Annotated in this window: 50 protein-coding genes and 5 pseudogenes (2 of these 55 only partly in view); 24 read left to right on the top strand and 31 right to left on the bottom strand. The window is 70.8% G+C overall.

The genetic code is table 11. The features are described from left to right. Positions 1-854, bottom strand: partial view of a zinc-dependent alcohol dehydrogenase gene (locus QF030_RS05650; protein ID WP_307161532.1) — the 5' portion only. 187 nt of this gene lie to the left of the window's left edge; the window shows 854 of its 1,041 coding nt (coding positions 1-854); it begins with the start codon at positions 852-854; the stop codon falls past the left edge of the window. A 521-nt stretch (positions 855-1,375) separates the two neighbouring features. On the opposite strand from QF030_RS05650, the pseudogene QF030_RS05645 reads away from it, so the two are divergent. The 4 genes and pseudogenes from QF030_RS05645 to QF030_RS05635 all read left to right on the top strand — a co-directional run. Further along, positions 1,376-1,625: pseudogene (locus QF030_RS05645) on the top strand (hypothetical protein); the annotation flags it as partial. Then, positions 1,508-1,983 (top strand): annotated as a pseudogene (locus QF030_RS05640) (hypothetical protein); the annotation flags it as partial. The pseudogenes QF030_RS05645 and QF030_RS05640, both read left to right, overlap by 118 nt. Before the next feature lie 102 nt (positions 1,984-2,085). Continuing rightward, a complete protein-coding gene (locus QF030_RS40535; RefSeq protein WP_373428738.1) occupies positions 2,086-2,463 on the top strand; it encodes a helix-turn-helix domain-containing protein in 378 nt (125 codons plus the stop codon). A 17-nt stretch (positions 2,464-2,480) separates the two neighbouring features. Beyond that, a complete protein-coding gene (locus tag QF030_RS05635; RefSeq protein WP_215030177.1) occupies positions 2,481-2,684 on the top strand; it encodes a cold-shock protein in 204 nt (67 codons plus the stop codon). A gap of 389 nt (positions 2,685-3,073) precedes the next feature. On the opposite strand, the pseudogene QF030_RS05625 reads toward QF030_RS05635, so the two are convergent. Continuing rightward, positions 3,074-3,268, bottom strand: a pseudogene (locus tag QF030_RS05625) (IS1380 family transposase); the annotation flags it as partial. 206 nt (positions 3,269-3,474) lie between these two features. On the opposite strand from QF030_RS05625, the gene QF030_RS05620 reads away from it, so the two are divergent. Then, positions 3,475-3,657, top strand: coding sequence for a Beta-galactosidase C-terminal domain (locus tag QF030_RS05620; RefSeq protein ID WP_307161531.1), 183 nt, complete (start codon positions 3,475-3,477; stop codon positions 3,655-3,657). A gap of 363 nt (positions 3,658-4,020) precedes the next feature. Continuing rightward, positions 4,021-5,196, top strand: coding sequence for a PP2C family protein-serine/threonine phosphatase (locus QF030_RS05615; RefSeq protein ID WP_307167479.1), 1,176 nt, complete (start codon positions 4,021-4,023; stop codon positions 5,194-5,196). 76 nt (positions 5,197-5,272) lie between these two features. Here QF030_RS05615 and QF030_RS05610 read toward each other — a convergent pair. The 4 genes and pseudogenes from QF030_RS05610 to QF030_RS05595 all read right to left on the bottom strand — a co-directional run. Then, a pseudogene (locus tag QF030_RS05610) lies at positions 5,273-5,554 on the bottom strand (serine hydrolase); the annotation flags it as partial. Between the two features lie 301 nt (positions 5,555-5,855). Next, on the bottom strand, positions 5,856-6,602 hold the full coding sequence (locus tag QF030_RS05605; RefSeq protein ID WP_307161530.1) for a hypothetical protein: 747 nt from the start codon (positions 6,600-6,602) through the stop codon (positions 5,856-5,858). A gap of 13 nt (positions 6,603-6,615) precedes the next feature. After that, positions 6,616-7,437, bottom strand: coding sequence for an IS110 family transposase (locus QF030_RS05600; protein ID WP_307161529.1), 822 nt, complete (start codon positions 7,435-7,437; stop codon positions 6,616-6,618). After that, on the bottom strand, positions 7,397-8,230 hold the full coding sequence (locus QF030_RS05595) for a helix-turn-helix transcriptional regulator (RefSeq protein ID WP_307161528.1): 834 nt from the start codon (positions 8,228-8,230) through the stop codon (positions 7,397-7,399). Before QF030_RS05595 ends, QF030_RS05600 begins: the two co-directional genes overlap by 41 nt. 117 nt (positions 8,231-8,347) lie before the next feature. On the opposite strand from QF030_RS05595, the gene QF030_RS05590 reads away from it, so the two are divergent. From QF030_RS05590 to QF030_RS05580, 3 genes are all read left to right on the top strand, one after another. Further along, on the top strand, positions 8,348-9,412 hold the full coding sequence (locus QF030_RS05590) for an aldo/keto reductase (protein ID WP_307161527.1): 1,065 nt from the start codon (positions 8,348-8,350) through the stop codon (positions 9,410-9,412). A gap of 994 nt (positions 9,413-10,406) precedes the next feature. After that, the gene (locus tag QF030_RS05585) at positions 10,407-15,578 is read left to right on the top strand and encodes a DUF6531 domain-containing protein (RefSeq protein ID WP_307167478.1); all 5,172 of its coding nucleotides are present in this window, start codon (positions 10,407-10,409) and stop codon (positions 15,576-15,578) included. A 37-nt stretch (positions 15,579-15,615) separates the two neighbouring features. Beyond that, positions 15,616-15,921: a hypothetical protein gene (locus QF030_RS05580; RefSeq protein WP_307161526.1), complete on the top strand. Its 306-nt coding sequence runs from the start codon at positions 15,616-15,618 to the stop codon at positions 15,919-15,921. A 562-nt stretch (positions 15,922-16,483) separates the two neighbouring features. Here the strand turns inward: QF030_RS05580 and recA are convergent. Next, on the bottom strand, positions 16,484-17,560 hold the full coding sequence (gene recA / locus QF030_RS05575; RefSeq protein WP_307161525.1) for a recombinase RecA: 1,077 nt from the start codon (positions 17,558-17,560) through the stop codon (positions 16,484-16,486). Positions 17,561-17,808: 248 nt separating this feature from the next. Here recA and QF030_RS05570 point away from each other — a divergent pair. Next, a pseudogene (locus tag QF030_RS05570) lies at positions 17,809-18,180 on the top strand (transposase); the annotation flags it as partial. A gap of 167 nt (positions 18,181-18,347) precedes the next feature. Here QF030_RS05570 and QF030_RS05565 read toward each other — a convergent pair. After that, entirely contained in the window at positions 18,348-18,767 is a 420-nt protein-coding gene (locus QF030_RS05565) for a MarR family winged helix-turn-helix transcriptional regulator (RefSeq protein WP_307161524.1), read from the bottom strand. Between the two features lie 96 nt (positions 18,768-18,863). On the opposite strand from QF030_RS05565, the gene QF030_RS05560 reads away from it, so the two are divergent. The 3 genes from QF030_RS05560 (at position 18,864) to QF030_RS05550 (ending at position 21,794) form a co-directional block, all read left to right on the top strand. Continuing rightward, entirely contained in the window at positions 18,864-19,667 is an 804-nt protein-coding gene (locus QF030_RS05560) for an alpha/beta fold hydrolase (RefSeq protein WP_307161523.1), read from the top strand. A 39-nt stretch (positions 19,668-19,706) separates the two neighbouring features. Further along, on the top strand, positions 19,707-20,462 hold the full coding sequence (locus QF030_RS05555; RefSeq protein ID WP_307161522.1) for an MBL fold metallo-hydrolase: 756 nt from the start codon (positions 19,707-19,709) through the stop codon (positions 20,460-20,462). Between the two features lie 885 nt (positions 20,463-21,347). After that, positions 21,348-21,794, top strand: coding sequence for an Rrf2 family transcriptional regulator (locus QF030_RS05550; protein WP_307161521.1), 447 nt, complete (start codon positions 21,348-21,350; stop codon positions 21,792-21,794). Positions 21,795-21,925: 131 nt separating this feature from the next. Here QF030_RS05550 and QF030_RS05545 read toward each other — a convergent pair whose 3' ends face one another. The 3 genes from QF030_RS05545 to QF030_RS05535 all read right to left on the bottom strand — a co-directional run bounded on the left by QF030_RS05545 (position 21,926) and on the right by QF030_RS05535 (position 24,689). Beyond that, complete coding sequence (locus tag QF030_RS05545) at positions 21,926-22,678, bottom strand: type 1 glutamine amidotransferase domain-containing protein (protein WP_307161520.1); 753 nt, start codon at positions 22,676-22,678, stop codon at positions 21,926-21,928. 165 nt (positions 22,679-22,843) lie between these two features. Further along, positions 22,844-23,680: an alpha/beta fold hydrolase gene (locus tag QF030_RS05540; RefSeq protein ID WP_307161519.1), complete on the bottom strand. Its 837-nt coding sequence runs from the start codon at positions 23,678-23,680 to the stop codon at positions 22,844-22,846. A gap of 154 nt (positions 23,681-23,834) precedes the next feature. Next, positions 23,835-24,689, bottom strand: coding sequence for an alpha/beta fold hydrolase (locus QF030_RS05535; RefSeq protein WP_307161518.1), 855 nt, complete (start codon positions 24,687-24,689; stop codon positions 23,835-23,837). A 467-nt stretch (positions 24,690-25,156) separates the two neighbouring features. Between QF030_RS05535 and QF030_RS05530 the strand changes: the two genes are divergently transcribed. The 4 genes from QF030_RS05530 to QF030_RS05515 all read left to right on the top strand — a co-directional run bounded on the left by QF030_RS05530 (position 25,157) and on the right by QF030_RS05515 (position 29,189). Further along, positions 25,157-25,675 (top strand): MarR family winged helix-turn-helix transcriptional regulator, encoded by a 519-nt coding sequence (locus QF030_RS05530; RefSeq protein ID WP_307161517.1) that lies wholly within the window; start codon positions 25,157-25,159, stop codon positions 25,673-25,675. A 182-nt stretch (positions 25,676-25,857) separates the two neighbouring features. Beyond that, positions 25,858-26,253: a DoxX family protein gene (locus tag QF030_RS05525; RefSeq protein WP_307161516.1), complete on the top strand. Its 396-nt coding sequence runs from the start codon at positions 25,858-25,860 to the stop codon at positions 26,251-26,253. After that, complete coding sequence (locus tag QF030_RS05520) at positions 26,250-26,717, top strand: peroxiredoxin (RefSeq protein ID WP_307161515.1); 468 nt, start codon at positions 26,250-26,252, stop codon at positions 26,715-26,717. The genes QF030_RS05525 and QF030_RS05520 overlap by 4 nt, the downstream gene beginning before the upstream one ends. Before the next feature lie 129 nt (positions 26,718-26,846). Continuing rightward, complete coding sequence (locus QF030_RS05515) at positions 26,847-29,189, top strand: ATP-binding SpoIIE family protein phosphatase (protein ID WP_307167477.1); 2,343 nt, start codon at positions 26,847-26,849, stop codon at positions 29,187-29,189. A 170-nt stretch (positions 29,190-29,359) separates the two neighbouring features. On the opposite strand, the gene QF030_RS05510 is transcribed toward QF030_RS05515, so the two are convergent. Beyond that, positions 29,360-30,190 (bottom strand): aldo/keto reductase, encoded by an 831-nt coding sequence (locus tag QF030_RS05510; RefSeq protein ID WP_307161514.1) that lies wholly within the window; start codon positions 30,188-30,190, stop codon positions 29,360-29,362. 201 nt (positions 30,191-30,391) lie between these two features. On the opposite strand from QF030_RS05510, the gene QF030_RS05505 reads away from it, so the two are divergent. Beyond that, the gene (locus QF030_RS05505; RefSeq protein ID WP_307161513.1) at positions 30,392-31,387 is read left to right on the top strand and encodes a TauD/TfdA dioxygenase family protein; all 996 of its coding nucleotides are present in this window, start codon (positions 30,392-30,394) and stop codon (positions 31,385-31,387) included. A 6-nt stretch (positions 31,388-31,393) separates the two neighbouring features. Here the strand turns inward: QF030_RS05505 and QF030_RS05500 are convergent, their stop codons facing one another. The 4 genes from QF030_RS05500 to QF030_RS05485 form a co-directional block, all read right to left on the bottom strand. Next, positions 31,394-32,428 carry an LLM class flavin-dependent oxidoreductase gene (locus QF030_RS05500; protein ID WP_307161512.1) on the bottom strand — a complete coding sequence of 345 codons (1,035 nt, stop codon included), beginning with the start codon at positions 32,426-32,428 and terminating at the stop codon, positions 31,394-31,396. Between the two features lie 69 nt (positions 32,429-32,497). Then, positions 32,498-34,003, bottom strand: a complete 1,506-nt coding sequence (locus tag QF030_RS05495) for a metallophosphoesterase family protein (RefSeq protein WP_307161511.1) — start codon at positions 34,001-34,003, stop codon at positions 32,498-32,500. Between the two features lie 183 nt (positions 34,004-34,186). Beyond that, a complete protein-coding gene (locus QF030_RS05490; RefSeq protein ID WP_307161510.1) occupies positions 34,187-35,011 on the bottom strand; it encodes an MHYT domain-containing protein in 825 nt (274 codons plus the stop codon). Between the two features lie 441 nt (positions 35,012-35,452). Then, entirely contained in the window at positions 35,453-36,295 is an 843-nt protein-coding gene (locus tag QF030_RS05485; protein WP_307161509.1) for a class I SAM-dependent methyltransferase, read from the bottom strand. A 388-nt stretch (positions 36,296-36,683) separates the two neighbouring features. Here QF030_RS05485 and QF030_RS05480 point away from each other — a divergent pair, with 388 nt between their 5' ends. Further along, complete coding sequence (locus QF030_RS05480) at positions 36,684-39,086, top strand: M4 family metallopeptidase (protein ID WP_307161508.1); 2,403 nt, start codon at positions 36,684-36,686, stop codon at positions 39,084-39,086. Positions 39,087-39,175: 89 nt separating this feature from the next. Here the strand turns inward: QF030_RS05480 and QF030_RS05475 are convergent, their stop codons facing one another. From QF030_RS05475 to QF030_RS05460, 4 genes are all read right to left on the bottom strand, one after another. Then, positions 39,176-40,411 carry a glycoside hydrolase family 64 protein gene (locus QF030_RS05475; protein WP_373428737.1) on the bottom strand — a complete coding sequence of 412 codons (1,236 nt, stop codon included), beginning with the start codon at positions 40,409-40,411 and terminating at the stop codon, positions 39,176-39,178. Between the two features lie 240 nt (positions 40,412-40,651). Then, complete coding sequence (locus QF030_RS05470; protein ID WP_307161506.1) at positions 40,652-41,407, bottom strand: dienelactone hydrolase family protein; 756 nt, start codon at positions 41,405-41,407, stop codon at positions 40,652-40,654. A 141-nt stretch (positions 41,408-41,548) separates the two neighbouring features. After that, entirely contained in the window at positions 41,549-42,169 is a 621-nt protein-coding gene (locus tag QF030_RS05465) for an L-threonylcarbamoyladenylate synthase (protein ID WP_307161505.1), read from the bottom strand. 9 nt (positions 42,170-42,178) lie between these two features. After that, the gene (locus QF030_RS05460) at positions 42,179-42,829 is read right to left on the bottom strand and encodes a TetR/AcrR family transcriptional regulator (RefSeq protein ID WP_307161504.1); all 651 of its coding nucleotides are present in this window, start codon (positions 42,827-42,829) and stop codon (positions 42,179-42,181) included. Between the two features lie 248 nt (positions 42,830-43,077). On the opposite strand from QF030_RS05460, the gene QF030_RS05455 reads away from it, so the two are divergent. From QF030_RS05455 to QF030_RS05445, 3 genes are all read left to right on the top strand, one after another. Further along, positions 43,078-43,551 carry a MarR family winged helix-turn-helix transcriptional regulator gene (locus tag QF030_RS05455; RefSeq protein ID WP_307161503.1) on the top strand — a complete coding sequence of 158 codons (474 nt, stop codon included), beginning with the start codon at positions 43,078-43,080 and terminating at the stop codon, positions 43,549-43,551. A 288-nt stretch (positions 43,552-43,839) separates the two neighbouring features. Continuing rightward, positions 43,840-45,426, top strand: a complete 1,587-nt coding sequence (locus tag QF030_RS05450) for an MFS transporter (RefSeq protein WP_307161502.1) — start codon at positions 43,840-43,842, stop codon at positions 45,424-45,426. A gap of 127 nt (positions 45,427-45,553) precedes the next feature. Next, a complete protein-coding gene (locus QF030_RS05445; RefSeq protein WP_307161501.1) occupies positions 45,554-47,089 on the top strand; it encodes a PucR family transcriptional regulator in 1,536 nt (511 codons plus the stop codon). A 115-nt stretch (positions 47,090-47,204) separates the two neighbouring features. On the opposite strand, the gene QF030_RS05440 is transcribed toward QF030_RS05445, so the two are convergent. The 6 genes from QF030_RS05440 to QF030_RS05415 are packed head-to-tail and all read right to left on the bottom strand — an operon-like array spanning position 47,205 to position 52,487. After that, entirely contained in the window at positions 47,205-48,428 is a 1,224-nt protein-coding gene (locus tag QF030_RS05440; RefSeq protein WP_307161500.1) for a cytochrome P450 family protein, read from the bottom strand. Next, on the bottom strand, positions 48,425-49,627 hold the full coding sequence (locus QF030_RS05435; protein WP_307167476.1) for a cytochrome P450: 1,203 nt from the start codon (positions 49,625-49,627) through the stop codon (positions 48,425-48,427). The genes QF030_RS05440 and QF030_RS05435 overlap by 4 nt, the downstream gene beginning before the upstream one ends. 38 nt (positions 49,628-49,665) lie before the next feature. After that, positions 49,666-50,292, bottom strand: a complete 627-nt coding sequence (locus tag QF030_RS05430) for a GTP-binding protein (protein ID WP_307161499.1) — start codon at positions 50,290-50,292, stop codon at positions 49,666-49,668. Further along, on the bottom strand, positions 50,261-50,626 hold the full coding sequence (locus QF030_RS05425; RefSeq protein WP_307161498.1) for a DUF742 domain-containing protein: 366 nt from the start codon (positions 50,624-50,626) through the stop codon (positions 50,261-50,263). The genes QF030_RS05430 and QF030_RS05425 overlap by 32 nt, the downstream gene beginning before the upstream one ends. Next, positions 50,623-51,045, bottom strand: a complete 423-nt coding sequence (locus tag QF030_RS05420; RefSeq protein WP_307161497.1) for a roadblock/LC7 domain-containing protein — start codon at positions 51,043-51,045, stop codon at positions 50,623-50,625. Before QF030_RS05420 ends, QF030_RS05425 begins: the two co-directional genes overlap by 4 nt. Further along, positions 51,042-52,487, bottom strand: coding sequence for an ATP-binding protein (locus QF030_RS05415; RefSeq protein WP_307161496.1), 1,446 nt, complete (start codon positions 52,485-52,487; stop codon positions 51,042-51,044). Before QF030_RS05415 ends, QF030_RS05420 begins: the two co-directional genes overlap by 4 nt. A 411-nt stretch (positions 52,488-52,898) precedes the next feature. Here QF030_RS05415 and QF030_RS05410 point away from each other — a divergent pair, with 411 nt between their 5' ends. Further along, entirely contained in the window at positions 52,899-53,126 is a 228-nt protein-coding gene (locus tag QF030_RS05410) for a hypothetical protein (protein WP_307161495.1), read from the top strand. Positions 53,127-53,130: 4 nt separating this feature from the next. Here QF030_RS05410 and QF030_RS05405 read toward each other — a convergent pair whose 3' ends face one another. From QF030_RS05405 to QF030_RS05390, 4 genes are all read right to left on the bottom strand, one after another. Further along, the gene (locus QF030_RS05405; protein ID WP_307161494.1) at positions 53,131-53,598 is read right to left on the bottom strand and encodes a hypothetical protein; all 468 of its coding nucleotides are present in this window, start codon (positions 53,596-53,598) and stop codon (positions 53,131-53,133) included. After that, a complete protein-coding gene (locus QF030_RS05400) occupies positions 53,595-54,047 on the bottom strand; it encodes a DUF3500 domain-containing protein (RefSeq protein ID WP_307161493.1) in 453 nt (150 codons plus the stop codon). The genes QF030_RS05405 and QF030_RS05400 overlap by 4 nt, the downstream gene beginning before the upstream one ends. A gap of 19 nt (positions 54,048-54,066) precedes the next feature. Then, on the bottom strand, positions 54,067-54,435 hold the full coding sequence (locus tag QF030_RS05395) for an ArsR/SmtB family transcription factor (RefSeq protein ID WP_307161492.1): 369 nt from the start codon (positions 54,433-54,435) through the stop codon (positions 54,067-54,069). Between the two features lie 212 nt (positions 54,436-54,647). Next, the gene (locus tag QF030_RS05390) at positions 54,648-55,022 is read right to left on the bottom strand and encodes a hypothetical protein (protein WP_307161491.1); all 375 of its coding nucleotides are present in this window, start codon (positions 55,020-55,022) and stop codon (positions 54,648-54,650) included. 362 nt (positions 55,023-55,384) lie between these two features. Between QF030_RS05390 and QF030_RS05385 the strand changes: the two genes are divergently transcribed. Beyond that, positions 55,385-56,287 carry an alpha/beta hydrolase gene (locus QF030_RS05385; RefSeq protein WP_307161490.1) on the top strand — a complete coding sequence of 301 codons (903 nt, stop codon included), beginning with the start codon at positions 55,385-55,387 and terminating at the stop codon, positions 56,285-56,287. A gap of 5 nt (positions 56,288-56,292) precedes the next feature. On the opposite strand, the gene QF030_RS05380 is transcribed toward QF030_RS05385, so the two are convergent. Continuing rightward, on the bottom strand, positions 56,293-56,697 hold the 3' end of the coding sequence (locus QF030_RS05380) for an RICIN domain-containing protein (RefSeq protein ID WP_307167475.1). The gene runs 1,347 nt beyond the window's last position; only the last 405 of its 1,752 coding nucleotides appear in the window; its start codon lies beyond the right edge, outside the window — the gene reads right to left on this strand; the stop codon is at positions 56,293-56,295.

The raw sequence follows: 56,697 nt of genomic DNA, 5'->3' as shown, positions 1-56,697 counted from the left end.
AGCTCGCTGCGGAGCATGCCGCCGAGGTCGATCTCGCCCTTCTTCTGCACGGCCACCATGACCAGCTTCGCGTGCCACTTCGCCGACCGCACCACGGTGTCGAAGACGGCCGGGGCGCCGGCCGCGTCGATGAAGACGTCGGTGCCCGGCCGGGGCTGGCCGAGGGCGTTGGCGCTCTGCCCGTGCAGTTCGGTGAGCCGCGCGGCCACGTCCTCCCCGGCCGAGTCGATGACGGCGTCCGCCCCGACGGCCAGTGCCTTCTCCAGCCGGGAGGGGATGACGTCGACGACCACCACGTGCTCCGCACCGCGCAGCTTCAGCCAGATCGCGGCGCCCAGACCGATCGGCCCGGCCCCGAACACGACGACCTTGTCGCCCGGCCCCGACCCGGAGCGGTTGACGGCGTGCCGGGACACGGCCATCGGCTCGTTGAGCGAGGCCACGTCGAACGGCACGGTGGCGGGGAAGACGGCGACGCTCCTTCCGACCTCGGCGTTCTCGATCAGCAGGTACTCGCTCATCGCGCCCAGTTTCCCGCCGCAGCCGATGATGCCGGTGGGGGCGTCCTGCGGGTTCACGACCACGCGGTCGCCCGCTCTCAGGCCCGACACCTCGGCGCCGACCTCCACGACCTCACCGGCCGGCTCGTGGCCGAGCGGCACGGGGATCAGCTCGCCGCCCAGGTGGGCGCGGGCGGGCATGCCGCCCATGCGCAGGAAGGTGACGTCGGTGCCGCAGATCCCGCAGGCGCGGATCCGCACGAGCGCGTCCCTGGGACCGGGCACCGGTCGCTCGACGTCCACGACCTCGATCTTGCCGACCGCGCCGGTCCGGACGGACTTCATCGTGCTCATGAGGGTGGCCTCTCGTGCTGGAGAACTCGGTTGTTCGGGACTGGTGTCGCCGGGCTCGGGGGAAGTCCTGACGGGGTCGGGGAAGGGGCACCGCGACGGTGGTGGTGAGCACGCCGCCGGCGTGCGTGGGTGGGTGGAGCCGTCCGCAGCCCGGCAGCCGGATGAAGCGTCGGCCGCCGGGCCCCGGAGCAACGCCGATCCCCGTCCCCACGGGTTCGGCGGCCGGTGGCCGCCTCCGCTCGGGGCGGGCACCGGATTGCTTGAGTCAGGCAAGCATGAATGGATTACTTAAGTCAAGCAAGTGATGAGATTTACTTGCGTTAGGCAATCAAAAGGGTAGGGTGAAAGCATGTCCCACCCGCAGCCCCCGCCCGTCTCGTGGTCGCGGGACCGCATCCTCGCCCGGGGCGCCGGCCCGGGCGCCCGCGCCGGCAGCCCGACCGGACCGCCACGGCGGGCGTGCCGATCCATCGCGCCACCGTGGCGATGCTGCGCAGGATCGCCGAGATCAGCGGGGCGCGGTCCAGATCAGTGTGTGGGACAGCAGCATCACGCTGCCGTCGGTCCAGGGGAGCCGACCCGGAACGGATCGGTCAGCATGGCCTGGAGATCGTGATGGCGGTATGCCAGAGCTTCTGTGTTCACCGGGAGCGTTCACCGTCACCGACCCCGCCACAGGCGAAGAGTGCGAGGTCGACATCCTCAAGGAGAAACTCCGGCGTCCCGTCGCGCAGAGCCGCTACGGTCCTGTCCTCGCGGAGGAGGATGTGATCGGCACCGAAGTCCGTGCGCTCGGCGACCGCGAAGCCCTCGCGAGCTGATCGACGTGTTCCCGGCCTCCCAGCGCTGGAACACCGCAGAGCTCGAGGAATTCGGCCGACGCCACGCCCGTGGGCGCTTCGACCGCGAGGACCTCCAGGCCAACCTTGCGGGTGCCGACTGGACCGACGATCAAGCATTCGCTGCCTACGGTCTCGACCCGACCACCATCACCGCCCTGCGCCGCTGGGCAGTGGCATGGGCCGGCGATCTCGCCGTCCGCATCCTTGAGGAAGCCGACGACCCGGAGCTCGACTGGGACCCGCGAAGGCCGAGGAACGTTGCCGCGTCCGAGCTGGCCCGTACCTGAGCCGGATCTCGCCCCGACTGGCCGCCGACAGGTGCCGGTAGCCGGCTTGTCCTTCCCGCGCGGTGAGGCGCTGCTGCCTCGATCAGAGCAGAAGCGGCGACCGTGTCAGCTCATCGTCTGCACCGATCGCGCCCGGACAAACGTCTTCTCCCGAACCCGGCCTTACCAGCCCCTGCCCGCGGCGGCGTGGAACTGACCGTCGGCGAGACAGCCGAGCGGTGCGCGCTGAAACCGTCGACCGCCTCAGAACACCTCAGCCTCCTGCGCCGCGGCGACCTGGTCCTCCCCGGGAAAGTGATCTCTCCGCCACCCGTATGGATGTCCTGGTGGTGGGGCCGGGAGTGTGCGTGTAGCGTCGGTGGCAGCTGTCATGGTTCCGAAGTACCGGTCGTCCGTGAACATTCATGGGCGATTTTTCTGTTTTCTCTGAGGACCAGGGCGATCACCTCCGGTTCCGCACGGTGCGGGACCGATTCCTAGTCCCCTTGGAGGACGACATGGCCACCGGAACCGTGAAGTGGTTCAACGCGGAAAAGGGCTTCGGCTTCATCGAGCAGGATGGCGGAGGCCCCGATGTCTTCGCTCACTACTCCAACATCGCCAGCTCTGGCTTCCGTGAGCTCCAGGAAGGCCAGAAGGTGAACTTCGACGTCACCCAGGGCCAGAAGGGCCCCCAGGCGGAGAACATCACGCCCGCCTGAGCTTGCAGCTCGACGGCGCCCGCCCCGCGATGCTCGCCGGGCGGGTGCCGCGCGCACCGGAGCATGGCAATGGCTCTGGCCGCGCTCCGGCGAGCCGCCCGGCACGAGCGTGCTCGAGTGCCGCCTCGTCGTGGTCCTGGGACAGGATTCCTGCGGTGCCGTCGCCGCCAGGGCCGCCGTCGAGGAGGGACTGCCCGCCACCGGATACGTCCGCGACGTCGCGAACGCGTCACCCCCAGCGTCCTGGCCGCCTGCACGGCCGGCCCTACCTGGGGCGACATGATCGACACGCACATACAGCACACCGTGGACCTGCTCCTGGACCGCTCCCGCGGCCTGGCGGACCAAGTCACCTTTGGCCACACCATCGTAGAGACGTTGCTTATCCGCCAGACCCGTTCACGCACTCCGGCACGGGCGGTGCGCAGCGCGGCCAGGACCCGCTTGCCGCCCGAGGCCAGCTGTCCGACCAGGCGAGAGACCGTCGGGTCGGAGGCCACCGGCCCGAACACGGCCGGCTCAGCCCGCAACAGGGCCACGTCGGCTGGGCGGTGCCCGCCCAGCGCGAGGGCAAGCGCCACATCGAGCTCGTCGCCACGTATGCGGACGGACCGTTGGCGGCGTCCCGGCCATCACACGCCATGAGTACGGCAGAGGCACCGCCTGGTACATCGCCACCCACCCGGACCCCACCCACCCGGACCCCACCACCCTGGCCGCCGTCCTGGAGCGCATCTGCCAGGAGGCGGGCGAGCGCCCGGAGCGCGAGGTTCCGGCCGGCGTCGAGGTGGTGAGGCGGCGCGGCACGGATGCCGGCTACCTCTTCCTGATCGACCACGCCGGCCGCGGTGCCGAGATCCCCGCCGACGAGGTCGAACTCCTCACCGGAAGACCGGTCGTGGGCTCGGTCACCGTCCCCGAGGGTGGTGTCGCTGTCGTTCGCGAGCCGGTGGCCGAACCGAGTGGTGAGTGAGGTGCGTGGGGGTTCCGTCCGTTTGACGGTCACGATGCGGTCACGGCCGCCCGTGGTATGGACTGGGGCACCTGTGATCGTCTCGGCTTTGCTGCCCAACAGCGGAGCAGAGGGGTCACCCCTTCGTCGAGTTCGCGACTGGAGCATTCGCGACGGCCGCGTCCGCGAGTGGACGCCGGGAAACAAACTCACTTCCGTGAACACATAACGTCATGATCTGCATTTATTGTTACTTTTCATGGATTGATACTCGGCGTGGTGATTCTCTTGCTGGTAGGCGGGGCGGTGGAAGGAAATGCGGTCGTGAGTGGTGGGCAGAGTGGACTTCCCCGGTTGCTGACGGCAGCGGAGACGGCCGCGCCGGTGGATGCGGTGGACGTGATCGCGGAGGACCTGCGGCGGCGTTTCGAGGCTACGAAGGTCTCTTTCCTCATCGTGGACCTGACGGGGCAGGCGGTGGCGCGGCTGTCGACCGCCCCAGCGGAGGACGGGCGGGAGGTGGAGCGGATCCCCTTGTTCGGCAGCGTCTACGAGGAGGTGATCCGTACACAGCGGCTGTATCAGGAGGCGACCGGTCAGGGGCAGCGGCTGATCGTGCCGGTCACCAACCGGGGGGATGCGATCGGGCTGCTGGAGCTGCTCCTGCCTGCCGCACCTGGCGAGGACGTCCTAGATGAGGTCGGGGAAGCCGCCCATGTCCTGGCCTACATCGTGATCGCCAATGGGCGTTTCACCGACTTCTACACCTGGGGGAAACGCTCCAGGCCGCCCACCCTGGCGGCAGAGATCCAGTACCAGCTGCTCCCCCTGTCATTGTCGTGCGAGGCCGCGCAGTTCACACTGTGCGGGAGCCTGGAGCCGTCCGAAGACCTCAGCGGGGACACCTTCGACTACACCCTGGACCGGGACGCGCTGCACGTGTCGGTGACCGATCCCATGGGCCATGACATCGACGCCGCACTGGCCGCCACAGTCTTGGTGAGTGCCCTGCGCGGCGCCCGCCGGGCCGGAGCCGGCCTGGCCGAACAGGCCCACCGCGCCGACCAGGCCCTGGTCGAGCACGGCGAAGGGCACGCCACGGGGCAACTGCTGCGCATCAATCTCCGCACCGGGCGGGCCCAGCTCGTCAACGCGGGACACCCCTGGCCGCTGCGGATGCGTGAGGGCGCTGTGGAGGTGATTACCTGCGAGGTGGACCATCCCTTCGGGCTGTCCGAGTTCGCGACCTTCCCCTACCGCGTTCAGGACCTCGATCTGCGCCCCGGTGACCGTCTGCTCCTGTTCACCGACGGCATGGTCGAACGGCATGGGGAGAGGGTCGACCTGCGCGCCTTGCTGGAGCGCACCCGGGGCCTGCACCCGCGGGAGACCGCGTTGATGCTGACGTCCGCAGTCCGTGACGCTGCAGGCGGCCGGCTCGAAGACGATGCCACCGTGATGTGCCTGGACTGGCACGGTCCCCAGGAGACCCAACGACACGTCAGCTCCGGCGCGGATGCCCAACAAGCCTCAGCCGGCCGCACAAAGCAGCAGCCGTGACCACAGTGTCATCTGGCCAGTGCCGGGCTGCCGCCGAGTGGCACGCGTCGCGCCTTTTCCTGGAATCCCGACCTGCCGTCCGGGTCTTGGTCTCGCTGCCGATCCGCTGGAACTTGTCGGTGGTCGTCGGCCGGCCGGTGGCAGTGTCGGCGACGCCGGTCGCGCGGACGTAGCTCCCCTTGCCCGGCATCCACAGTCCCGCGATGACGCCGGGGATGCCGGCCGTCCGGCGGACGTCCTTGATCGCCCTGTCCAGCCGGGCGGTCGGCTCGGGGCCGAGACCGTCCGGCGGGCACTCGTCCCCGTCGTACCGGACGACGCCCGCGGCAGGGACGGCCGTGGCGGGCACCGCTGTCATCGGGGCCGGCACGGACGCCGCGAGCATCGCCGCGGCGAACAGGCGGCGGGAGGGGTGCGTCGCATGTGGGGGTGCTTCTTCCAGCTCAAGGACTCGGATGGCAACGTCGCCCCCCGAGCCCCGGCTGGAGGCCCCGTCCCGTACGCCGTCCGGCGAGTCCATTCGTCCGGCGCCACCCGGGGCTCCGATGCGGCCTCGGCCGCAGGCCCCGGCGACCTCCGGTTCGGCCCTCGCGGGTACCGCACCGGCTCGCTCCGGTCGGGCGGCGAGCAGTGCGCGGCGGGTCGCCCGCGGGCGCCGCCTACGGCCGCAGCTGGGCCGCGAGTGCCTCGGCGACCTTCCTGAGCGACTCGCCGGCCAGGGCCGGGTCCGCCTTGGTGACGGGCCATCCCTGGGATACCACGAGCGCCAAGTCGCCCTTGCCCGCCACCGCCACCCGTGCGACGGCGACCGTGCCCCGGCCCGGGGTGACCCTGGTCTGGCCGATCCCGGCCTTGTCCTTGGAGAACGCCGTCACCTCGGCGGCGCGGAGGTTGCCGAGGTAGGCGATCTGAGGCAGTGCCAGGTTCACCGCCACCCCGCCCTCGGACGCGGCCACGAGGTCGATCTCCACCGGGGCTTCCGAAGCCGTGAAGTTGCAGACGACGGACACGTTCGGCGGGACGGCGGGGTTGGAGGGGACCCCGGACGGCGTGGGCTGCCCGCTGGGCCAGGCCTCAGCCGGCCGGCCCGGGTGGACGGTCCCCTGAACCGCGGGGTGGCCGCCGGACGTCGCCGGGGTGACGGTCCGTTCGGCACCGGCCGTCTTCAGCGCCGCCGCCGGGTCGAGGCCGAACGGGCAGGCCGACGTACCCGTCAGCTGCTTCGCCGTCGAGGCGACCCGGTCGTAGGACAGCCTCTCACCGCCCGAGGCGGCCCCGCCGGAACTCCCGGACGAGGAACATGCGCTCCCGGCAAGGGCCATCCCGGCCGCGCCGGCCAGGGCGAGAATGCGGCGGTACTTGGCTACAGCGGATGGGTGCGGGTCGACTAAGCGATCAGCTGTCATCCGGTCAGCCTAACTAACTCGTGGGTGGTCTCGGCGCTGGTACTGCGGCGACCACAGACCTACGGACAGCCAGGCTTCGCGTGCTTCCGGAGGCCGATGGCGTCCAGCCGCCGGTGCAGGCGATGAACTCGGCGCCCAGCAGGCTGCCCATGCCCGGCATGCTGGTGATCGCCGCAGCGTGTGCATGCTCGCGGAACAGTGCCTCGATCAACGCGTCGGTGCGGGCGATCTCCTCGGCCAGGTCCATCACCGCGGTGGCCAGGGTGCGAACTATGGCCCCTGCAGTCCTCTCGCCGGGAATCACCGTGTGCTGGGCCCGGGCCGCCTCCGGCGCGGCGGCCGCCACCGCCGGGGCGTGGCGCACCTTGCGGTTCGCCAGCCAGGGGCTCAGGCGGGACTGGCCGGTCCGGCGCAGGGCAGCCGGCGTCTGGTAACCGGTCAGCATGACCAATGCGGCCTTGGACGTGCTGTAGTTGACAGCACGCTCCAAGGCGGTGAAACAGTCCAGGAGCTGGGCGCGCAGCCGGTTGATCGAGCGGGTCCGGTCGGCGGTGAGGTCGTAGCGGCGGGCGGTGAGGATCCTTAGGTCGACGGCGATCTCGTCCTGTTGCTGCAAGGGCAGCACGTCGCGGCGCATGCGGGCCTGTTCGGCGATGACGTAGGCGTCCTTGGCGTCCGTCCTGCCGTCGCCCCGGTAGGAGCCGGAGGCGTGGTGGATGGTCCGGCCCGGGATGTAGAGGATGCTCTGCGCCGGAACGACGGTTCGACTCAGTACACGAATGGACTGTTCGACGTCACCGTGCGTGCAACCGGTCCAATGCCAATTGGCTCTCATCGTCCGCGGCGCGGCAGATCATCAACCGCTGGTCCGGATCTTGGAGTGGCATAAGCACTTCGAAGTGCACGGCGATCACACCGGCGCCCGGATGCCGCATCACCTTGTGTCCGCGGCCGTTGACCTTGATGTCTCGCTCGGCCCACAATCGCGCGAATTCCTCGCTATGAGTGGTGCATTCGGTGATGAGGTCGGTCAACGCCTGGTCCTCCGGGTGCGCGGCCCATGCTGCGCGCAGGTGGGCGATTCCCTCCCGCACGACGCGTTCGCGGTCGACATAGAACTCGCGTATTTCCGGGTGTACCAGGCACAGCCACATCGCATTGCGCTGCGACGGCGGCAGGCTGTCGAAATCCAGCAGCAGCCTCGCCATTTCTTCGTTCCAGGCCAGGATGTCGTAGCGGTGGTTCATCAGCATGGCCGGCAGCGGCGACAGGTCGGCGACCAGCCGGGCCAGCGGCGGCGCTGCAGTGGTGGCGGGCTTGTCGGCGTTGCGGGGGCGCTGCTGGGCCAGGTTGAAGAGGTAGGCGCGTTCGTCGGGGGCCAGGCGCAGCGCCCGGGACAGCGCCTCCACCACGTGCGCTGAGGGCCGCAGCCCGCGGGCCTGTTCCAGTCGCACGATGTAGTCGATGCTGACCCCGGCCAGTTCGGCGACCTCTTCGCGGCGCAGTCCCGGGGTCCGCCGGGCCTGATGACGCGCCGGCAGGTTGAAATCGCGCGGGTCCAGGCGTTCGCGCCGGGTCCGCAGGAACGCGGCCAGCTCCTGTGTCGCGTCCACGGTGCGGGTCGTCATGTTCGACCCAACAGCCAGGGTAGGACTGGTATTCCCAGGAACTTCCTTCCCTTATCCCCGGCTCGCGGCGGTCACAGACTTGTTCCCGATAACGGATCACAAGCACAGGAGGACACCATGTCGCTCACCCTCGACACCTACCGGCTGCTGGGCCGCTCCGGGCTACGGGTCTCACCGCTGGCGCTGGGCACGGCGACCTTCGGCACCGACTGGGGCTGGGGCGCCGAGCAGGACGAGGCGCGTAAGCTGTTCGACCTTTACGTCGAGCGTGGCGGCAACTTCATCGACACCGCCAACACCTATACCAATGGCAGCTCCGAGCGCCTGCTGGGCGAGTTTACCCGCGACAACCGCGAAAGCCTGGTGCTGGCAACGAAATACACCACGCTGCGCCGGCCCGGCGACCCGAATTCCGGGGGCCCTCACCGCAAGAGCCTGTTCGCGTCGGTGGAAGCCAGTCTGCGACAGCTGAATACGGACTACATCGATCTGCTCTACCTGCACGTGTGGGATTTCACGACACCGGTCGAAGAGATCCTGCGCGGCATGGACGATCTGGTCCGGCAGGGCAAGGTCTTGTACGTGGCGATCTCCAACGCCCCGGCCTGGCAGGTGTCGCGCATGCAGGCGATCGCCGACCTGCGCGGCTGGTCGCCGCTGGTCGCCCTGCAGATCGAATACAACCTGATCGAGCGTACCGGGGAGCGTGATCTGATCCCCATGGCACGCGAGATGGGGTTGGGCGTAGTGCCGTACTCGCCACTGGCCGGCGGGGTGCTCACCGGTAAGTACAGCCGCGACGACCTGACCGCGACGAACGCCGCGGTCGACGACGGCACCCGTAAGAATTTCAACATCGCCAACGGCGGGCTCACCGAACGCAACTTGGACATCGCAGATGTCGTGAAGGACGTCGCCACCGAGCTTGGCCGCACAACCGCCCAGGTCGGGCTGGCCTGGACCCTGCGGAACCCGGATGTGACGGCATCGCTCATCGGCGCCCGCACTCTCGCGCAGCTGGAAGACAATCTGGGCGCTCTGGAAGTCGACTTCACGGCCTCCCAACTGGCCCGCCTCGATGAGTCCAGCGCGATCGGACTCGGCTTCCCGCACGACATGCTCGCCAGTGACAGGATGCGTGCGGTAACCCACGGCGACCTGAAGATCGAACCCCGCCGCTGATACCCGATCGAGCCCCGAGGGCAGCACCCCGCGATCGGCAACCGCGGGGCGTAGGGGCGTAGCTTGCGTGGCCGGTCTTGCGAAGGGCAAGGCAGTGACCGACGCGCAAGCCCTGTCCCAGACGTCGATACCGCACTAGGAAACGTGCGTTGAGGCAGTGACCGACGCGCAAGCCTTGTCCCAGATGTGCATACCGCACTACGAAACGTGCGTTGAGGTGGCGAAAGCCGACCTCGCCGTCATGCTGGAGGAGCCGCGTAAAGCTGATCTCGAGTCGAAGTGCTGGTGGCCGGGTTCGCCTTTGCCTGGCGTGGCGTCGATGTCATGGATGTCGACGGCGAACGGCACGGTCTCGTAGCCGGGCCACGATGCCACAGTTCCCGAAGGGCCGCCTCTGCCAGAGACTCGTCGTCGGGCTCGGTGTGTCCGCCGCTTTGAGGGCGGGTGGGTCGGTTCCGACGAATCAGGCGGGTCGCGTCGAGGCCGTCCGGTGGGCGCTCGGCCCTTGTGCCTGGTCCCGGGCCGGCCTTGCAGCGCCGTCCGTGGCGGCCTCGTGACCTAGGCTGCCTCGTCCGTTCGAGGGCTGTCCTCCGCCCGGTCCTCCACTGGTAATGGCGCGTTCATGTACACCGGTGTGCCTGCATCGTCGCGTCCACGCCAACTTGAGCACCTGCCCACCCTCGTGACCAGGCACTTCCCCTCTCATTACTTCAGCTTTATCGGCGCAATCCAGCCGCATTTCGCGCCGCGCGTTACTGCGGACGCTATGTGGATCAAGATCACTGAGTCTCTGTTCACTATTGCTCCCAGGTGATTCACCATGCGCGCACAAGCGCGAAGACTCGTCACGGCCTTCCTGGCCTTTGTTCTCCTCGTGATAGCGGCTGCCGCCCCGTCCTGGGCGGCGCCCCGGGACCGGCCGGGCGGGCCCGGAGCGGGCGTCGCCCAGGTCGAGGCCCGTACGGCCGAGGACCTGCCCGATCCGCCCAAGGCGATGACGCTTGCCGAGCGCCGCAAGCAGGTCGCGAAGGACCGGCACGAACTGTCGCCCATGCGGGGCTACATGACGGCGCCTGAGCGGAAAGCCAAGGGCACGTCTCACGGCCGGCCGGACACGGAGCGCATCGAGCGTGGCCCCGCCGCCGAGACGGGTACGGCCGCGCAGCGCCTCGCCGCGGCGCCCGGGAACCCGATCTCAGTGTCGGCCTGGGCAACCGCGTACCCCGGCATGCTGTCGATCGGCGGGCAGGTGAAGCTGCCGCAACGGGGATCGACGTACACCGGGATGTGGCTGTACGTCCTGGACGAGGCGGGTTCCCCCGTCGTCCAGCAGGAGATCAAGAAGTCCACCGACGACCCCAGCGGGGACACCCCGGACACCGGCGCCTGGTGCTACGACTGGTGGTCGAGTAACTCCTACCCCACCGACCAGTGCTTCTGGTGGGCCGGCAGTGAACTGGGCGGAATCCTGGCGGACGGCAAGAAGTACTACGCCTGGGTCTTCCTGAACAACGCCGACGGCTCGAGCCCGGGCGGCACCACCTCGCCGTTGGTGGAGGCCTTCTACACGCCCGGCATCCCCGGCGCGGCGGCGGGCATCTGCACCTGTTACGCCCAGGCCCACCGCGCCGACCCGGTCAACACGGCAACGGGCATGTTCTACGAGCAGCTCACCGACGCCTCTCTGACGGGCCCTGGTGTGCCGCTGACCCTGGAGCGCACCTATCGGTCGGACTCGACCGCCACCGGTCTGCTGGGGCGCGGCTGGACGACGCCGTTCGACGCGCGGCTGACCCTCGCGACGGGGAAGGCGACGTACCGGACGGGCGACGGCGCGTCGTTCGTGTTCACGCAGGCGAGCGATGGCACGTACACGGCCCCGGCGGGCACGACGGCCAAGCTGGTCAAGGGGACGAGTACGTACACGGTCACCACCCCGGACCACACGGTGCGGACCTTCGACAGCGGCGGTCTGCTGACCTCCGTGGTCGGCGCGGCGGGCAAGGGCCTGAGCCTGACGTACGCGTCGGGCAAGCTCGCCTCCGTCAAGGATGGCGCTGGCCGCACCACCTCCTTCACACCCGGCGCCGACGGACTGCTGTCCAAGGTGAGCCTGCCGGACGGCACATCGGTCTCGTACGGCTACACCGACGGCCTGCTGACCTCGGTAACCGACCCGGCCGGCAGGATGTCCTCGTACACATACGACACGAACAAGCGGCTGTCGTCCTACACCGACCCGGCGGGCGGCAAGGTCAGCAACGTCTACGACAGCACGGGCCGCATCAAGTCCCAGACCGACCAGAACGGCAAGACCAGCACGTTCGCCTGGGACGGCAAGAGCGAGTCGCACACCACCGCGCCCGACGGCGGCGTGTGGACGGACGTCTACGCCAGCAACGTCCTCATGGAAACGATCGACCCGTACGGCAAGAGCATCACCTACGACTACGACCGTCAGCTGCGCCCTGCCGCCATCACCGACCAGCGCGGCAACACCACCGAGATGACGTACGACACAGCGGGGCGGATGCTCACCCGCACCGCGCCGGCCGCGCTCGGCTACAAGGAGAGCTGGGTCTACGACACCGCAGGCAACCTCACCAGCCACACCGACGGCCGCGGCAACAAGACGACGTACGCGTACACCGCGAACCGGCTGACGTCGGCGACGGACCCGACGGGCGGCAAGACCGTCTACACGTACACCGCGCTCGGCTCGCTGGAGACCGTGACGAGCCCGCGCGGCAAGGTCACCACGTACGGGTACGACACCGCGGGAAACCGGACGTCGGTCACCACGCCGCTGGGCGAGAAGACGACATTCACGTACGACAAGGCGGGCCGCGTCCTGACCAAGACGGACCCGCGTGGGAACGTCTCCGGCGCCGACCCGGCCGCGTACACCACGAAGTACACCTATGACGGCCGCGGTCTGCTCAGCTCGGCCACGGACGTCCTGGGCCGTACGACGACCTACGAATACAACGGCGCCGAGCAGTTGACGTCGGTGCGCAACCCGGCGGGCGAGACCGCCACGCTCGGCTACGACGACGCGGGGAACCTGACCCGAACCACCGACCAGGCGGGCAAGTCCCTCACCCGCGCCTACGACGCGAGCGGACGGCTCGCCTCCGAGACCGACGCGGCCGGCGGCCGGACCAGCTACACGTACGACAAGGTGGGCCGGCTGCTCAGCAGCGTCTCGCCGCGCGGGAACGTCTCCGGCGCCGACCAGGCCGCCTACACCACGTCCTACGCTTACGACGCGGCCGGCAACCTCACCGCGACCACCGGTCCCACCGGCGCGACGACGAAGACGACCTACGACGCGATCAACCGGCCGCTCGTGGTCACGGACCCGCTGGGCCACACCACCGGCTACACCTACGACGCCAACGACAACGTCACCAAGACCACCGACGCCGCGGGCAAGACGACCACCGCTGTCTACGACAAGAACAACCGCCTCAGCAGCAGCACTGACCAGCTGGGCAAGACCACGACCTACGCCTACGACACCGACGGCAACCTGCTCAGCCGCACATCCCCGCTCGGCCACAAGTCGAGCTGGACCTACGACGGCGACGGCCGCCAGGCCACCGCGGTCGACCCGCGCGGCAACGCCATCGGCGCCGACCCCGTCCAGTACACGACGACGTACGGCTACGACCCCGCGGGCAACCCCACCAAGGTCACCGACCCGCTCGGCGGGGTGACCACGACCGCCTACGACGCCCTCGGCAAGGTCGTCGAGCGCAAGGACGCCGACGGGCGAACCACCGCCTACGGCTACGACGACCTGGACCAGCTGACCAAGGTCACCGCCCCCGGCGGCGCGGTCACCGCCTACGGTTACGACAAGCTCGGCAACCTCACCGAGCGCACCGACGCGGGCGGCCACGTCACCGCATACGGCTACGACGCGGTGCACCGCCTCACCTCGGTCACCGACCCGCTCGAACGCAAGACGACCTACGCGTACGACGCGGAGGGCAACGTCACCGGGAAGACCACGCCCCGCGGCACCACGGGGTACACCTACGACCCGCGCGGTCTGCTCACCAAGATCGACTACTCGGACGCCACCCCCGACGCGACCTTCGGCTACGACGACGCCGGGCAGCTGACCGCCCGCGCGAACTCCAAGATCTCCGAGGACTTCGTCTACGACGCGGTCGGCAATCTGACCAAGACGCGCGGCTTCGCCTACACCTACGACGCCGCTGGGCAGATGCTCACCCGCAAGTACTCCGACGGCAACACGAGCACGTACACATACGACGCCGACGGCCACACCGCGACAATGGCGGCCGACGGCAAGGTCACCACGTACACCTGGGACCCGGCGGGCAACCTGGTCAGATCGGCCCTGCCCAACACCGAGACCGAGGACCGCACGTACGACCGGGCGGGCCGGGTCACCGCCGTGACCGCCACCAAGGCGGGCGCCACGGTCACCAACACGGCGCTGACGCTGTCCGCGGCGGGCCTGCCCTCACGCGTCGACGTCACCCGGGCCGGCGTCGGCACCGGCGGCTACGACCTCACCTATGACGCAGCCGGCCGACTCACCTCCGGCTGCGCGCCGCAGCCCTGGGTCACCGGTTGCCCCGCGGGCCGCGCCACGTCCTACACCTACGACAAGGTCGGCAACCGCCTGACCTCCACCCTGGGCACCGCCTCGACCAGCTACGCCTACGACGCCGCCGACCAGCTCACCTCGACCACCACCGGCACCACGACCACCGCCTACGACCACGACGCCGAGGGCAACCGGACCAAGGCTGGCGCGGACACCTACACCTACGACCTGGCCGGACAGATCTCCGCCGCCACCGCCGGGGGCGTCGCCTACACCTACGACCACGACGCGAGCGGCAATCAGATCACCACTGTCAAGGACGGCGCGGTCACCAACCGCACCCAGTGGGACCCCAACGCACCCTTGCCGATCCTGGCCACCGAGTACGACAGCGCCTGGGCGGTCAAGCAGTCCTACCGCTACGACCCGCTCGGCCAGCCCACCGCCACCAAGACCGGCGCCGGGGCGCTCTTCTACTACCACCACGACACCCAGGGCTCCCCGGTCGACGTCACCGGTAGCACCGGGACCCTCCACCAGCGCTGGGCCTACGACTCGTTCGGCACCCGCGTCCTGAACACCACCACCAGCGGCGCGCCCGCGAGCACCCCGTCGTACACCGGGGCCCGGTACGAGACCAGCACCGGCAGTCTCGACCTGCACGCCCGCCAGTACGACACCGCCACCGGCCGTTTCACGCGGTCCGATCCGGCGGCCCGGGACCTGTCGACGCCGTACGTCTCCGCGTACGCCTACGCCGACAACGTGCCCAGCGTGCTCACCGACCCCAGCGGTCTGACCCCCGACGACCCGAACAACGACCGGGTCGACAGCCTCGGCGAAGCGATCGGTATCTTCGGCGACGCCTTCGTCGACGTCGCCAAGTCACCCTTCGTGTTCCTCGGAGACCTGGAGGACGCGTTCACCGGTGAGAACGGCGGCGCGGGCGCGTTCGTCGACAAGTACCTTCCCGTCCGGCCCGCCTACCGGCTCTACCGCGCCGAGTACATGCTCCGGCAGCAGGGCTGCGACGCGCTCGCCGACCTGTACGCGGAGACTGCCGACGAACTCGCCCAGCAGCTGGTCCTCACCGGGGTAGGCGGGCTGACGGGGTGGCGGCGGTCCGCGGTGGCCACGGAGCGGGAGCTGCAGTCCGGCGGTTCGTCCTTCCGGCGGCCGCGCAGCGAGATGGACTTCGAGCTGGAATGGGCGGACCACGCCTATAACGCGATCCGCGCCGACGCCCAGCTCGACCGGGTGGCGCAGACCGCGGCATCGCGCGGCTATTCCGCGGCCGACATCAATCAGATCTACAACCACCTGTTCACCGAAACGCATCAGCTCGACGCGGGAATGCTGCGATTCGACGCCAATCCGCGTATCGCCAGGGCCTGGGAACGCCTCCAGAACGGAAATCCACACCCCAGCGATTTCGATCTGCTCGCGCATGAACTGTACGAGTCGAACTGGATGCGTCAGCACGGCGACCAGAACTATCGCCGCGCCCACCAGGCGACCCTGGACGCCGGCCACACCTGGGACGAACATGCGCCCGCGGCAGACGGTATAGGGTTCAGGTGATCAAATCCCTGGCGCGAGCGAACTGGTGGAAATCTCCGTGACAGCATCACTGACGTGCAGGATGATCCACTCTCTGGAAGCGGGATCCGTCTACGCCTGGGAAAACGCGGAAGGGGGCACCGGAAACATCCTGATCGAGCCGGAAGGCTCAGTCGCTCGCCTCTGCACACCGGAGGGAATAATCCTCGGCGACATGCTCCTCGACAAAAACGTCGGGAATGTGGAAAACCCCGACCCGGACCCGAAAGTCCGCCGCTCTTTCCTGATGGCGGCGTCGGTGATCTTCCAGGAGGGGGAGCGGCAGGGGCGACTGCCTGACAAGATCACCCGTACCTACTGGTAGGCGCCACGTCACCACCCGAGAGGCCGTGCTCTCCCAGAGCCCGGCCTCTCGGCATTCCACTGGGAAATGTGCTTCGGCTCATGAGCGGCGCGGGACTCAGTGGACGTCCCTGCCGGGGAAGCTGCACCGCCACTCAGCCCCGCGTGGCGGCTGCGTTGATCTGCGAAAACGAGAGTGCTGTCGGTGATTGCCGCCAACTTGGTCCGGGAATGCTCCGGATCTTGCGCCACGGAACACCTCCGCTCGCGCGGGATGCACAACTCCCCGTGCTCCCCGGTTACCTATTGCCTCCAGCCGACCCCCACGAGGAGGGAGCCATGCCCGAAGTGCCCGGCATCCCCGACACGTCCGGCCGCTCCCGACCAGCCGGATCCTGACATGGTCATCGATTCCTTGCCGAGCGCGGTGTCCTCTGGGCCTCGCCTATGGGCTGGTAACGCCCGGACGCGCACGAGCAGGTTCTCTGCACGGAACAGGCATGCGAGCGGATCTGGGCCGTGGAGCACGCCGAGATGCTGAACATGTCGGAAGCCTGCCCCCGGCCAGGCCGTGCCCGTGCCTGTCAGGCGGCGTTTCCCGCCGAGGCCCGGGCGGCACCAGGGACCGGGACGGCGCCCGTGTCCTCGGCGACTGTGGCCTTCGCCGGTGCCCCGATTCCGAGCTTCTCGAGGATCTTCTTCTCGATCTCGTTGGCGAGGTCGGGGTTGTCCTTGAGGAAGTTGCGGGCATTCTCCTTGCCCTGGCCGAGCTGGGCGCCCTCGTACGTGTACCAGGCGCCGGCCTTGCGGACGAAGCCGTTCTCCACGCCCATGTCGATCAGGCCGCCCTCGCGGCTGATGCCCTGGCCGTAGAGGATGTCGAACTCGGCCTGCTTGAAGGGCGGCGCGACCTTGTTCTTGACGACCTTGACGCGGGTGCGGTTGCCGACCGCGTCGGTGCCGTCCTTCAGGGTCTCGATGCGGCGGATGTCGAGTCGCACCGAGGCGTAGAACTTCAGTGCCCGGCCGCCGGTCGTGGTCTCCGGGGAGCCGAACATCACGCCGATCTTCTCGCGGAGCTGGTTGATGAAGATCGCGGTGGTCTGGGACTGGTGCAGTGCGCCGGTGATCTTGCGGAGTGCCTGGCTCATCAGACGGGCCTGCAGACCCATGTGGGAGTCGCCCATCTCGCCCTCGATCTCGGCGCGTGGCACCAGGGCCGCGACGGAGTCGATCACGATCAGGTCGATCGCGCCGGAGCGGATCAGGATGTCGACGATCTCCAGCGCCTGTTCACCGTTGTCCGGCTGGGACAGGATGAGGTTGTCGGTGTCGACGCCGAGCTTTTTGGCGTACTCGGGGTCGAGTGCGTGCTCGGCGTCGATGAAGGCCACCGAGCCGCCGGCCTTCTGTGCGTTCGCTACTGCGTGCAACGTCAGGGTCGTCTTGCCGGAGGACTCCGGCCCGTATACCTCCACCACGCGGCCGCGGGGCAGACCGCCCACGCCGAGCGCCACGTCCAGCGCGGTCGATCCTGTAGGGATCACCTCGATGGGCTCATTGGGCCGCTCGCCGAGGCGCATGACCGCGCCCCTGCCAAATTTCCGCTCGATCTGTGCGAGCGCCGTGTCCAGCGCCTTTTCGTGGTCGGTTCCTGTCATGAGCTTTCACCCGGTCCGATTGTGTGGCACGCCGCACGTCGGAGAACGTGAGCGTCTACTGCCGACAACGGACGCTCGGAGATCCCAGTAAGCGAACATCCGATCGATTTGCGTGTCCAGTGAAAGGTACCAAACAGAGGGGAGCGGGACGGGCGGCGCACCGGACCGCTCCGGACGCAGACCGCGCCGCCGCCCGCTTTCCCTCGCTGAACCGCGGCGCCGTCGAACGTCGTCACTGCTCCCGACACCCGAGCGAGGGCGCGGCGACGGAGCGGTTCCTGGAGTTCCAGGACTCCTGGGGGACGAAGTATCTGGCGAACGTGAAGCCGTGGTCCGACGCCTGGGCCGAATTTGTACCCTTCCTCTCCTTCGACGTCGAGATACGCAAGGTCCTCTGCAGCACGAACGCGATCGAGAGCCTCGACGCCCGCATCCGCAGGGCCGTCCGCGCCCGTGGTCACTTCCTCAACGAAGCCGCCGCCCTGACGTGCGTCTACATGGCGCTGATGAGCCTGGACCCGACCGGCAAGGGCCGCAAGAGGCGGACCAGGCGCTGGAAGGCTCCCCTGAACGCCTTCCAGATCGCCTTCGAAGGCCGCCTCACCCTGAGCAACAACTGACATCTCAACACCCAGGATCAGCCGTTAAGTTGACGCACCCACTCGCGGACGACGTCGGCCTTGACGCAGCGCGCCGGAGTCCGCCCGGGTCACCACGGGCGTGCAGCGTGGTCGGGCCGATGGCATCCCCGTTGCGATCTCCTGGCGAAATGCCGGGTGGTGGTGGGTCAGGCGGTGGGGTTGGGGCCTAGGGCGATGTCGAGGAGGGCGCCAAGCTGGTCGAGTTGGTCGGGGGTGAGGGCGCTGAACGAGGCCGCGGTGATGGCGTCGAGCGCGGCCTGGCCCTCGGCCAGCAGCCGTGCGCCTTCCTCGGTGAGCCGGTGGCGGACGGCGCGTCCGGGGCCTGGTACCCGCTCGATCAGGCCGCGCTCGGCCATGCGGGCGGCCAGCGATCCGAAGGACTGGTCGGTCTGGAAGGTCAGCACGGCCAGGTCGTGCAGCGAGGCGTCAGGCTTGGCGTGCAGGTGCCGCAAGGTGTCCCACTGGACCAGCGACAGGCCGAGCGGCGCCAGCGCCCGGTTGGCGGCGCGCTGGTGCCGGTGCTGGAGACGTTTGACGGCCAGGCCGACATCGGAGGGTTCGCGCATGGCCACAGTCTACTCCCGATCCAAGGTTGCTTAGATACGAGACCTGATCTAAGGTTCCTTATATAAGCAAGCTGAGTTACAGAGAGATGGAAGACGATGAGCGCCCCCGTTTTGGCCGGTTCCCTCCGGCCCACCCGCACCTCCGGCTACACCGTCGCGTCCCCCGCCGGACCGGTCGAGATGACCGTCCAGGACCGCGACCGCACCCGTCCCTTCCTGCTCCTGCACGGAGGCGGCGGCATGCCCACCATGGCCGGCTTCGCCGACCGCCTCGCCGAGCGCGCCCACACCCGGGTGCTGCTGCCGACCCACCCCGGTTTCGGCGGGACCCCCAAGGCCGACGGCCTCACCGACGTCACCGCGCTGGCCCGCGCATACGTCGCGCTGCTGGAGGAGCTCGACCTCACCGACGTCACCGTCGTCGGCAACTCCTTCGGCGGCTGGCTCGCCGCCGAGATCGCCCTGCAGGAAAGCCCGCGCGTCAGCGGCGCCGTCATCGTCGACGGCGTCGGCATCGAGGTGGACGGCCACCCCATGACCAACCTCGCCGGCATGACATCGCAGCAGATCAGCACCTACTCCTTCCACGACCCGCGCAAGGCACCCGTCGCGCCCGCCGGCCAGGCCGGACCAAGCCCCGACCTCCAGGCCCTGATCGGCTACACGGGCCCCACGATGTCCGACCCGACGCTCGCCGACCGGCTGGCCGACCTCCACCTGCCCGTCCACGTCATCTGGGGCGAGAGCGACGGCATCGTCACCCCCGACTACGGCCGCGCCTACGCCGCCGCCATCCCCGGCGCCGCCTTCACCCTGCTGCCCCGCACCGGCCACCTCCCGCAGCTGGAGACCCCCGAAGAACTCCTCGGCGCCATCCTCGACCTCGACCTCGGCGCCTGACCCACCCGGGCAACCGGCCCCCCAAGAGCAGGAGAGACCATGCACACCCCCCTTGCCGTGACCCGGATCGGGCACGCCTGCCAGCTGATCGAGATCGGCGAGACCCGGATCCTCACCGACCCCTGGTTCACCGAGACCGCCACCTACCACCCCGGCGAACAGCTCGCCACGACCGTCGCCGGCCTCGGCCGGATCGACGCGGTCGTCGTCAGCCACGAGCACTACGACCACTGTGACCTCGACGCCCTGCTCGACGGCGGCTTCGACCTCTCCGTCCCGCTGATCGGCCCCGGCACCGTCGCGACCATCGCCCGCGCCAAGGGCTTCCGTGACGTCCGCGCCATCGAGGCATGGGAGGCGACGACCGTCGGCCCCCTGGTGGTGACCGCGACCCCCGGCGAGCACGGCGTCCACGAGGTGACCTTCGTCCTCCAGGCCGAAGGCCGCACCGTGTTCTTCGGCGGCGACTCGCTACGCGTCCCCGAACTCGACACCATCCCTGACCGGATCGGCCCCGTCGACCTCGCCATCCTGCCGACCAACGGCCTGTGCGTCCGCCCGCTCGGCATGCGGCAGTTCGTCATGGACGCCGAACAAGCCGCCGGCCTGACCGCGGCGCTGCGCCCCACCCTGGCGATCCCGCACCACTACGCCTTCCACAGCGGCCGCCTCGGCGACCGGATGATGACCAAGACCGACCCCGACCCCCGCCACTACGCCGACGCCGTCGCCCGCCTCGCCCCGGACATCGAGGTCCGCATCGTCCTCACCGGCGAGCGCGTGCTGGTCCCGTAAGCGCCGACGAGCAGTACATGCCACTGCCACCCCTGAACCGGGGTGTTGCAACGACCACTGGAACCTGAGCCAGGCCGGGACCCTGTCCCGTGTTCCCGGTGCTCATCAGGTCCGTCAGGTCCTGGGTGAGTCCGATGGTGTGCCGGCCTGCGTCGCCCCCCACGGGCTCACCTCGGCCAGCAGCGAGGTGAACGGCCGCACCGTCGCACAGCGCTCCAGCAGCTGCTTGCGCCAGGCGGTGTCCGCGTCCTCGACCGTACCTCGGGCAGCAGCTCGCCGAGCTCCACGATCGCCTTGGCCAACTGCTCGCGGGTGACGAGCCGCTCGATCCGCTCCGCTCCCATGCCTGAGCCACACTCAGCGGCACTGGTTCCCTGCCACCCTCGCCGCCGTCACTCTCGATGGGGACGTCGAGGAACACGGAGGGCGCGTCCCTCACCTTCGCCGCCGCCTTCCGCAGGCGCAGCAGCCGGGCCTCCCTGCTTCCCGGCGCGCGTGGTCAAGGCACTCAACGCCCTCTTCGCGCAGTACGCCTCGCTGGACGAAAGAGACACAGAGGTACCCCTCGACGGACGAAGGCCGTCGAGGGGATAGGCGAAGTAGCGCTCGGCGAGCCGGCTCCCGACATGTGCCCGAGCCTGTGAAGTCGGCTTCGCGAACCGGCGTCGGCATGTCCTTCGGGGTGCAGAAGCTGATGAACGGCGTCCCTGATGCTCATGCGCCTTCTCACCCGCACCGACGCGGGACGACAGACGCGCATGGGCTCGGCCGAGGGTGCGCACATCGTGTCCGCCTGTTCCCACGTCTGCGTAGTCCTTCTCGGGTTCCCGGGCAGGCGCCTGGCGCCTGTAGCCACGATGGTGACAAAAATGGCAAGATGGGGTAATGGCCCGCTCCACGAACACCCAGTTCGCCGTCGCCGTGCACGTACTAGTCATCCTGACAGTCGCCGCTGATGGCCACGCCGTGAGTTCCGAGGAACTCTCCAAGAGTGCCAACGTCAACGCGGTCTATGTACGCCGCGTCCTCGGACCGATGCGGAACGCGGGGCTGGTCCGCTCCCGGTCCGGCGTGAACGGCGGCTGGGAACTGGCAGCCGACCCTGCCCAGATCCCCCTCGCACAGGTATGGCTGCTCCTTCAGGGCGACGAACCCGTGCTCGGACTGCACGGCCCCGATCCCTCATGTGTCATGGGCCGGTCCGTCCAGAAGTCCCTGGTGTCGATCGACCGTACGGTCGCCCACGCTGTGGCGACGGCCCTCGGGCACTTCACCGTGCAGGACATCGCGCAAGGTGTTCCGGAGGCGGCGCGGCTCCTGGAGAGCGCCTGACCGCGATCCTCCGCGCCGGCCGGGGAGGACTGTGCCGTAAGGCGGAGCGAGAGTCGGCCATAGGCGTTGTGCGAAACGCTTTCGGCCCGCCGGGCTGAAGCCCGCCGGGCCGAAAGCGCGAGGAAGATCTTTCACGCGGAGGCGGGCAGGCTCTCCTCGCTGACGGATCCGGCCCGAGCCGTGGTGAGTGCGATGAGGGTGTCGGCTGCGGGGCCGGAGGAGGCGGGGTTCTGTCCGGTGATGAGCAGGCCGTCCTGGACAACGTAGGGCTGCCAGTCGCCGATCCTGGAGTAGATGCCGCCGAGATTGACGAGTTCGTCCTCGACGAGGAAGGGGACGATGTCGGTCAGGGCGACGCCGTCCTCCTCGGAGTTGGTGAAGCCGGTGACCTTCCTGCCCTGTACCAGGGGCGTGCCGTCTTCGTTGACGGTGTGGCGCAGGACGCCGGGGGCGTGGCAGACCAGGGCCAGGGGCTTGCCGGAACGCAGCGTCGTCTCGATCAGGCGGGCGGAGACGGTGTCCTCCGCCAGGTCCCACAGGGGGCCGTGGCCTCCGGGGTAGAAGACGGTGTCGTAGTCGTCGGCGTTGACGGAGTCCAGGCGTACGGTGGTCGCCAGCGCGGCGGTCGCTTCCGGGTCGGTTTCGAAGCGGCGGGTCTGGTCGGTCTGGTTGGCGATCTCGTTGCTCACTGGGGTCTGGTTGGCGATCTCGTTGCTCTTGGGGTCCAGCGGGGGACGGCCGCCCTTGGGGGAGGCGAGGGTGATGTCCCAGCCTGCCTCCTTGAACCGGTAGTACGGCGCGGCGAGCTCCTCCAGCCAGAACCCGGTCTTACGGCCGGTGTCACCGAGCTTGTCGTGCGAGGTGAGGACGATCAGAACCTTCATGGTGACTTCCTGTGCATCAGTAGGACGATCACCCCTGGTGAGGCGAATCGCGCAGGGGGGCGTGATGAGGCGGGATACGAGGACGCGGGCGCGGTCGGCCAGCCGGAGCCGGCCGACCAGGCAGAGGTGCAGAGGTGCAGAGGTGCAGAGGTGCAGAGGTGCGGCTTACTGAGCGAGGAAGTTCAGCAAAACTTCGTTGACCTCGGCGGTGTGGGTGGTGAGCAGGCCGTGGGGAGCGCCGTCGATCTCGGTGTACTGGGCGGTGGGCAGGGCCTTGGCGAAGCGGCGGCCGGTCGCGTCGATGGGGAGGGTGCGGTCGGCGGTGCCGTGCACGATCAGGGCCGGGACGTCGATCCTGGGGATGTCGGCACGGAAGTCGGTGGGCCAGGAGAGAGGCGCGGCGGCCGAGGCGATCGCGCCCGACCCGGCGGCGATGTTCCAGGCGTTGCGAACCGCCTCTTCGCTGACGCGGGTGCCCAGGTTCTCGTCGAGGTTGAAGAAGTCGTTGTAGAAGCCGGTGAAGAACGCGTACCGGTCGTTCTTGACAGCCTCGGAGACACCCTGGAAGAACGAAGCAGGCGCGGCACCGTCGGGGTTGTCTTCGGTGATCTCCAGGAACGGCTCCAGCGAGGCCAGGAACACGGCCTTGGCGACACGCCCCGAACCGTAGACGGAAAGGTAACGGGCCACCTCGCCGGTGCCCATCGAGAACCCGACCAGCACCGCCTCACGCAGATCCAGTGCTTCCAGTACGGCGTTCAGGTCGGCGGCGAAGGTGTCGTAGTCGTAACCCGCCGAAGGATGACTCGACTTGCCGAAACCCCGCCGGTCATACGTGATCACCCGATAGCCGGCCTCCAGCAGCGCCGACGTCTGCCCCTCCCACGAGGTCCCGTCCAGCGGGTAACCGTGGATCAGCACCACCGGCTGACCCGCCCCCTTGTCCTCGTAGTGCACCTCGATATCCGTGCTGTTCTCCGTGCCGATCTTGATACGTCCCATGACGTCCAACCTCCATAGTGTTTTGCGCTCCGACATCCAGAACTGAACGACTGCTCCACTCACCCGTTAACGCGCCCGCTCCGGCGGGCCCGCCGATCACCTCACCGACGGCCGGAGGCGGCGGGTCGTGATCGGCACGGATGTCCCAAGGGGGTTACTTGGAGGTGGCTCGGGCGGCCTGTTCGACGAGGCGGGTGACCGTGCCGGGGTGGGAGATGGCGACCGCGTGCGAGGAGTTGACCTCGATGGTGTGCGCGTGGGCGCGTTTGGCCATGAAGCGCTGTTCGGCCGGTGCGATCGCGTGGTCCTGGGTGGTGACCAGGTCCCAGGAGGGGATGGTCTTCCAGGCGGTTTTCGTGGTCTTCTCGTCGAAGACCGAGGCGGCCAGCGGACGCTGGGTGACGGCCATGATGTCGGTGACCGACCGGGGCACGTCGGCGGCGAAGGCGTCGTGGAACTTGTCCTTCTGGACGTAGAGGTCGGTGCCGGTGCCTCCGCCGGGCAGCGGATAGGGCACAGCGTTGAGGGCCGAGGGGAGGGTCGCCCCCGGGAACCTGTCGCCGAGTTCCGCGAGGGTCTCGGCCTTGTCGGGGACGAACGCGGCGATGTAGACGAGCGCCTTGACCTCCGGGTTGCCCGCGGCGGCGTCACTGATCACGGAACCGCCGTAGGAGTGGCCGACGAGGACGACCGGCCCCTTCACGCTCTTGAGATAGCTCTCCAGGTAGTCCGAGTCGCCGGCCACCCCACGCAGCGGGTTGGCGGGAGCGACGACCGGATAGCCGTCGTGCCGCAGGCGCGTGATCACGCTGTTCCAGCTGGAGGAGTCCGCGAAGGCCCCGTGCACCAGCACGACCGTGGGCTTCGCTGCCTGCGCGGCGGGCCCGGCGGTGGCCGCGGGGGCCGACGTCATGGACGCCAGGCTGAGAGCGGCCACGCCGGCCACGGCCGCGAGCGCGGAAACACGCCGACGGGAGGGGCGCAGCACACGCTTCATCTTCGCCTTCATATGCGTCTGTATCTCCTTGAGAGGTGTCGTTCTTCGAGCGGCAGGTCCTGCTGTCCCACGGCGCGGGCCGGGGGAGTGCCTGGCACGTCGGCGAATGCAGCGCCGGACAAGATGTCGGACGCACCAGCCGGTTCGGATGGCTCCCCAAGTCGCCGCTCTCACCTGCGTAGATGCGAGACTCTCGCCTTTCTGCCACCGCCGCGGCTACAGTAACATAAACGTAGCCGAGATGATTACGGATAAGAATGAGCACTCGGCAAAGAGGCAGTGGCCCAGTGGCCCAGTGGCCGAGTGGCCGAGCGGTGCAGGTGCGGTTGGCCGTGTGGTGACGGGCGTTGCGGGCGGCTTGTGTCCGGCGGCTGCCCAGCGGGAGCGCGGACCGGGCCGGATAGGAGCCGGAGCGCCCGTGAGGCGTACGTGTTCAGTAAGTTACTTGAGTTACGCAACAAGATGGTAAAGTGGCTTGCATGTCGTCCGAACCGCTCCCGTTGCCCCCCGTCGCGTCTCCGGAAGTGATCGAGATCGAGCGCGCGCTCACTCGCATCACCTACCTGAGCACCCGCGCCCGCCAACACGAACGGCTGATGACGCTGGCCGGGGTTCCGCTGGACCGCGCCGCCGTGGCGCTGCTGCGGCAGGTCGCCGACTCCGAGCCGTTGCGGCCGGGAGAGCTGGCGCAGCGACTGGGCGTGGAGGCCTCCCATGTGACCCGTACGGTGCAGCAGCTCCAGAAGTCCGGCTACGTCACACGGGTCCCCGACCCCGACGACGGCCGGGCCCAGCGGATCCAGCTCACGGAGGCGGGCCGCGCGGCCGTCGACCGGGTCCGGGAGGCGGGCGCCCGGGGGATGCAGCTGGTGCTGGCGGACTGGTCCCCGGAGGAGCTGGGACAGCTCGCCACGCTCTTCCACCGCATGGTCGACGACTTCCTCTCCTACTCCCTCGAGGAAGAGACCGAGCAGCCGGCCGCGGCACCCGGCGGCTGACCTCAGGCGCGGCAACCGGCGAGGCCGACGGGGTCCGTCGGCCCGCTGCCGAGCGAGCCGACCCTCGCCCACACCCGGGCCCCGGACGACGCGAGCCCCGAACGGGCCTCCTCGCGACCCTGCCGCCGGACTCCCGCCTACCCTCCAGTAATGTCGGGCGCCAGGTCATCAGAGGAGGAACCGTGTCCCGGTCCGAACGCTCACCCCTGCTCCTGGCGGGCCTGCTGGCCGGCATGGGCGTGGCCCACTTCGCCGTCCCGCGCCCCTTCGACGCGATCGTCCCGCGCACGCTCCCGGGCTCGCCCAGGGCCTGGACGTACGCCAGCGGTGTGGCCGAGCTGGCGCTGGCCGCGGGAGTGGCCCTGCCGCGGACCCGCAGGACGGCCGCACTGGCCGCGGCCGGGCTCTTCGTCGGGGTCTTCCCCGCCAACGTCAAGATGGCATGGGACTGGCGTCACCGCCCCGCTCCGCTCAGGGCCGCAGCCGTGGCCCGGCTGCCCTTCCAGGCGCCCCTCGTGCTGTGGGCCCGCAGCGTCGCCGAGGGTGCGAACACCGCGAAGATCGAGGGCCGGTCATGACCAAGGCCTTGGAAACCGGCGACCTCGTCGAGGACTTCGCGCTGCCGGACGAGACCGGCGCGGTGCGCAGCCTGACCGACCTGCTCGCCGACGGGCCGGTGGTCCTCTTCTTCTACCCCGCCGCCCTCACGGCGGGCTGCACCGCGGAGGCCTGCCACTTCCGTGATCTGGCGGCCGAGTTCGCCGCCGTGGGCGCCCGGCCCGTCGGGATCAGCGGGGACTCCGTCGACCGCCAGCAGGAGTTCGCCGGCCGGCACTCGCTCGGCATGCCGCTGCTGTCGGACGCCGACGGGGCGGTGCGGGAACGGTTCGGCGTGAAGCGCGGCTTCTCTCTCGCCCCCACCAAGCGGGTCACCTTCGTCATCGGCAAGGACCGCACCGTCCTGGAGGTCGTCCGCAGCGAGCTGCGGATGAACACCCACGCCGACCGCGCTCTCGACGCGCTGCGCGCCCACCGCGCCTGAGCGACGCGGGCGGGAGGGTCCCGAGGGGCCTGTGAACGCAGGGGAGGCCCGAGCGGGGAGCGACGCCGTGCCTCCGGGGTCGGACCGTCGCGGTTGATGCGTGGGGACAAAGGGACCATCCTGGACGGCATGGAGCATGTCGTCGCTGCTGCGGTCATCGATGCTCACGGCATCGTGACGGGCTGGAGCGAGGGTGCCCGTCTGCTGACGGGCCATGCGGCCGACGAGGCCGTGGGCCGGCCCGCGGCCGACCTGCTCGCCGAGGACCTGCCCCGACGCGCGGACGGCGAGTGGACCGGCCCCGTCGTCGTACGCCACCGCGACGGCCACCCCGTCACCCTCGTCGTGACGGCCTGCCCGGTGCTCGGCGCGGACGCCCGCCCCACCGGGTTCACCCTCACCGCGCAGCGGCCCACCGATCCGGAGCCCACGCTGGCGGGGCGAGCCTTCCAGCAGGCCTCCATGTCGATGTCCGTGTTCGATACCGGGCAGCGCTACCTGCGCCTGAACGAGACCGCGTGCATGGTCATGGGAGTGCCGGAGGAGGTCCTGCTCGGCCGCCATTTCCCCGAGACCGTCGAGGAGGCCGAACACAGCCGGGGTTTCGACTGGCATCTGCGCCACGTCGCCGAGACCGGCCGCCCGACGCGCTACGAGAGCTTCACCGGAGCCCCGTCCCTCAACCGGGAGCACGCCTGGACCACCGAGATGTGGCCGGTGCGCGACGACTCCGGAGCGGTGGCCGCCGTCGCCCTCGCGGCCTTCGACAGCACGGAGCAGTACCTGGCCCGCCGGCGCCTGGCCCTGCTGAACGAGGCCGCCGCCTCCATCGGCACCACTCTGGACGTGGTGCGCACCGCCGAGGAGGTGATCGAGCTCCTCGTGCCCCGGTTCGCCGACTTCGCCAGCGTGGACCTGCTGGACTGGGTCCTGGGAGCCGACGAGCCGCCGCCCGTCACGGACGGCGAGGTCGTGCTGCGCCGCGTCGCCCACGGCTCCGGCCACGAGGGCACCCCGGAGGCGGCGGTCCGTCTGGGCGAGACCGACGTCCACCCGCCGTTCAGCCCGCCGGCCCGTGCCCTGCACGCGGGACGGGCCGTCCGCATCCAGGCGGGTGAGCCCGATTTCATGGACTGGCTCGCCGAACGCAACGAGCGCGCACCGGAGGGCCGCCGCTTCCGCAGCGGGGTCCACTCGGTGATCTCCGTGCCCCTGCGGGCCCGGGGCATCACGCTGGGCGTCCTGGTCGGCGTCCGTATCGCCCATCCCGACGCCTACGAGGCCGATGACGCCGTCTTCGCCGAGGAACTCGCCAGCCGGGCCGCCGTCTGCGTCGACAACGCCCGCCGTTTCGCCCGCGAACGCACCACCGCCCTCGCCCTCCAGCACAGCCTGCTGCCCCGGGGCCTGCCCGGACAGGCGGCCGTCGAGGTCGCCCACCGCTATCTGCCCAGCGGCTCCATGGCGGGCATCGGCGGCGACTGGTTCGACGTCATCCCGCTCTCCGGAAGCCGGGTCGCCCTCGTCGTCGGCGACGTCGTCGGACACGGCATCCCGTCGACGGCGACCATGGGCCGGCTCTGCATGGCCGTGCGCACGCTCGCCGACGTGGACCTGCCGCCCGACGAGCTCCTCACCCACCTCGACGACCTCGTCACCCACCTCGCGGCGTACGACGACGCCGGCGAGGACGTCGCGGAGCTCGGCGCCACCTGCCTCTACGCCGTCTACGACCCCGTCAGCCGCTGTCTCACCGTCGCCGCCGCCGGGCACCCGGCCCCCGTCCTCGTCCTGCCCGACGGCACCGCACAGCTGATCCGCACGACCCCCGGGCCCCCGCTCGGGGTCGGCGGACTGCCCTTCGAGGCGGTCGAACTGGAGCTGCCCGAAGGCGCGGTCGTCGCCCTCTACACCGACGGGCTGATCGAGGACCGCGACCGCGACGTCGACCGCGCCACCGGCGAACTGTGCAGCGCGCTGACCGCACCCGCCGCCACGCTCGACGCCCTCTGCGACACCGTGTTGAAGGCCGTCCTGCCGGAAGAGCCCGGCGACGACGTCGCGTTGCTGCTCGCCCGCACCCGGGCGCTCGGCGCGGACCAGGTCGCCACCTGGGACGTCGAGCCGGACCCCGCCCAGGTCGCCGCCACCCGCCAGGCGGCGACCGAGCAGCTGACCGCGTGGGGCCTGGAGGAGGCCGCCTTCGTCACCGAACTCGTCGTCAGCGAACTCGTCACCAACGCCATCCGCTACGGCGCACCCCCCATCCGGCTCCGTCTGATCCGCGACCGCAGCCTGATCTGCGAGGTGTCCGACGGCAGTTCCACCTCGCCCCACCTGCGCCGCGCGCACGCCTTCGACGAGGGCGGGCGCGGACTGCTGCTCGTCGCGCAGCTCACCCAGCGCTGGGGCAGCCGACAGACGGACCGGGGAAAGACGATCTGGGCGGAGCAGTTGCTGGAGCCCGAGTGAGGACCGGGCGGGGCGACCTCGCCGCCCGCTCCTCGGCGGTCACCCGAGCCCGGCTCCTCCGCCGCGCCGCATCGTGAATGCCCCCGCGGACCGGGCGCCTCGGCGTCGGTCCGCGCAACGCGCCAGAAGGTCGCCCGTCGCCGCGGCAGCGCCCTGGCGGTCGTCGTCGCTCAGAACTCCTCGTGCTCTTCGGGGTCGCCGCCCAGGCGCCGGTGCGGCCGCTCCGCGATCGCCGCCACCTGCGCCGGCGCGAGTTCGAAGCCGAAGACGTCGAGGTTGGCGCGCTGACGCTCGGGGCTGGACGACTTCGGAATGGGGACGGCACCGAGCTGGAGGTGCCAGCGCAGGACGACCTGGCCGGGTGTCACGCCCAGCGACTCGGCGACGGCGAGGACGGCCGGGTCCTTGAGAAGCGCCGAACCGCGGCCCAGCGGGCTCCAGCTCTCCGTGCGGACGCCCTTGGCCTCGTGGTAGGCGCGCAGCTCGTCCTGCGGGAGGAGCGGGTGCAGCTCGATCTGGTTGACGGACGGCAGCACGCCCGTCTCCTTCTCCAGCCGCCCGATGTGCCCGGCCGTGAAGTTGGAGACACCGATGGACCGGATTAGACCCTCCTCGCGCAGCTTGATCATGGCCCGCCAGGAGTCGACGAACCTGTCGACCCGGGGGAGCGGCCAGTGGATCAGGTACAGGTCCACGTACTCGAGCCCGAGCCGCTTCCGGGACTCCTCGAAGGAGGCGAGGGTCTCCTCGTAGCCGTGGTGGCGGCCGGGCAGTTTCGTCGCCACCACGATCTCCTCGCGCGGCACCCCGGCCCGGGTCACGCCCCGCCCGACCCCGCTCTCGTTGCGATAGTTCGTCGCCGTGTCGACGAGCCGGTAGCCCAGGTCGAGCGCCTCGGCGACCGACCGCTCCGCCTCCGCGTCGTCCATCGGCCAGGTGCCCAGACCCAGGGCCGGGAGCTTCGTACCGTCGTTGAGCGTGTGCTCCGGGATGGTGCTCACCAGGGGACCTTTCCTCGACTGTGTCGTCCGTGCCGCCCCACCAGCCTCACCGATGAGGCGGGGATCGATCAACCGGAGGCCGCCCGGCGCGGGCGCCCGTCCCCGGCACGGGTGTCCGACGCACTGTCGCCAGGCCGTCGATTCGCTGTCACGATCTTCCCGGAGCCCTGAGGACGACGAGTGAAGACGAGCGGAGCACGCATGACGACGGACAGCCGGGCCACCCCCTTCGACGACCCGACGGCCGAGGAGGCCGCGCGGGCGGCCGGAGTCGAGGTGAAACCGGTCGCAGGACACATCGGCGCCGAGATCGAGGGCGTCGACCTGGCCGCAGGACCCGACGACGCCCAGGTCGCCGTGGTCAGGGCGGCGCTGCTGCGCTGGAAGGTGGTGTTCTTCCGCGGGCAGCGCCTCGACCACGCGGGACACGTGGCGTTCGCGCGACGGTTCGGCGAACCCGTCGTCCTGCGCAGGCGCGGCAGCGCGTCCCCGGCCGACTTCCCGGAGATCGAGACGACCGCCGACCGCCTCGAACTGGGCGGCAGGTTCGGCATGGAGCACGAGGAGTGGCTCCGGCGCCGCCGGCACACCCTGCTGCGCGGCTGGCACTGCGACCACGGCGCCCGCGTCGACCCACCGGCCGCGACGATCCTGCGCGCCGAGACGGTACCGCCCTACGGCGGTGACACGACCTGGTCCAATCTGGCGGCCGCTCACGCCGGACTCTCCGCACCCCTGCGGGAGTTCCTCGCCGGGCTGCGCGCCGAGCACCGGCTCGGCGTCGGCTACCAGCCCCGCCCCGGCGACGACGCGTACGTCCGCCACCTCCTCGACCACCAGGTCGCCTCGGTACATCCCCTGGTACGCGTCCACCCCGAGACGGGGGAGCGCGTGCTGTACGTCAACGGCTACTACCTCGAGCAGATCACCGACCTCTCCCGCGCGGAGAGCCGGGCGATCGTGGACATGCTGCTGGAGGAGGCGACCCGCCCCGAGTACACGGTCCGCTTCCGCTGGGAACCGGGCAGCGTGGCGTTCTGGGACAACCGCGCCACCATCCACCTCGCGCCGAGCGACAACGCGCATCTGCGCTTCCCCCGCACGATGCACCGGGTGATGCTCACCGGCGAGATCCCCGTGGGCGTGGACGGCAGGCCGTCCGAGCCGGTGACCGGAACCGAGCCGGGCCGCTGGTGAGGTTCCTCATGCTCCGCCGCCGGGCCGCCATCCCAGCGCGGGACCCAGCTTCGTGGCCATGTCGGTCAGGATCTGTACGTAGTCCTCGTGCCCGAAGGTGAACGGCAGGGCGAAGGCGACCTCGTCGATCTCGCGGAACGCGGCGTGGGCGTGCAGGCGTTCGGCGATCTCGTCCGAGGTGCCCACCAGGTCGGGGGCGAACAGCAGCCGGGCCGGGCCCTGCGGCGAGGTCGTGCGGGGGAGCCGCTTCGCGGCGAACTCCTCGTACCTCGCGCGCTGCTGGGGTGAGGCGGAGTCGGTGGGGATGACCACGAGTCCCTGCGAGACACGGGCCGCCTCGCCGTCGGGGTGGGCGGCGCGGAAGGCACGGACGTGGGAGAGCTGGATCTCGGCGAAGTCCCTGGTGTCCTGCGGCCCTTCGGCCTTGACGACACTGCTGGTGAGGAAGTTCATGCCGTGTTCCCCGGCCCATCGCGCCGAACCCGGGCTGCCCCCGCCGTACCACAGGCGGCGGCCCAGACCGGGGGAGTGCGGCTGCACCCGGTCGGAGAACACCTCGAAGCCCTCGACCCCGCTGAAGTCGCTGGCGGACTTGCCGCGCACCAGGTCCAGCAGCCGCCGCACCCGCTCGTAGCCGAAGTCCTCCGAGTCGGCGGTGTCCGGGTACAGGGCGTCCTTGACCTGGTCGTAGTGCATCGGCGGGCCGACGCTCACCCCCGGGTTGAGCCGGCCCGCGGAGAGGATGTCGACCGTGGCCAGGTCCTCGGCGAGGCGCAGCGGGTTCTCCCAGCCGAGCGGGATGACCGCGGTGCCGAGCTCGATGCGCCGGGTGCGCTGCGAGGCGGCCGCCAGCACCGCGACGGGCGAGGAGATGCCGTACTGGAGGTGGCGGTGGCGCACCCACGCGCTGTCGAAACCGAGCCGCTCACCCAGTTCGATGATCTCCAGCGTGGTCTCGTGCCCCCGGGCCGGGTCGTCCGCGTCGAACAGCCCGATGGTGAGGAAGCCCAGCTTGCGCAGGGGGCGTGGGGTCGAAGGCACGGGGCTCCTCCATGGTTCGACGGCATGTACGGCCGTACCGGTGTTCTGCGTCGATTGTCGCAGGCGGCCTCAGCGCAGCGGGATCGTTACCTCGTCCTCGACCGGCGGATTCAGCTCCTGGGCGCGGTTCCCGGTGGCCGCGAAGCAGCGCAGCCGGACCGACTCCGGGGTGACGTCCAGCCGCAGGAACGACTTGAAGAACGGCGGGCTGTACGTCACCGAACTCGGCGAGAAGAGCTGGGTGTAGATCTTGCGTACCGGCAGCCGGAACCGCTTGCGGCGCTCCGGGCCGCTTCCCGTGCCCAGCAGGCCGGCCAGCAGGCGGATCCGTCGCGTCACCCTGACCTGCGGGCCCGGCGTACGGGTCGGCGGGATGCCCAGCCGTTCGGCGACCACCGCCTGGGCCTCGGCCTCGGTGAGGGCGAAGAACCGGCGCAGCCGAAGCCGGCGTCCGTAGAGCCGGCTGTAGAAGGCGAGGGAGTCACCGCGCAGCGGATAGCAGCGGAAGTCCCCCTCGGTGACGCCGGCGACGGACACCCGGGGGATGGTGTGGGTGGCGTGCATGAAGGCGCCCCCGCCGCCCGAGACCACGTACTGAAGCGTCCGCCCGTCCGCCAGACGCACCGGGTAGCGCTGGTAGTTGTGGATGTCGCCGCCTATCGCCGCCACGTAGTGGTGCTCGGGGGCGCTGACGACGTCGTCGACGGTGCCGCCGCCTTCGATGGGGCACGGGTGGTGCTCGCCGTCGACGTAGAGGGGCGAGCCGGTGATGAGGATCTTGGGGCGGGGACCCTGCGACACCGTGCGCAGCCACGCGCCCTGTTCGGCGTCCAGCGTGCCCAGCAGCCCGGTGTCGATGCCGATGATCCGCACCGGGCCGGCGTCGATCGCCCAGTACGGCCCGGGCTGCATCGCCTGTTGACCCGTCGCCGACCTCAACGCGCTTGCCTGCGCGAGGCGTTGGCCGTCGTGCGCCTGCGGCCGGTGCCACAGCAGGGAACGCAGCCGGGCGCGGCTGAGGGGGCGTGGCGCGGGTTCGGCGGGCAGGGCGGGGGCGTCGCCGCAGAAGACCCGCATGAACGCGTCCAGGTCCTCGTACCAGTCGTGGTTGCCGGGTATCGCGTAGATGGGCGCCGGATAGTCCCGGTACGGACGGAAGAACTTGGCGTCGTAGTCGTCGGCGCTGCCGACCGGATAGATGACGTCACTGGCGAGCACGGCGAAGGACGTGCCCTGACTCGCCCTCAGGAAGCCCGGCACGACGGCGTACTGGGGATCGTCGCCCTCACCCGTGTCGCCGATGACCATGAAGGAGAAGCTGTCCGGGTCCGTGCGCCGGACGACCTTGTCCCGGGGCGCGCCGGCCGCCGCCCGTTGCGCCACCAGGCGGCTGCGGGTACGGCCCGTCGGGTCCCCGAACCACGACGCCAGCACGCCGTTGCGGGCGGCCCACAGCATCCGGGGATCGAGCCACGAGATCTTCTCGGTCCGGTCCGGCATGAGCTGTCGGTACGCGCCCCGGTCGGCGCCGACCCAGCCGGCGCCTTCGGCGGTATCGCGTGAGGAGTCAGACACCGGTGCACCGTAGCAATGATCCACAGTGCGCCAGGAGGGGGGTGACCGGCGACGACGGTGCTCCCACCGCCCGTCGGCGGGACATCGCGCGCACGACCGCCGACCGTGCCGTGCCGGACGCGGTCGCGTACGCGTTGCCCGAACGCCCGCTGGCCCGCCCGCCGCTGGGTTCGCGCGAGCCTCTCACCCGCTCCACGACCGACGGACGGCAGGCCGGTCGACCGCCTCCTGCGACGTGCCGTCCCGCCCTGTCGGGGTGGCCCGGCTCCACTCGCCGTCGCCGAGCACGAGCAGCGGATCGAACATCACCACCACGCCGGCCATCAGCAGGAAGATCACCGGCCCGATCAGCATCGGCAGCAGCAGCGAGGTGTGGCTGTCGCCGGCCCACGACGAGGTCGCTCCGTGCACATGGACGCTGACCGCGGCCATCGCCGTGTAGTGCATCCCGGACACGGCGACGCCCATCACCAGGCTGGCGCCCAGGCTCGTCAGGAACCCGCGGACCGTGACGGCCGCCCACAGGGCGGCGGTCGCGGCCACCACGGCGATCAGCACCGAGAGCGCCACCGTGAGCGGGGCGTACACGATGGCGCCGTTGAGTTGCAGGGCCGCCATGCCCAGATAGTGCATGGCGGCGACTCCGATGCCCGTGACGGCCCCGGCGAGCGACAGCGCCCCCCGGCCCGCTCCCCGGTAGCCCACGATGAACACACCGACGCCGACCACCACGACCGCTACCGCGAGACTGAGCACGGTCAGACCGACGTGGTAGCCGATCCGTGTCTCCTCCACCTGGAAGCCGATCATCGCGATGAAGTGCATCGTCCAGATGCCGCAGCCGATCGACGCGGCTCCCAGCGTCAGCCAACCGGCCTTCCAGGAACCGCCGTTGAGCAGTGTCCGCACGATGCAGCGCAGCCCCAGAGCTCCTCCCAGGCAGGCCATCGAAAAGGCCGCCACCGGGGTCACCACCCCGTACCGGAAACCGTCGATCGTGCCTTCCATCATCAACTCCCCCCAGAGTGACGCTTGTTCGTGCAGGCAGGTCTACGGGTAGGGGAGCGGTAAAAGCAAGCGTTTCCCAAGAGTCGACGACCGACTCCCCGCCTACGGCACGCGCGCAGGATGCGGCGGCCCTCCCCGGTGGGGCCCCCGGCCTTCGCGATCGCCCGGCAGCTCCGTGGACCCGGCCCTCTCGGCGTGCCCCTCAGGAAGCACTCGGGCCCGGGAGCCGGACGTCACACGTCGTCGTGTCAGGGCGCCTTGCGCAGGGCGGGACCGACGGCGCGATCCCGCGGCCCTCACGATGCGCGCCCGGACGCCGGTGGCGCCCCGGTCCCGGCGCGCCGAGGTCGCCCGGACTCCCGTCGCGCCCAGTGCGTCCAGCCGTTGCGCGAGCCCGGCCGCCGGCTGCGGGTGCGGGCCGGGGGGCTCTCCCGGTCGTCGTTACGGGGCGTCCTTGCCCCAGACGAAGACCTCCGTGCTCGGCCGCCGTTCGGAGAACCGGCCTGATGCGGAGGCCTTGCGCAGCAGTCGACGCAGGTCCGCCTCGAAGTCGTCGCGGCGCGTGCCGAACAGATGCGGTGCCGAGAACGACATCGAGAACACCCCCGCGACGATGTCGTCGACGGTGCGCTCGAGCGGTTGCCCGCCGGGCACCACACGGCGCCGCGGGCCGGAGAACCCGGCCCGGGCGAGCACCGAGGCCTCACCGCCGGGCGTGCCCTGCGGCAGCACACCTCGGCCGGCCCGTCGTACCGGACCGAGGTAGTGCCTGATCAGCTCCCCGATCGCCGCACCGGGCACCGCCGGGTGCGGCAGACCGTCGACGCCGAGCGTCTCGGTCTTCACATCCGAGATGTGCACCAGGGCCCCGCCGGGCCGGAGCATGTCCCTGGTGGTCGCCGCCACCGACGCGCGGTCCATCCAGTGGAAGGACTGGCCGAAGGTGGCCACGGTGAACCGCCCCAGACCCGCGGGCAGGTCCTCGGCCCGGGCCCGCACCCACCGGGCCTTCCCGGCCACTCCCGCTCCGGCGGCCTCGCGCCGCGCCTCGTCGATCATCCCCGCGTCCGGGTCCACGCCGACGACCTCGCCGAACAGGTGGACCAGAGCCAGGGCGAGGATCCCCGGTCCGCACCCCACGTCGAGGAGGCGGCCCCGCCCGTCGAGTTCCAGAGCCTCGGCCAGCGCGTCCGCCAGCCCGGGGGCATAGGGGAGCCGTCCCCGCCGGTAGTGGGTTGCGGTACCCGCGAACAACGTCTCGTCCCACTCCCACCCGGCCACCACGTCCGCCCACCACCTCGCAGAGATGTTCCTTCGTCCGGTCGCCGATGATCCCACGGCCCGGGCGGCGCACACCGGTGCGCGACCGGCCCGCCGCCGGGCGCCCGGCTCACCGGCCGCCGTCAGGACAGCGAACTCACAGGTCGCTCACAGCGAGACCGTGGATGGGGCTCCGCAGCCGTCCGGCACCGAGGGATAACCCTCGAAGCGTCCGGCTTTGGCTGACATGCCACTGTCAAGCCTGCCATTCTCCACCCAACTGCCGCGCACCAGCGGCACGTTGTCCTTCCCGTACTCACGGTCCCGCACAACTCAGCTCGTCCCGGGCAGCACACCCGTCTGTCCGGTCTGTCACCGGCCGTACCCCGCGGCCGCCGCAGTAGGAGAACGAGTGAGACCCAACCCCCGCAAGCGGACCACGGTCGGAGCGGCCCTGCTCTCCACCGCCGCACTCGTGGCCCTCGGTGTCCAGACGGTTCCGGCGACCGCGCTGCCCGCCGCCCCCCACCCCAGCCCTGTGCGCACCGGTGGCCTGGCCGCCGATCTCACGCCCGCCCAGCGCACGACTCTGATCAGGAGCGCCGAGGCGAAGACGACGGACACGGCGGAGTCCCTCGGCCTCGGCGCCCAGGAGAAGCTGGTCGTCAAGGACGTCGTGAAGGACAACGACGGAACCGTGCACACGCGCTACGAGCGCACCTACGCCGGTCTGCCCGTCCTCGGCGGCGACCTCGTCGTGCACACGCCCCCGGCCTCACTGGCCGCCGGCACGGTGAGCACGACCTTCAACAACAACCGCCGCACCGTCTCGGTCAAGTCCACGACCGCCACGTACGGCAAGGCCGCCGCCGAGACCAAGGCCCTGACGGCCGCCAAGGCGCTCGACGCGCAGAACCCCGCCGCCCAGAGCGCGCGCAAGGTGATCTGGGCCGGCGAGGGCACGCCCAAGCTCGCCTGGGAGACCGTGGTGAGCGGCCTCCAGGACGACGGCACACCCAGCAAGCTGCACGTCATCACCGACGCAGCCACCGGCGCGCAGCTCTCCCGGTTCGAGGGCGTCCAGACCGGTACCGGCAACAGCCAGTACAGCGGTACCGTCACCATCGGCACCACGCTGTCCGGCTCGACGTACCAGCTGAACGACACCACGCGCGGCACGCACAAGACGTACAGCCTCAACAACGGCACGTCCGGCACCGGCACCCTGATGACGGACGCCGACGACACCTGGGGAACGGGCTCCGGCTCCAACACCCAGACCGCCGGTGTCGACGCCCACTACGGCGCCCAGGTGACGTGGGACTTCTACAAGAACACCTTCGGCCGCAGCGGCATCAAGAACGACGGCGTCGCCGCCTACTCCCGCGTCCACTACAGCACGGCGTACGTCAACGCCTTCTGGGACGACGACTGCTTCTGCATGACCTACGGCGACGGGACCAGCAGCACCCACGCGCTGACCTCGCTGGACGTCGCAGGCCACGAGATGAGCCACGGCGTCACCTCCAACACCGCGAACCTCAACTACACGGGTGAGTCGGGCGGCCTCAACGAGGCGACCTCCGACATCTTCGGCACCGGCGTGGAGTTCTACGCGGCGAACTCCTCGGACGTCGGCGACTACCTCATCGGCGAGAAGATCGACATCAACGGCGACGGCACCCCGCTGCGCTACATGGACGAGCCCGACAAGGACGGCGGCTCCGCCGACAGCTGGTACTCCGGCGTCGGCAACCTCGACGTCCACTACTCCTCGGGTCCGGCGAACCACATGTTCTACCTGCTCTCCGAGGGCAGCGGCAGCAAGACCATCAACGGCGTCACCTACAACAGCCCGACCTCGGACGGCGTCGCCGTCGCGGGCATCGGCCGGGCCGCCGCCCTGCAGATCTGGTACAAGGCGCTGACGACGTACATGACGTCCAGCACCACGTACGCCCAGGCCCGCACCGCCGCGCTGAACGCCGCCTCGGCGCTCTACGGCGCAACCTCCGCCCAGTACGCGGGGGTCGGCAACGCCTTCGCCGGCATCAACGTCGGCAGCCACATCACCGTCCCGTCGACGGGCGTCTCGGTGACCAACCCGGGCAGCCGGTCCGCCACGGTCGGCACCGCGGTGAGCCTCCAGATCTCCGCCAGCAGCACCAACAGCGGCTCGCTCACGTACGCCGCGACCGGTCTGCCCGCCGGTCTGTCGATCAGCAGCTCGACCGGCCTGATCTCCGGTACGCCGACCACGGCCGGCTCCTTCAGCACGACCGTCACGGTGACCGACAGCACCGGCGCGACCGGTACCGCGGCCTTCACCTGGACGGTCAGCTCCACCGGCGGCGGCTCCTGCACCGCCACCCAGCTGCTGGGCAACGCGGGCTTCGAGTCGGGCAACGCCACCTGGACGGCGAGCAGCGGAGTGATCACCAACTCCAGCAGCCAGGCGGCCCGCACCGGTTCCTACAAGGCCTGGCTCGACGGCTACGGATCGGCCCACACCGACACGCTGACGCAGTCGGTGACGATCCCGAGCGGCTGCACCAACACCACGTTCACGTTCTACCTGCACGTCGACTCGGCCGAGACCAGCACCAGTACCGCGTACGACAAGCTGACGGTCACCGCCGGATCCACCACCCTGGCCACCTACTCCAACCTCAACAAGGCCACCGGGTACGTCCAGAAGTCCTTCAGCCTCGGGTCCTTCGCGGGCTCCACCGTGGCGCTGAAGTTCTCGGGCGTCGAGGACTCCTCGCTCCAGACCAGCTTCGTCGTCGACGACACCGCCGTCACGACCGGCTGATCCCGACCGGCCGATCCGCTGAGAACGACGACGTCCCGCACGCGGGCTCCCTCCGCGTGCGGGACGTCGTCGTGCGCGTTCGGTCCGGATCAGTTCAGCGGATCGAGCGTCAGATACGCCTGGCGCGGCGAGCCGTCGTGGACGAGGGACTCCTGCTGCCCGACGTCGTCGAAGGCGAACGCGTACGCCTTGCCGTCCGCCATCTGCGCGTGGATCTTGCGGGCGTAGTGGTTGGTCACCGTGTCCTGGTAGAAGTTCGCCGTCGTGGTGTCCGGCTGGTTGGGGTTGACCAGGAGCGTGGAGCGGTTGAAGCCCGCGCACAGGGTGCGGGAGATCGGTCCCCGCACGGCGTCGTTCGGCGCGTCCAGCAGCCTGTGACAGCCGAAGATGCTGGCCGCGTCCGGCTTCTGGAAGCTGGTCACGACCGCGCCGGAGCCGTTGGTGAAGTTCATGACCCCGCCCGAGACCCGCCCGTAGTACTTGGTGGCCGGCTGGTCGGCGAACGGGGTGACGGTCAGCGTGGTCGTGGCGTACTTCTGCCAGACGCGGTTGACGTAGTCGTCCATGACGTTCGCCGGGAGGGCGCCCGTCTCCACCCCGTACAGCGGGGCGAGTGCCCGCAGTACGGTGCCGTCGGACCGGGTCTGGACGAGGTTCGCCCAGCCGCCGGGCTGTCCGCGCAGGGCGTTGAAGAAGCCGGTGTAGCCGCCCGCCTTGAGGTGCCCGGTGCTGACGGTGGTCCCGTCGGCACGCTGCACGCCGACGGCGTACGGCGCGGAGAACATGTCGACCTGCGTGCTGTTCAGCCACAGCCCGGAGTCGTTCAGCGTGTACTCCGACCAGTTGAACAGGATGTTCCGGTTCGGGTCGGTCGGGTTCTGGACGGCCGGCTGCACCAGCCCGCCGGTGGTCAGTCGGAAGTCGAGCTTCTGTCCGTAGGAGAAGTAGACGCGGCCGGAGAACTTGGGCATCCGGATCGTGGCGGACTGCCCGGCGGCCGGGCCCGCGATCGAGGCGTCGGGCGCGGGTGTGGGCGGGTTGCCGCCGGCGGGCCATGCGTGGAAGGTGCCGTTCGCGTCCGCCCAGCCCTGCCGGCCCGTCGTCAGCTGGGTGCCGAGGTTGTAGACGTACAGGGCTTCGCCGCGCCCCGAGTTGTTGGTGATCTTCAGCGGGATGGTGTCGGGGACGGCCGCCTGGGCCGGGGGGCCGAGGGAGAGCAGCGCGCCGGCGAGAGCGGCGGCTCCGGCGATTCTGAGCGTGAGCGTGATCCTTGAGAGCACTCTCCACCTCCGTGCGGGTAGGCCTGTGGGGTTGGTCCGTACCATGTTGAGAGCGCTCTCAAAATCGCACCGGAGTTGTGCCCATGTCAACAATGTGAACGGAAACCGAAACAGAAACCGAAACAGGAACGAAGACCGGAACAGAAGGCGGAACGGGTAGCAGAGGCCTCCGGGGCGGTCGGCCGATTCGTCGGAGCAGGGGCGGCGAGGGGCCGAAGCAGCGCAAGCAGCAGGACGCCCCCGGCACGGCTCGTGCCGGGGGCGTCCCCGTGTTCGCTTCCGTGCTCAGAAGGTCCGCTTCAGCAACTCCAGCAGCGCGGCCCAGTGCCGCTCGGAGCCCTTCTCGTCGTACGCGGCGGTGTCGGCCTGCGTGTAACCGTGCTCGGCGCCGGCGTAGACCTCGCACGTGTGGCGGACGCCCGCTGCCGTGAGGGCCTCCTCGAAGCGTTCGATCTGCTCGGGCGGCAGGGAGTGGTCGTTGTCGGCGTGGCCGAAGTACAGCTCCGCCGTGATGTGTTCGGCCGCCAGGTGGGGGCTGTCCGGCGCGTCGGTCGCGAGCCGTCCGCCGTGGAAGCCGGCCGCCGCCGCGACCCGGTCCGGATACCCGCCGGCGGTCCACAGCACCAGCCGGGCGCCCATGCAGTATCCGGTCAGCGCGACCGGGCCGTCCGTGACGAGCGGGCTCTCCCGCAGCCACCGCAGATAGGCGCCGGCGTCCCGCACGGCCGCCTCGGAGGTGAGCGACCGGATGAGCGGGCCGAGGGCCGCGAAGATCTCCGGACGCGCGCCCGGGTCGATGAACTCGGGCAACTCCACGACGGGGGCGCGCCCGTGCCGGTAGAAGACGTTCGGGACCAGCACCGTGTAGCCGGCGTCGGCGAGCCGGTCGGCCATCGCCCGCAGGTGCGGCCGCAGCCCGAAGGCGTCCTGGTAGAGCAGCACGCCCGGCCGGGGAGCCCCGTCACCGGGATGCGCGAGATAGGCGTCGGCGACGCCGTCCTCGGTGCGGATGTCCACGGCTGTTCCCTGTACGGAGGTCATGGGGGTGCCTCTCTGCCTGGTGCGCTACGGCGAACGGGCTGGCGATCGACCGGCCCGGTGGGGCCGGGCGCGACCATCGTTGCATGCACCATCCACCTGCCCTCCGGGACCCCCGGTGCAGGGTGTGGGGCGCGGCGGGCGCTACTCGAACCGGGAGGTGTCACCCGCTCCGTGCCGCACGATCTGCGCCTCGCCCTCGGAGAAGTCGATGACCGTGGTCGGCTCGGTGCCGCAGTCCCCGGAGTCCAGCACGCCGTCCACCACGTGGTCGAGCTGGTCCTTGATCTCCCAGCCCTGGGTCATCGGCTCGTCCTCGCCGGGCAGCAACAGGGTGCTGGACAGCAGCGGTTCGCCGAGTTCGGCGAGCAGGGCCTGGGTGACCACGTGGTCCGGGATGCGCACGCCCACCGTCTTCTTCTTGGGGTGCTGGAGCATGCGCGGCACCTCCTTGGTCGCGGGGAGGATGAAGGTGTAGCTGCCCGGCGTCGACGCCTTGATCGCGCGGAACACGTCCTTGTCCACTCGTACGAACTGGCCGAGTTGCGCGAAGTCCTGGCAGACGAGGGTGAAGTGGTGCCGGTCGTCCAGGTCGCGGATGGCCCGGATCCGGTCGATGCCGTTCTTGCTGCCCAGCCGGCAGCCCAGCGCGTAGCAGGAATCCGTCGGGTACGCGATCAGCGCGTCCGCCCGGATGGCGGCCGCGACCTGGGTGATGGTGCGCGGCTGGGGGTTGTCGGGGTGCACGTCGTAGTACTTCGCCATTGGCCGAGCTTAAGCCGTGCCGGGGGGCGGCCGCCCCGCAGGACCGTCGCGCGGCTCGCCCAGCAGGAACTCCCAGCTGTCGGCGAGCAGCCCCAGTGCCGTCGCGGGGTCGGTCTCCCAGCCGTGGCGCATCCAGCGCCGGGCGAGCTGGTCGAGCTGGGTCAGTGCCAGGAAGCCGCGCAGCCGCCGGGAGTCCGGGTCGAACCGGCCGGCCTGCGCGAGCCCCGCCTCGACCGCGGAGACGACCTCGTCGAACCACCGGTCGACCAGCTCGCGCAGCTCCGGCTCGACCACCGCGGCCTCGTGCGCGGCCAGCACGTAGGGGCGGATCCGCGGCCAGCGGCGGGAGGTGTCGCGCAGCCACGCCTCGAACCCGGTCCGCCGGCCTGCCCGTACCACGGCGACGAGGGCCGGCGAGGCCGGCCCCGGCTCCGCCGGGCTCCCGCGCTCCAGCAGCTCGTCGAGCTCCGCGACGAGGGCTCTCATCAGCGCGGCCCGTGAGGGGAAATAGGCGTAGAACGTCACGCGGGTGGTGCCCGCGGCCTTCGCGATGTCGTCGACCGTCGTGCCCGCGTAGCCCCGTGCTTCGAACAGCTCCAGTGCCGTCGACAGCAGCAGCCGTCGGGTCATCTCCTTCTGGGCGGCGCGCAGACCGGCCACGTCGGACCGCCTCCCGGTCGACTGCGAAAGGGGCCGCCGACCTGCGAGGTCGCGCCCCCGGTGAACGCTCACATCGTACGGCACCGAACCTTTTCGGCCAGGGCCCGGGAAACGGTGGCACGCAGGCGGCGGCACGAGGGCGGCGGCACCGGACGGCACCGGACGGCACCGGACGGCACCGGACGGGACACGGTGCCTACGGGTACCTCTTTTGACATAGGTATGAAGGGATACCTATCCTCTCTGTCATGTCCGACATCAGCGCGCCCTCCGGGGACATCGACCGCGTGGCCGCCGAACTCGCGGCCCGCCTCCCCGCGCTGCACCGGGCCCTGGACCGCCGGGTCGCGTCCACCTACCCGCACCCCAAGCCCCCCGAGGGGCAGCTCCTGCTGCTGAAGTTCGTCGCGCGACAGGAGGGCGCCACCGTGCGCGAGGCCGCCGAGGCCCTGCTGATGAAGCCCAACAACGTCAGCGCCCTGGTCTCCCAGCTCACCGTGCTCGGCCTGCTGGAGCGCCGACGGGACAGCGCCGACAAGCGGGTCGCCCACCTCCACCTGACGGCCACGTCCCGCCGGCGCCTCACCGAGGTCGGTGACCTGGAGACGGCCTTCCTGGCCGAGGCTCTGCGGTCCCTCACCGAGGGTGAGATGGGCGCGCTCGGCGCCGCCCTGGACGCGCTCGGCTCACTGACGCGTCACCTGCACACCGCGGTCAACTGACGCGTGACCTGCACACCGCGGTCAACTGACGCGTGACCTGCATACGGCGGCTCACTGACGCGTCACCTCACACGGCGGCTCACTGACGCGTCATCTGCACACCGCGGTCCACCGACCGGCCCCGGTTGCCCACCCCTGGTCCCCCGGCTCCTCGCTCCCGGGCCCCGCATCCCCGGCGGTTCTCCGTCCGGGGAGCCTCGTGTGCGCCCCGGGGCGACGCCGTGCCCTCCGCCCGTCCGTCTCCTCCCGCTACTCGTCGAAGACCCCGTACACAGACAAGGCTCCTCCATGCCGTCCACCTCCGTGGATCACTCCGGCGTGCCCGCGCGCACCGCCGCGTCGGCCCCGGCCTCCGGCCGGCTGCGCTCCAACCCCTGGCTCACGCTCTGCGCGGTCGCCTTCGGGCTGTTCATGGTGCAGCTCGACGGGTCCGTCGTCGCCATCGCGAACCCCGCGATCGGCCGTGACCTGAACGCCTCCACCGCCCAGCTCCAGTGGGTGACCAACTCCTACCTGCTCGCCCTCGCCGCCAGCCTCATCCTGGGCGGCAAGCTCGGCGACCGTTTCGGCCGACGCACCTTCTACCTGGTCGGCGTGGCAGGCTTCGCGATCTCCTCGGTCGCCATCGGCCTGTCCGGCTCCATCGGGGGCGTCATCCTGTTCCGCGCCGTCCAGGGACTGTTCGGCGGCCTGCTGATGCCGAACACCCTGGGCCTGCTGCGCGCGGTGTTCCCGCCGAAGAAGTTCGGCATGGCCGTGGGCATCTGGGCCATGGTGTCCGCCGTGTCCACGGCCCTCGGTCCGATCGTCGGCGGCCTGCTGGTGGAGCACGTCAGCTGGGAGTCGGTGTTCTACATCAACCTGCCCATCGGCGTCCTCGCGTTGGCGTTCAGCGCCGTCGTCCTTCCGCAGTCCAAGAACCCCGCCGGACACCAGCGCTTCGACGTCCCCGGCGTGGTCCTCCTCGCCCTCGGTCTGCTCAGCGTCGTCTTCGGTGTCGTCAAGGGCGAGACCTGGGGCTGGACATCCGCCGGGACCTGGGGCGCGATCCTGGCCGGCATCGTCCTGCTCGTCCTCTTCGGCTGGTACGAGACCCGTGTCGCGCACCCGTTGCTGCCGATGCGTCTCTTCCGCAGTTCCGCGCTCACGGTCGGCACGGTCGTCACCGCGCTCAACTTCTTCGTGCTGCTCGGCGCGGTCTTCTTCGTCATGCTGTACCTCCAGAACGTCCGCGGCTGCACACCCGTCGAGGCGGGTGTCCGCACCCTCCCGCTGAGCCTCGCCTCGCTGGTCGCCTCCCCTCTCGGCGCCGCGCTCACCGGCCGCTTCGGCGCCCGGTTCTGCATGCCGCTCGGCATGGCCCTCCAGGCCGCCGCCTGCTTCGGCCTGCTCACCTGGTCCACGGACTCCTCCTACGCCACGATGTGGCCGCCGTTCGTCGCGCTCGGCCTCGGAGTCGGCATGGTGATGGCGGCCTCCTCCGACGCCATCGTCGGCAACGCCCCCGTGCAGGACGGCGGTGTGGCCGGCGGACTCCAGGCCACCACCCTCCAGATCGGCGGCGCCCTCGGCACCTCCGTCCTGGTCTCCGTGATCAGCGCCAGGGTCGGCTCCACCCTCGGCGGCGAACTCACCGCAGCCGGTGTGCCCGCCGCCGCGGCCGACAGCCTGAAGGAGGCCACGGACGCCGTCGCGATGGGCGTGGCACCCGTCTCGGACACCATGCCCACGCAGCTCAGGGCGGCGGTCGTCGAGGGCAGCGGCCAGGCCTTCATGAACGGCCTGCACGCCGCCTCCCTGGTCACCGGCCTGCTGTGCGTCGCGGGAGCCGTGCTGGCCGCCGTCGGCATCAGGAAGTCCGCCGCCTCGGGTTGACCTCCGCTGCTCCGCCCGCGGCACCCGTGTTCCGCGGGCGGACGTTCCGGCCGGTGTGAGGTAACGTCCCCGACCGATATGACTGGTTCGGCCCTCCGGGGCCGTGAGGGACGAGGAGAGCGCCGACATGGCCGGCCGGGACGACGGGAAGCCCCTCACCGACGAAGCGGACGGCGCCGACTCGCTGTGGGCGCAGGAACTCCTCGGACATCTGCGCCCCACCGGCGGCGACCTCCGCAGAGTCCTCGACTGGCTGGCGGACACGCTCGACGCGACCGTCTCCCTGCGCGACGACACGGGCGCCCCGCTCGACGGACCGCTCACTCCGCTGGACGAGACCCTGGTCGCCGCGGTCACCAGTGGCCGGCTCGCCTCCGCCGCCTGGGAGGGCGAGGGCAGGTTCGTGCGCCTGATCAGGGTCGAACTCCCGCGCCCTGCCTCGTCGGGCGTGCTCGCCGTGACCCGGACGAGCCCCTTCGACCGGCGCGCCTCCGCCATCGTCACGCACACCGTGGGCGTTCTCGAACTCCTGCTGCGCGCGCGGGAGACCGCCGCGACCGGACACCGGCTGGCCCGCGCCACCGCCGACCTGCGCCTGGCCATCCTCCAGTTGCTGATGGTCGAGGACACCGTCGCCGCCCGCCGCGTCGCCGCGGGCCTGTGGCCCGGTCTGCTCGACACCGACACCGCATGCGTCTACGTGGTCGAGACCGGCCCTGAGGACCGCGACCGTCTCGCGGCGGCCTGCGTGGCGGCGACGGACGACCAGGCGCTCGTCGTGCGCTGTCCCGCCATGGACGGCCATGTCATCGTCGTCGTCCCGAACGACACCGCGGGCCGTGCCCTGCGTGCCCTGTGCCACCGGTACGCCGGCGCCGTCCTCGGCGGCAGCGCCCTGCAGAGCCTCGCCCGCACCGCCACCGCCTACGGACAGGCCGTCAGCGCCCTCGCCGTCGCCCGCTTCCGCCCCGACAGGACGGCCGTCTACGCCGAACGCACCCACCCCGAACGCCTGATGGACCCCGAGGTTCTGCGCACCTGGACGACCCGGCTGCTGCGGCCCCTCGACAGCCTCCCGCACCACACCCGCGCCGAACTCCTCGCCACCACCCGGCTCGGCCTGGAGTTCACCGCCGTCAACGCGGCGAAGGTGCTCGGCGTCAGCCGCAACACCGTCCGCGCTCGCATGGAGCGCGTCGAGAACCTGCTGCGCGCCGACTTCTCCGACCTCACCGTGCGGGCCGCGGTCCACCTCGCGCTGCACACCCAGGTCGCCACTGCCGGGCACCTGCCGGGGAGCGCGGAAGCCCCCGTCCGGCTCGGCGAGCTGCTCGGCGGCCCCGCCCTGCGCGTCTGGGCACGGGAACTGCTGGCCCGCCTCGACTCCGACGGCCGGGACCTGCGCGGCACGCTGCGCGCCTGGATCGCCGCCGGCGGCAACGCCGAACGCGCCGCCCAGCTGCTCGGGGTGCACGCGCAGACCGTCCGCGAACACGTCCGCAGCGCCGAACCGGTCCTCGAACGCCAGCTCCTCGCGGCCGGCAGCGACCTGTACGAGGTCGTCCTGGCCCATGTGGCGGCGGGCGACCTGGACCAGCCCGACCTGCACGAATCCCCCCAGCGGACGGAATCGGGCCATCCGGACCCACCTGTGCACAGGTGAGTCCTCCGGCGGCCGGAGCGGGCATCGACACGATTCCCAGCCGCTCGCCCGGCACGTACGTTCGAGGAGCGGCGGGGGTACGACCGGAACGGGGGACCGGTCGCACCCCCGTGCCTCAGCCCAGCAGCCGGACCGGGATCTCCTGCCAGCCGCTCGCGATGAACGAGGGCACCTGTCGCAGCTCCGCGGCCCCGCTGTCCAACCGCAGGCCGGGGAACCGGTCGAACAGCGCGGGCAGCGCCGTCAGCGCCTCCATCCGGGCCAGTGGAGCCCCGATGCACCGGTGCACACCGATCCCGAAGGCCAGATGGTCGTCCGCCGCGCGCGCCGCGTCGAACACGTCCGCGTCCGCGCCGTAGCGCGCCGGATCGGCGTTCGCCGCCGCGTACGTCGTGATGATGGCGTCCCCGGCCGGGATCGTCACGCCCCCCACCGTGATGTCGCCGACGGCGAACCGCAGCGGCAGTGTGGCGATCGGCGGGTGCAGCCGCAGCGTCTCGTCGACGACGGCGTCCCAGCCGATCTCACCCCCGCGGACGGCCGCCAGCTGCTCTGGCCGGCGCAGCAGCGCCACCGCCGCGTTCCCGATGAGGTTCACGGTCGTCTCGAATCCCGCGCCGATGACCAGCAGCAGTGTGTACAGCAGCTCCTCGTCGCCGAGCCGGTCGCCCTCCTCGTCACGCACGCGGATCAGCTCGGTCGTCATGTCGTCGCCCGGGTGCTCCCGCTTGTACGCGATCAGCCCGCCCAGCACCGTGCCGATCTGCTCCTGGACGTACGCGGCGTGCTCCGGCGTCGGGTCGGTGGTGTCCATGATGGCCGCGACCAGCCGGACCTGGGCCTCCCGCAGATGGTCCGGCACCCCGAACAGTTCACAGACGATCCGCATCGGCAGCGGATGCGCGAAGGCCGCCTTGAGGTCGACCGTGCCGTCGCCCTTCTCGAGCGTGTCCAGCAGCTCCGCGGTGATCGCCTCCACCCGGGTGCGCAGGGCCTCCGTGCGCCGGTGGGTGAAGCTCGGCGCCACCAGTTTGCGCAGCCGCGCGTGGTCGGTGCCGTACGTGGAGAGCATGTTGATCACGCCGACCCAGCCCAGGATCCAGCCCCAGGAGGGGTGTTCGCCGAGTTGCGCCCACTGCCGCCAGTGCCGCCGGGGGTCCTTGCTGACCTGCGGGTCCAGGATCAGCGCCTTCAGGGTGTCGTATCCGGTGGGCGCCCAGGCCGGGATGCCGCCGGGCAGTTCCACGGGCACGATCGGGCCGAGGGCGCGCAACCGGGCGCTCTCGGCGTGTACATCGGTGCCGAACGGGTCGAGGACGATGCGGTCGGTCACGGTCACGAACGGACTCCTGAGGGTTCGGCAGCGGGGGAGCGGGGGCTGAAGCGGACGGGCAGCGCGGTCAGCGAGCGGTGGAACGGGCCGGGCCGCCAGGTCAGCCGATCGCGGGGCACGACCGGATCGAGGTCGGGCAGCCACTGGGTGAGTCGTTCGATCGCCTCGGTGACGAGCAGCAGCGTGTGCTGCTTCACCGGACAGGCATGCGCTCCGGCCCCCCACGACAGGTGCGAGGCGTCGTTCGGGTGCCGGCCCTCGGTGTCCGCCCGCTCGGCCAGGATCCCGAGCGCCCCGTACGACACCACGACGGGCACCGCCTCGCGCAGCCACACCCCGTGGAAGGCGACGGGACGCCGGACGTAGTAGATGCCGTAGTTCGCGAGCGGCGTCTCGTGGTGCAGCACCTCGACCACCGCGTCCATGACGGGGCGGGCGCCGTCGGTGAGGGTCGAGTAGTAGAGCGGGTTGCCGAGGATCCTCGACAGGGTGTTGGACAGCAGGTTCGCGGTCGGGCCGTATCCGGCGCCGAGGGTGAGGAACACCTGCCAGGTGACCTCCTCCCGGGTCAGCCCGGCCGGGTGGTCCAGCAGCCGGCTCGGCAGGTCGTCGCCGCGCCGTTCGGTCTTGGCGGCGATGAGGTCCAGTACGTACTGCGCGTACTCCGCCTCGCCCACGGTCGCCCGGTCGCCGCCCTCCATCATCTTGCCCACGCCCGAGTGGAGCCGGTCGCCCTGGCTCTCCGGCAGGCCGAACAGGTCGTTGAAGACCAGTGCCATCAGCGGCTCGGCGAAGTCGCCGACCAGGTCGGCCTCGCCCCGCGGCCCGATCCGGCCCACCAGCAGCCGCACCGCCCGGTGCACCCGCCCGCGCAGGTCGTGCGGTTCCACCAGGTCGAAGACGTCGATGAGGGTGGTGCGGTAGCGGACGTGCGCGGCCCCGTCGGCGAACAGGGCGTTGGGACGCCACCGCATCATGCCGAGCACCGGCGAGTCGTCGGGGACGGTCGACTCCCACGCGCGCGGATCGTGCGAGAACGTCTCCTCGTCGTGCAGCACGTCCAGCGCGGCACGCCGGTCGGTGATCACGTACGCCGGCACACCCGGCGCCAACTCGGCCCAGCCGACCGGGCCTTGGGTCTGCAGCGCCTGGTAGTAGCGGTGCGGGTCGGCCGCGAAGCCGTCCTCCCACAGCCGCACCGCCATGGGGCGCGCGACGTTGCGCCGGTCCGCGGGACGGGTGGTCACCGGGCCTCCTCGGGGGCACGTCCGATCAGATGGTCCACGAGTGCGAGCAGCGCGTCGATCGACGAGCCGGGGTCCCGCGCGTCGCAGGTCACCATCGGCGTCCCGGGCTCCAGGTCCAGCGCCTGACGCAGCCGCTCCGCACCGTGGTGGCGGGGCGCGTCGGGAAAGGCGTTGAAGGCCACCGCGTACGGCAGCCCGCTCTCCTCGACCAGGCCCAGTACGTCGAACGACGCGTCGAGGCGCCGGCTGTCGACGAGGACGAGCGCGCCGAGCGCCCCGTAGGCGATGTCGTCCCACAGTGCGCGGAAGCGCTCCTGTCCGGGCGTGCCGAAGAGGTACAGCACGACGTCACCGGGCAGGCTGATCCGGCCGAAGTCGATGGCGACGGTCGTCGTCGACTTGTCGCGGACCCCGGCCAGGTCGTCCACCTCGGCGGACGCCTCGGAGAGGTGCTCCTCGGTGTGCAGCGGCCGGATCTCGGAGACCGAGTCGATGAGGGTCGTCTTGCCCACCCCGAACGGCCCCGCGACCAGGATCTTGACCAGATCGCGGGCGGTGTCGGGGCGGTGGACGGCGCCGGGCGCGCCGGCGCTAGGGGCGGTGTCTGAGGGCGCGGAGGCCATCGGCCACTCTCTTCAGCAGGTCGGGGTCGAACCGTGCGGCGGGCGGGATCGGCGCACGGGCGAGAACGAGGTCCCGGTCGACGAGGTGGGCTGCCAGCACCCGCACCGCGGAGACCGGCAGCCTGAGCAGCGCGGCCGCCTCCACCACCGCCAGCGAGCCGCTCTCCAAGGTGTCCAGCAGGGCGAGTTCGGCGGCCGGCAGACCGCCCGGCAGCGGTTCCCCGCTGCGGGCGAGCACCGACAGCCGCTCCAGGTGGGGCCGGCTGGGCCGGGCCACACCTCCGGTCGACAGGTAGGCGGGGACGAGCGGCCGGCCGGCCGGGCGGCGGGTCATGCGGGCGGGTTGTCGTCGGCTCCCCGGGGTCCGGCCGCCATGGCCTTCTCGCCCAGGCGCGCCACCTGGGAGTGGACCCGGTGCGCCAGCAGGTCCAGCCGCGTCTCGCCGTCGCCGTACGCGGCCACGCAGGTGCCGTGGTCGGTCGGCACGATGAGCACATAGCCGAGGTCGGACTCGATGACGATCTGGCGTACCTCGGCCCGTTCCCGGTCGGCGAACGCGGCCGCCGCGGTCCGGCAGGCGCCCTGCACGGTGCTGGTGATGGCGGCCACCCGCTCGGCCGACGGCTGTGACAGGGCGTCGGTGTAACCCGTCACCAGTCCGTCCCTGGTCAGCATGACGGCGGCCAGCACGTGCGGCACCTGCAGGATCGGATCCAGCACCCATGCCGTGTCGCCCGTATGACGGCTGGTCATCTCGCCGCTTCCCCCTCGATGTCGGTGTGGTCTGTGTGATCTGTGCGGTCGTTCTCACCGGGCCGGTCCGCCGGAGTGCTCCCGGGGTCGCCGGCTCCGGTGTTCCCGGCGGCGGCGCGGGCCGCCGCCGTGCCGGACTGGAGCGCGCCGAGCGCGGCCGCGGCCTCCTCCGGTCCCCGCACGGGTCCTTGCGCGGGTCTGTGCGCGGGTCTGTGCGCCGGGCTCTCTTCGGGTGCGGCGGCCCGGGTGCGGCGACGGCGCTGGGGCAAACCGTCGGCGTTGGGCAGCTCGTGGTGCCCCGGTGCCGCCTCGGGGGCGCCGGTCTCCGTGCCGTACGCGTGGGAGGGCGCGGGCCGGTCGGCCGCGGCCCTGCGGGTCGTGCGCGGCGCGCTCGCGGCCGGTGGCCGGTCGACCGGGTCGAGACGGCTGAGGAGATGGCTGTCGACCCGCAGCACCGCGCGCACGCCGCCGTACGGCGAGGTCGAGGAGACGTCGACGCCCAGGTCGAACTGCCGGGTGAGACGGCCGATGGCGGCCAGCCCCATGCGTGGCGGATCGCCCAGGTCGGTGAGCAGGATGGGGTCGTCGCCGGCCACCAGCCGCCGGGCACGGTCGCGTTCGTCCCGCGTCATGCCGAGACCGGCGTCGTCGATGGTGACGCACACGCCGTGGTGGACGTGCTCCAGGCTCACCACGACGTCGGTGTCCGGGGCGGAGTGCCTGAGCGCGTTGTCGAGCAGTTCGGCGACGATGATGGCCACCGGCTCGACGGCGTGCGAGACCAGCGCGGTACCGGTCTCGAGGTGATTGTGGACCCGGACCCGGTGGTAGCCCGCGAGCCGGGCCTGGCCGCCGGTCACCGCGTCCACCAGGTGTGACTCCTCGCGCGCCAGCCCGACCCAGGCCCCGCACACCACGGCGGTGACCTGCGCGCGGCGCAGCGACTGCTCGTTCTCGTGGTCCAGCCGGAACAGCGTCTGCGCCAACTCCGGCTCGTCGTAACGCTGCTGGAGACCGCGCAGCGCGTCCTGGAGCCGGTACAGGGCCGCCTGTATCTCCCGGGTGGCGCCGCGCATCCCGGCCTGCGCGGCGGCGTCGACCCGGGTGCGCTGCGCGGCCACCTCGGACTGGAGAGCCAGCACCACGTTCTCCAGGGCGATGCCCAGGGGGGTGCCGGTGGTCAGCGGCTGGAGCGGGCCCGGTTCGGCCACGTGCGGATGGGCCACCTGGCGGGCGGCGGCGGGCACCCGTCGGGCGGCCAGATGCTCGACCTCCGCCGTGAACGCCCGCAGGGACCCGTCCAGTCGGGTGCGCAGCGCGGCGAGCTCCGCGCGCTGCCGGGTCTGTTGCCGCCGCAGTCGCAGGAAGCCGCCGCCGAGGGCGAGCGCGGACAGCGTGCCGGCGGCCAGGCCGCCGGCCACCAGGTCCGGTAATTCGATCATCGATTCGGTTCCAGGGAGGGTCGGCGTCTCGGTGCTCAGGGCAGAGGTGGATCCGATGGGCTCGGACCGGGCACTCGCAGCACAGTACACACCGTCATCGATCGATCCCGCACGGTTGAGTGAGACTTGCCTCCCCAAGTGCCCGGTATCTGTTCGCTTCTGCGCCGACTGTCTGAATTGCCTTGCGTGGCAAGCGAGTTGAATGACCGTGTCACCGCTGTCGGTCACGTGGTGACCGTCGGCCGGGTGCGGGGCGACGGGACCGTGTGGTCACCCCGGCCCGTGTCCTTCGGCGGCGGCCGGTCCTGCGATCGGACCGGGGGCCTCCGAACGGGGGCCGCGCTCACCCGTGCCGGTGAGCGCGCGGCGGCCGCGCGTACCACCGGCGCGCTCCTCCCCGTTGGGCGGGGCATGGACCGACCTCCGCCCGCACCGCCCCGCGCCGACTGCCCGTCCGGCCTCCTTCACGCCGCCCTGTGGGCGGAGCGGCCCGGGTGCCGGGTGCCGATCTACACCCGGCTCGTCGCGGAGTGGCGGGCCCGCGGCCGGACGGTGCCCGCCCGCCCGGACGTGCCGTGCGTGGCCTCGTCCTCGGTCCGCCGTCTGCGCCGTGACGAGGACGGCACGTACCGCCCGTGACCCGTCAGCGGCCGCACATCGGGGTCAGCACGGCCAGGGTGCCGTTCGCCTGGCGCAGGGCCAGTTCGAGCGTGACGGGCGCGTGCAGTGTCCCGGTCCCGTCCGGCGGTACCAGCCACTCCACGAACCGCGCCGCCCGGTAGGGCGGGGGAACCGCCACCCAGGAGCCCCGGCCCGCGCGTCTCAGCCCCGCGCCGACCCACCGGGTACCGGGATCCGGCGGCAGGAAGAACCCGACCCGGTGTGCCGCGGTGTCCACGAGTGTGGGTCCCGGGACGGGGCGGGACGCCTGCCACAGCAGATCCAGGGTGAGCAGACCGAGCCGGTCCGGCACGCTGAGGACGTCCCAATAGCGGCCGGCCTCCAGCAGGGTGATTCCGTCACCCTGGTCCCATTCCCGCTTGCACAGCCGTGGGTCCGTCGCGGCGGCGGCGAGCCACTCCACGCCGCGCGTCCACATCGCATCGCTCATGTCGGCTCCGAGTGACGTCCACCCCCGACCGCATGCCGGGCATATGCATGCTGGTAGATATTTCTACGTGGCGGAAGGGGTGGCGAACCGTGGCGTTTGGGTGTTCTTCGTTCGAGGACCGAGCCGCTGTTCGGGCCCGGCCCGTCCCGCGCCGCCGGCTTGACCCGCTGGTGGTCGTTCTCCAGGTGCGGCTTGAGCAGGTCAACGCCGTAGTCGCCGCCGTTGGGAGTGCGGATGACGGTGTGGATGTGCTGCTGGGCCGGGGTTCCGCCCGGTCCGCCCATGCCGCCGCCGTCGCTGTCCTCGGTGCCGTAGGCGAGCGGCGACCGGGCGTCGTACCCGATGAGGGCGACCGGGCTGTGCACGCGGTAGTAGAAGGCCGAGGAGTCCTCGGTCTCGCCGATCCAGTAGAAGTAGGTGTCGTCGAGGTGGTCCTCGACCTCCTTCATTCGAAGGACACCTGAAGCGTCACGTCCGTCCGGTGCCGCCCTGCGGTACCGGCAGCGGCAGGTCGGCCTGGCGCAGTTCCGCCAGCAGCTCGTTCTGCCCCGCGAGGAGTTCGGTGAGGATGCGGCGGGCGGCCCGCAGCAACTCGGCCACGTCACCGCCCGCGAGTGCGTAGCTGACCGTCGAGCCCTCGCGGATCGACACCACGATCCCGGCGCGGCGCAGCACCGCCAGCTGCTGGGACAGGCTGGACGGTTCGATCTCGATCTCGGCGAGCAGGTCACGCACGGCGACGGGGCCGCCCTGGAGCAGTTCGAGGACCCTGATGCGGACCGGGTGTCCGAGCATGCGGAAGAACTCGGCCTTGGCCTGGTAGAGGGGAACCTGCATGATCTCTCGCTCGCTCCCTGCCGCGTACGGTGCGTGGTGCGCGATGGCGCGGCGGCCCGCCCGGCCGGCCGTACGCCGCCGCGCGCCACGTGCTGCGTCACGATCCTGGTGGCTGCGGGCTCCGCACACCCGTGTGATGCGCTGATCTGGATGTCTCGAGATGAAGAAATGTTCAATTCGAGGGCATGCGAAGCCGCGGGCAGTCCGGTCGGCTACACCTCGAGCTCGGCTTCGATCCGCTTGAGCTGGTGACGGGCCATGGCCAGGTTGGACCGGCCGCGGTCCAGGACGAGATAGAGGAACAGCCCGCTGCCGCCACGGCCCTTGAGCAGCCGGATGAGGTGGTACTGGCTCGCCAGCGTGATCAGGATGTCCTCGATCTCACCCTTCAGGCCCAGGTGTTCCATGGTGCGGACCTTGGCACGGATCACGTCGGTGTTGCCGGCCGCGGCCACGTTCAGATCGAGGTCCTTGCCTCCGCCGAGCGTGCCGAGTGCCATGCCGCTCGTGTAGTCCACGACGGCGACCCCCACCGCCCCCTCGATCGCGGTCATCGTCTCCTTCATCGAGACCTCCAGATTCGCCATGGCGCTTCTCCTGCCGATTCGCGCGGGCCGGGCTCCTCCGGCCCCGCTGGTCCACCGAACGTACGGAGCGTGTCCCCCGGTGGGGTGACGCGTTTCGGGACTGGCCCCAGGAGCTTCGGAACAGGTGGAGCGCTGATGCCTTTTGAACGCGTACGTACGGGAGTTGAGCGGATCGGGGACGCGGTCGGGGAACGCGTGATCGCGTCGCGCCTCGCGTCGCGCCGTGCCCGGGCGTCCCGTCGTCGGCGTCCCGGCCCTGTGAGATGACGCGCAGGGAGTGGCGCTCGCGGCCCGGCGGGGTGCAGGATGACCCCCACTATCAGGAATCCTGTTGATTCCGCGTCGCGAGGACGGGACCGATCATGCCTCTCACCACCAGATTCCAGGCCAGGGCCGTCCAGCTGCTGCTCGGCGCCATGATGGCCCGCGTGCACAAGGACCTGCGGTTCACCGACCTCCCCGGGCCTGCCGGGACGCTCCAGGTGGAGACCGGCGCCGGGCCGGTGACCTGCACCGTCTACCGCCCGTCCGGCGCGGCGGACACGCCCGCCCCCGTCTACGTCAACTTCCACGGCGGCGGGTTCATCGTCGGGCGTCCCGAGCAGGACGACCACCTGTGCCGATACATAGCCGCCACGGCCGGCTGCGTCGTCGTCAACGTGGACTACGCCGTCGCGCCGCAGCGGCCGTTCCCCGCCGCCGTCACCCAGGCCTACGACGTCACCGCGTGGATCGCCGCCAACGGCGACACGGGCGGCTGGGACGGCTCGCGGCTGGCTGTCGGCGGACACAGCGCGGGTGCCAACCTGACGGCCGCGGTGTGCCGTACGGCCAGGGACCGCGGCGCCTTCTCGCCGCGCCTGCAGATCCTCGACTCCGCCCCCCTCGACATGGTGGCCGATCCGGCCGCCAAGCTGTCCCGCATCGCCAAGCCGCTGCTCACCCCCTCCCTCATGCGGATCTTCACCGGCGCCTACGTCGAGGATCCGGCCGGGCGCGCCGATCCGCTCGTCTCGCCGGGGCTGGCCGACGACCTCGCCGGACTGCCGCCCGCTCTGGTCGTCACCGCGGAGAACGACCGGCTGCGCGACGAGGGCGACGCCTACGCCGAGGCTCTGAAGGCCGCGGGCGTCCCGGTCACCCACCGCGTCTTCGAAGGCGTCGACCACTACTTCACGCACACGGGCCCGGTACCGGCCGGGAAGGAGGCCATCGAACTGATGGCCACCACCCTGCGCGCCGCCTTCGCCGACCTCTCCGTCTGAGACCCCTACGGCACGAGTTCCCAGTCCTGGGAGCCGTCCGTGAGCGCGGTCTGAAGGGTCAGCTGCGCTCCGGCGGAGGCACCCGTCAGGTACAGGTTCGTGTTCTTGACGGACCGGAGCCTGTAGAACCCGTCGGCGGTCTTGACGAGGGTCCAGCTGCCGGTGGCGCTGTTGTCGACCCACTGGCCGATCTTCTGGCCGGCCGTGGCGTTGCCGGTCCAGATGGCCGCCGCCCGGCCGCCCGACTTGTTCAGCAGGCTCACGCCGCCGTTCGGCTCGGTCGTCAGGTGCCAGTACTGCGTGTCCGGGTTCGCCGCGGAGCCCGGGGCCTCGAGCCGGACGTCGGGCACGTCCGCGTTGCCGATGTTCGCGTCGTTCGTCCTGTTCCCGGTGCCGATCACCTGGTCGGT

Origin of the sequence: Streptomyces rishiriensis (genome assembly GCF_030815485.1) — a bacterium.
In the GTDB taxonomy this organism is placed as follows: Bacteria; Actinomycetota; Actinomycetes; order Streptomycetales; family Streptomycetaceae; genus Streptomyces; species Streptomyces rishiriensis_A.
This window is presented reverse-complemented; position numbering and strand designations above follow the sequence as displayed.

Coding starts and splice junctions, on each gene's coding strand:
- QF030_RS05635 (WP_215030177.1), top strand. CDS start 2,481: ATGGCCACCGGAACCGTGAAGTGGTTCAACGCGGAAAAGGGCTTCGGC.
- QF030_RS05470 (WP_307161506.1), bottom strand. CDS start 41,407: ATGACCTCCGTACAGGGAACAGCCGTGGACATCCGCACCGAGGACGGC.
- QF030_RS05450 (WP_307161502.1), top strand. CDS start 43,840: ATGCCGTCCACCTCCGTGGATCACTCCGGCGTGCCCGCGCGCACCGCC.
- QF030_RS05390 (WP_307161491.1), bottom strand. CDS start 55,022: ATGGCGAATCTGGAGGTCTCGATGAAGGAGACGATGACCGCGATCGAG.
- QF030_RS05445 (WP_307161501.1), top strand. CDS start 45,554: ATGGCCGGCCGGGACGACGGGAAGCCCCTCACCGACGAAGCGGACGGC.
- QF030_RS05545 (WP_307161520.1), bottom strand. CDS start 22,678: ATGAAGGTTCTGATCGTCCTCACCTCGCACGACAAGCTCGGTGACACC.
- QF030_RS05465 (WP_307161505.1), bottom strand. CDS start 42,169: ATGGCGAAGTACTACGACGTGCACCCCGACAACCCCCAGCCGCGCACC.
- QF030_RS05555 (WP_307161522.1), top strand. CDS start 19,707: ATGCACACCCCCCTTGCCGTGACCCGGATCGGGCACGCCTGCCAGCTG.
- QF030_RS05605 (WP_307161530.1), bottom strand. CDS start 6,602: ATGACAGCTGATCGCTTAGTCGACCCGCACCCATCCGCTGTAGCCAAG.
- QF030_RS05540 (WP_307161519.1), bottom strand. CDS start 23,680: ATGGGACGTATCAAGATCGGCACGGAGAACAGCACGGATATCGAGGTG.
- QF030_RS05385 (WP_307161490.1), top strand. CDS start 55,385: ATGCCTCTCACCACCAGATTCCAGGCCAGGGCCGTCCAGCTGCTGCTC.
- QF030_RS05520 (WP_307161515.1), top strand. CDS start 26,250: ATGACCAAGGCCTTGGAAACCGGCGACCTCGTCGAGGACTTCGCGCTG.
- QF030_RS05565 (WP_307161524.1), bottom strand. CDS start 18,767: ATGCGCGAACCCTCCGATGTCGGCCTGGCCGTCAAACGTCTCCAGCAC.
- QF030_RS05530 (WP_307161517.1), top strand. CDS start 25,157: ATGTCGTCCGAACCGCTCCCGTTGCCCCCCGTCGCGTCTCCGGAAGTG.
- QF030_RS05595 (WP_307161528.1), bottom strand. CDS start 8,230: ATGACGACCCGCACCGTGGACGCGACACAGGAGCTGGCCGCGTTCCTG.
- QF030_RS05430 (WP_307161499.1), bottom strand. CDS start 50,292: ATGGCCTCCGCGCCCTCAGACACCGCCCCTAGCGCCGGCGCGCCCGGC.
- QF030_RS05455 (WP_307161503.1), top strand. CDS start 43,078: ATGTCCGACATCAGCGCGCCCTCCGGGGACATCGACCGCGTGGCCGCC.
- QF030_RS05435 (WP_307167476.1), bottom strand. CDS start 49,627: ATGGCGGTGCGGCTGTGGGAGGACGGCTTCGCGGCCGACCCGCACCGC.
- QF030_RS05515 (WP_307167477.1), top strand. CDS start 26,847: ATGGAGCATGTCGTCGCTGCTGCGGTCATCGATGCTCACGGCATCGTG.
- QF030_RS05415 (WP_307161496.1), bottom strand. CDS start 52,487: ATGATCGAATTACCGGACCTGGTGGCCGGCGGCCTGGCCGCCGGCACG.
- QF030_RS05395 (WP_307161492.1), bottom strand. CDS start 54,435: ATGCAGGTTCCCCTCTACCAGGCCAAGGCCGAGTTCTTCCGCATGCTC.
- QF030_RS05535 (WP_307161518.1), bottom strand. CDS start 24,689: ATGAAGGCGAAGATGAAGCGTGTGCTGCGCCCCTCCCGTCGGCGTGTT.
- QF030_RS05550 (WP_307161521.1), top strand. CDS start 21,348: ATGGCCCGCTCCACGAACACCCAGTTCGCCGTCGCCGTGCACGTACTA.
- QF030_RS05400 (WP_307161493.1), bottom strand. CDS start 54,047: ATGAAGGAGGTCGAGGACCACCTCGACGACACCTACTTCTACTGGATC.
- QF030_RS05425 (WP_307161498.1), bottom strand. CDS start 50,626: ATGACCCGCCGCCCGGCCGGCCGGCCGCTCGTCCCCGCCTACCTGTCG.
- QF030_RS05590 (WP_307161527.1), top strand. CDS start 8,348: ATGTCGCTCACCCTCGACACCTACCGGCTGCTGGGCCGCTCCGGGCTA.
- QF030_RS05420 (WP_307161497.1), bottom strand. CDS start 51,045: ATGACCAGCCGTCATACGGGCGACACGGCATGGGTGCTGGATCCGATC.
- QF030_RS05410 (WP_307161495.1), top strand. CDS start 52,899: ATGGACCGACCTCCGCCCGCACCGCCCCGCGCCGACTGCCCGTCCGGC.
- QF030_RS05405 (WP_307161494.1), bottom strand. CDS start 53,598: ATGAGCGATGCGATGTGGACGCGCGGCGTGGAGTGGCTCGCCGCCGCC.
- QF030_RS05585 (WP_307167478.1), top strand. CDS start 10,407: ATGACGCTTGCCGAGCGCCGCAAGCAGGTCGCGAAGGACCGGCACGAA.
- QF030_RS05490 (WP_307161510.1), bottom strand. CDS start 35,011: ATGGAAGGCACGATCGACGGTTTCCGGTACGGGGTGGTGACCCCGGTG.
- recA (WP_307161525.1), bottom strand. CDS start 17,560: ATGACAGGAACCGACCACGAAAAGGCGCTGGACACGGCGCTCGCACAG.
- QF030_RS05475 (WP_373428737.1), bottom strand. CDS start 40,411: ATGGTACGGACCAACCCCACAGGCCTACCCGCACGGAGGTGGAGAGTG.
- QF030_RS05505 (WP_307161513.1), top strand. CDS start 30,392: ATGACGACGGACAGCCGGGCCACCCCCTTCGACGACCCGACGGCCGAG.
- QF030_RS05600 (WP_307161529.1), bottom strand. CDS start 7,437: ATGAGAGCCAATTGGCATTGGACCGGTTGCACGCACGGTGACGTCGAA.
- QF030_RS05560 (WP_307161523.1), top strand. CDS start 18,864: ATGAGCGCCCCCGTTTTGGCCGGTTCCCTCCGGCCCACCCGCACCTCC.